Annotated in this window: 43 protein-coding genes, 1 tRNA gene and 2 pseudogenes; 25 read left to right on the plus strand and 21 right to left on the minus strand. The window is 63.4% G+C overall.

Annotated features, from left to right (window positions below):
• Positions 1 to 5: 5 nt before the first annotated feature.
• The 3 genes from HMPREF3157_RS05115 to HMPREF3157_RS05125 all read left to right on the plus strand — a co-directional run bounded on the left by HMPREF3157_RS05115 (position 6) and on the right by HMPREF3157_RS05125 (position 7898).
• The gene (locus tag HMPREF3157_RS05115; RefSeq protein WP_070435722.1) at positions 6 to 869 is read left to right on the plus strand and encodes a hypothetical protein; all 864 of its coding nucleotides are present in this window, start codon (positions 6 to 8) and stop codon (positions 867 to 869) included.
• Positions 870 to 1124: 255 nt separating this feature from the next.
• Positions 1125 to 6683: a S8 family serine peptidase gene (locus HMPREF3157_RS05120; RefSeq protein WP_070435723.1), complete on the plus strand. Its 5559-nt coding sequence runs from the start codon at positions 1125 to 1127 to the stop codon at positions 6681 to 6683.
• Between the two features lie 609 nt (positions 6684 to 7292).
• Positions 7293 to 7898, plus strand: coding sequence for a hypothetical protein (locus tag HMPREF3157_RS05125; RefSeq protein ID WP_101686939.1), 606 nt, complete (start codon positions 7293 to 7295; stop codon positions 7896 to 7898).
• Between the two features lie 109 nt (positions 7899 to 8007).
• Here the strand turns inward: HMPREF3157_RS05125 and HMPREF3157_RS05130 are convergent, their stop codons facing one another.
• Complete coding sequence (locus HMPREF3157_RS05130; protein ID WP_083288072.1) at positions 8008 to 8994, minus strand: DMT family transporter; 987 nt, start codon at positions 8992 to 8994, stop codon at positions 8008 to 8010.
• 94 nt (positions 8995 to 9088) lie between these two features.
• On the opposite strand from HMPREF3157_RS05130, the gene HMPREF3157_RS05135 reads away from it, so the two are divergent.
• The 3 genes from HMPREF3157_RS05135 to HMPREF3157_RS05145 all read left to right on the plus strand — a co-directional run bounded on the left by HMPREF3157_RS05135 (position 9089) and on the right by HMPREF3157_RS05145 (position 10877).
• Positions 9089 to 9583, plus strand: coding sequence for an NUDIX domain-containing protein (locus tag HMPREF3157_RS05135; RefSeq protein ID WP_016663424.1), 495 nt, complete (start codon positions 9089 to 9091; stop codon positions 9581 to 9583).
• 213 nt (positions 9584 to 9796) lie between these two features.
• Positions 9797 to 10552, plus strand: coding sequence for an AzlC family ABC transporter permease (locus HMPREF3157_RS05140; RefSeq protein ID WP_016663406.1), 756 nt, complete (start codon positions 9797 to 9799; stop codon positions 10550 to 10552).
• Entirely contained in the window at positions 10542 to 10877 is a 336-nt protein-coding gene (locus tag HMPREF3157_RS05145; protein ID WP_034371092.1) for a branched-chain amino acid transporter permease, read from the plus strand. The genes HMPREF3157_RS05140 and HMPREF3157_RS05145 overlap by 11 nt, the downstream gene beginning before the upstream one ends.
• A gap of 111 nt (positions 10878 to 10988) precedes the next feature.
• Here the strand turns inward: HMPREF3157_RS05145 and HMPREF3157_RS05150 are convergent, their stop codons facing one another.
• Complete coding sequence (locus HMPREF3157_RS05150) at positions 10989 to 12023, minus strand: glycosyltransferase family 2 protein (protein ID WP_070435725.1); 1035 nt, start codon at positions 12021 to 12023, stop codon at positions 10989 to 10991.
• A 91-nt stretch (positions 12024 to 12114) separates the two neighbouring features.
• Here HMPREF3157_RS05150 and HMPREF3157_RS05155 point away from each other — a divergent pair, with 91 nt between their 5' ends.
• Both HMPREF3157_RS05155 and HMPREF3157_RS05160 read left to right on the plus strand, forming a co-directional pair.
• The gene (locus tag HMPREF3157_RS05155; RefSeq protein ID WP_070435726.1) at positions 12115 to 13299 is read left to right on the plus strand and encodes a MalY/PatB family protein; all 1185 of its coding nucleotides are present in this window, start codon (positions 12115 to 12117) and stop codon (positions 13297 to 13299) included.
• A gap of 9 nt (positions 13300 to 13308) precedes the next feature.
• A complete protein-coding gene (locus HMPREF3157_RS05160) occupies positions 13309 to 14250 on the plus strand; it encodes an aldo/keto reductase (RefSeq protein ID WP_070435727.1) in 942 nt (313 codons plus the stop codon).
• A 77-nt stretch (positions 14251 to 14327) separates the two neighbouring features.
• Here HMPREF3157_RS05160 and HMPREF3157_RS05165 read toward each other — a convergent pair whose 3' ends face one another.
• From HMPREF3157_RS05165 to HMPREF3157_RS05175, 3 genes are read right to left on the minus strand one after another with little or no spacing between them, the layout of a single operon-like run.
• Positions 14328 to 15452 carry an SPFH domain-containing protein gene (locus HMPREF3157_RS05165; protein ID WP_070435728.1) on the minus strand — a complete coding sequence of 375 codons (1125 nt, stop codon included), beginning with the start codon at positions 15450 to 15452 and terminating at the stop codon, positions 14328 to 14330.
• A gap of 29 nt (positions 15453 to 15481) precedes the next feature.
• Positions 15482 to 15994, minus strand: coding sequence for a glutathione peroxidase (locus tag HMPREF3157_RS05170; protein ID WP_070435729.1), 513 nt, complete (start codon positions 15992 to 15994; stop codon positions 15482 to 15484).
• A 59-nt stretch (positions 15995 to 16053) separates the two neighbouring features.
• The gene (locus tag HMPREF3157_RS05175) at positions 16054 to 16998 is read right to left on the minus strand and encodes a PfkB family carbohydrate kinase (protein WP_070435730.1); all 945 of its coding nucleotides are present in this window, start codon (positions 16996 to 16998) and stop codon (positions 16054 to 16056) included.
• Between HMPREF3157_RS05175 and HMPREF3157_RS05180 the strand changes: the two genes are divergently transcribed.
• Together HMPREF3157_RS05180 and HMPREF3157_RS05185 are read left to right on the plus strand one after the other, a co-directional pair.
• Positions 16997 to 17872, plus strand: a complete 876-nt coding sequence (locus HMPREF3157_RS05180) for an HAD-IIB family hydrolase (protein ID WP_070435731.1) — start codon at positions 16997 to 16999, stop codon at positions 17870 to 17872. The genes HMPREF3157_RS05175 and HMPREF3157_RS05180 overlap by 2 nt on opposite strands.
• A complete protein-coding gene (locus tag HMPREF3157_RS05185; RefSeq protein ID WP_083288067.1) occupies positions 17869 to 18801 on the plus strand; it encodes a sulfurtransferase in 933 nt (310 codons plus the stop codon). The genes HMPREF3157_RS05180 and HMPREF3157_RS05185 overlap by 4 nt, the downstream gene beginning before the upstream one ends.
• Before the next feature lie 22 nt (positions 18802 to 18823).
• Here HMPREF3157_RS05185 and HMPREF3157_RS05190 read toward each other — a convergent pair whose 3' ends face one another.
• The 3 genes from HMPREF3157_RS05190 to mtnN all read right to left on the minus strand — a co-directional run bounded on the left by HMPREF3157_RS05190 (position 18824) and on the right by mtnN (position 22047).
• On the minus strand, positions 18824 to 19012 hold the full coding sequence (locus HMPREF3157_RS05190; RefSeq protein ID WP_016663396.1) for a hypothetical protein: 189 nt from the start codon (positions 19010 to 19012) through the stop codon (positions 18824 to 18826).
• Positions 19013 to 19128: 116 nt separating this feature from the next.
• Entirely contained in the window at positions 19129 to 20949 is a 1821-nt protein-coding gene (locus HMPREF3157_RS05195; RefSeq protein WP_070435732.1) for a BCCT family transporter, read from the minus strand.
• A gap of 312 nt (positions 20950 to 21261) precedes the next feature.
• Positions 21262 to 22047: a 5'-methylthioadenosine/S-adenosylhomocysteine nucleosidase gene (mtnN, locus tag HMPREF3157_RS05200; protein WP_016663394.1), complete on the minus strand. Its 786-nt coding sequence runs from the start codon at positions 22045 to 22047 to the stop codon at positions 21262 to 21264.
• 72 nt (positions 22048 to 22119) lie between these two features.
• Here mtnN and HMPREF3157_RS05205 point away from each other — a divergent pair, with 72 nt between their 5' ends.
• Positions 22120 to 23046 (plus strand): alpha/beta hydrolase fold domain-containing protein, encoded by a 927-nt coding sequence (locus tag HMPREF3157_RS05205; protein WP_070435733.1) that lies wholly within the window; start codon positions 22120 to 22122, stop codon positions 23044 to 23046.
• A gap of 24 nt (positions 23047 to 23070) precedes the next feature.
• Here HMPREF3157_RS05205 and argS read toward each other — a convergent pair whose 3' ends face one another.
• From argS to HMPREF3157_RS05235, 6 genes are all read right to left on the minus strand, one after another.
• Positions 23071 to 24828, minus strand: a complete 1758-nt coding sequence (gene argS, locus HMPREF3157_RS05210; protein WP_070435734.1) for an arginine--tRNA ligase — start codon at positions 24826 to 24828, stop codon at positions 23071 to 23073.
• A 192-nt stretch (positions 24829 to 25020) separates the two neighbouring features.
• The gene (locus tag HMPREF3157_RS05215) at positions 25021 to 27297 is read right to left on the minus strand and encodes an exo-alpha-sialidase (protein ID WP_051120600.1); all 2277 of its coding nucleotides are present in this window, start codon (positions 27295 to 27297) and stop codon (positions 25021 to 25023) included.
• Positions 27298 to 27327: 30 nt separating this feature from the next.
• The gene (locus HMPREF3157_RS05220; RefSeq protein WP_016663390.1) at positions 27328 to 28242 is read right to left on the minus strand and encodes a DUF4862 family protein; all 915 of its coding nucleotides are present in this window, start codon (positions 28240 to 28242) and stop codon (positions 27328 to 27330) included.
• Positions 28239 to 28934 carry an N-acetylmannosamine-6-phosphate 2-epimerase gene (locus HMPREF3157_RS05225; protein WP_070435735.1) on the minus strand — a complete coding sequence of 232 codons (696 nt, stop codon included), beginning with the start codon at positions 28932 to 28934 and terminating at the stop codon, positions 28239 to 28241. The genes HMPREF3157_RS05220 and HMPREF3157_RS05225 overlap by 4 nt, the downstream gene beginning before the upstream one ends.
• 3 nt (positions 28935 to 28937) lie before the next feature.
• Complete coding sequence (locus HMPREF3157_RS05230) at positions 28938 to 29915, minus strand: ROK family protein (protein WP_034371065.1); 978 nt, start codon at positions 29913 to 29915, stop codon at positions 28938 to 28940.
• Positions 29916 to 29921: 6 nt separating this feature from the next.
• Complete coding sequence (locus HMPREF3157_RS05235) at positions 29922 to 30848, minus strand: dihydrodipicolinate synthase family protein (RefSeq protein WP_016663387.1); 927 nt, start codon at positions 30846 to 30848, stop codon at positions 29922 to 29924.
• A gap of 245 nt (positions 30849 to 31093) precedes the next feature.
• Here HMPREF3157_RS05235 and HMPREF3157_RS05240 point away from each other — a divergent pair, with 245 nt between their 5' ends.
• Positions 31094 to 33295 carry a sialidase family protein gene (locus HMPREF3157_RS05240; RefSeq protein WP_141740632.1) on the plus strand — a complete coding sequence of 734 codons (2202 nt, stop codon included), beginning with the start codon at positions 31094 to 31096 and terminating at the stop codon, positions 33293 to 33295.
• A 55-nt stretch (positions 33296 to 33350) separates the two neighbouring features.
• Here HMPREF3157_RS05240 and HMPREF3157_RS05245 read toward each other — a convergent pair whose 3' ends face one another.
• The 4 genes from HMPREF3157_RS05245 to HMPREF3157_RS05260 all read right to left on the minus strand — a co-directional run bounded on the left by HMPREF3157_RS05245 (position 33351) and on the right by HMPREF3157_RS05260 (position 38920).
• Positions 33351 to 34190 carry an ABC transporter ATP-binding protein gene (locus HMPREF3157_RS05245; protein ID WP_016663385.1) on the minus strand — a complete coding sequence of 280 codons (840 nt, stop codon included), beginning with the start codon at positions 34188 to 34190 and terminating at the stop codon, positions 33351 to 33353.
• Positions 34187 to 36235: a dipeptide/oligopeptide/nickel ABC transporter permease/ATP-binding protein gene (locus tag HMPREF3157_RS05250; protein WP_016663384.1), complete on the minus strand. Its 2049-nt coding sequence runs from the start codon at positions 36233 to 36235 to the stop codon at positions 34187 to 34189. Before HMPREF3157_RS05250 ends, HMPREF3157_RS05245 begins: the two co-directional genes overlap by 4 nt.
• On the minus strand, positions 36235 to 37200 hold the full coding sequence (locus tag HMPREF3157_RS05255; RefSeq protein WP_016663383.1) for an ABC transporter permease: 966 nt from the start codon (positions 37198 to 37200) through the stop codon (positions 36235 to 36237). Before HMPREF3157_RS05255 ends, HMPREF3157_RS05250 begins: the two co-directional genes overlap by 1 nt.
• Before the next feature lie 100 nt (positions 37201 to 37300).
• Entirely contained in the window at positions 37301 to 38920 is a 1620-nt protein-coding gene (locus tag HMPREF3157_RS05260; RefSeq protein ID WP_016663382.1) for an ABC transporter substrate-binding protein, read from the minus strand.
• A 153-nt stretch (positions 38921 to 39073) separates the two neighbouring features.
• Here HMPREF3157_RS05260 and HMPREF3157_RS05265 point away from each other — a divergent pair, with 153 nt between their 5' ends.
• Positions 39074 to 39817 carry a FadR/GntR family transcriptional regulator gene (locus HMPREF3157_RS05265; protein WP_016663381.1) on the plus strand — a complete coding sequence of 248 codons (744 nt, stop codon included), beginning with the start codon at positions 39074 to 39076 and terminating at the stop codon, positions 39815 to 39817.
• Here HMPREF3157_RS05265 and HMPREF3157_RS05270 read toward each other — a convergent pair.
• Complete coding sequence (locus HMPREF3157_RS05270) at positions 39814 to 41460, minus strand: ABC transporter substrate-binding protein (protein ID WP_016663380.1); 1647 nt, start codon at positions 41458 to 41460, stop codon at positions 39814 to 39816. The two genes, HMPREF3157_RS05265 and HMPREF3157_RS05270, sit on opposite strands and share 4 nt — an antisense overlap.
• Before the next feature lie 172 nt (positions 41461 to 41632).
• Between HMPREF3157_RS05270 and HMPREF3157_RS05275 the strand changes: the two genes are divergently transcribed.
• From HMPREF3157_RS05275 to HMPREF3157_RS05300, 6 genes are all read left to right on the plus strand, one after another.
• Entirely contained in the window at positions 41633 to 42121 is a 489-nt protein-coding gene (locus HMPREF3157_RS05275) for a flavin reductase family protein (protein ID WP_016663379.1), read from the plus strand.
• Positions 42122 to 42275: 154 nt separating this feature from the next.
• Positions 42276 to 44021 carry a DUF7937 domain-containing protein gene (locus tag HMPREF3157_RS05280; protein ID WP_070435736.1) on the plus strand — a complete coding sequence of 582 codons (1746 nt, stop codon included), beginning with the start codon at positions 42276 to 42278 and terminating at the stop codon, positions 44019 to 44021.
• A gap of 27 nt (positions 44022 to 44048) precedes the next feature.
• Complete coding sequence (locus HMPREF3157_RS05285) at positions 44049 to 45368, plus strand: uracil-xanthine permease family protein (RefSeq protein WP_070435737.1); 1320 nt, start codon at positions 44049 to 44051, stop codon at positions 45366 to 45368.
• A 23-nt stretch (positions 45369 to 45391) separates the two neighbouring features.
• Complete coding sequence (locus tag HMPREF3157_RS05290; protein ID WP_246816526.1) at positions 45392 to 45616, plus strand: acetyltransferase; 225 nt, start codon at positions 45392 to 45394, stop codon at positions 45614 to 45616.
• A gap of 9 nt (positions 45617 to 45625) precedes the next feature.
• The gene (locus HMPREF3157_RS05295; RefSeq protein ID WP_070435739.1) at positions 45626 to 46450 is read left to right on the plus strand and encodes a DUF5926 family protein; all 825 of its coding nucleotides are present in this window, start codon (positions 45626 to 45628) and stop codon (positions 46448 to 46450) included.
• Positions 46447 to 47409, plus strand: a complete 963-nt coding sequence (locus HMPREF3157_RS05300) for a glycosyltransferase (RefSeq protein WP_070435740.1) — start codon at positions 46447 to 46449, stop codon at positions 47407 to 47409. The genes HMPREF3157_RS05295 and HMPREF3157_RS05300 overlap by 4 nt, the downstream gene beginning before the upstream one ends.
• Here HMPREF3157_RS05300 and HMPREF3157_RS05305 read toward each other — a convergent pair.
• The gene (locus HMPREF3157_RS05305) at positions 47354 to 49390 is read right to left on the minus strand and encodes a hypothetical protein (protein WP_070435741.1); all 2037 of its coding nucleotides are present in this window, start codon (positions 49388 to 49390) and stop codon (positions 47354 to 47356) included. The two genes, HMPREF3157_RS05300 and HMPREF3157_RS05305, sit on opposite strands and share 56 nt — an antisense overlap.
• 18 nt (positions 49391 to 49408) lie before the next feature.
• On the opposite strand from HMPREF3157_RS05305, the pseudogene pheA reads away from it, so the two are divergent.
• Positions 49409 to 50260 (plus strand): annotated as a pseudogene (gene pheA, locus HMPREF3157_RS05310) (prephenate dehydratase); the annotation flags it as partial.
• Positions 50234 to 50371 (plus strand): annotated as a pseudogene (locus HMPREF3157_RS10930) (prephenate dehydratase); the annotation flags it as partial. The pseudogenes pheA and HMPREF3157_RS10930, both read left to right, overlap by 27 nt.
• Here the strand turns inward: HMPREF3157_RS10930 and HMPREF3157_RS05315 are convergent.
• Entirely contained in the window at positions 50320 to 51330 is a 1011-nt protein-coding gene (locus tag HMPREF3157_RS05315; protein WP_070435743.1) for a diacylglycerol/lipid kinase family protein, read from the minus strand. The pseudogene HMPREF3157_RS10930 and the gene HMPREF3157_RS05315 sit on opposite strands and share 52 nt — an antisense overlap.
• A 44-nt stretch (positions 51331 to 51374) precedes the next feature.
• Between HMPREF3157_RS05315 and serS the strand changes: the two genes are divergently transcribed.
• From serS to HMPREF3157_RS05335, 4 genes are all read left to right on the plus strand, one after another.
• On the plus strand, positions 51375 to 52634 hold the full coding sequence (gene serS, locus HMPREF3157_RS05320; protein WP_070435744.1) for a serine--tRNA ligase: 1260 nt from the start codon (positions 51375 to 51377) through the stop codon (positions 52632 to 52634).
• Complete coding sequence (locus tag HMPREF3157_RS05325; RefSeq protein WP_016663369.1) at positions 52631 to 53509, plus strand: HAD-IIB family hydrolase; 879 nt, start codon at positions 52631 to 52633, stop codon at positions 53507 to 53509. The genes serS and HMPREF3157_RS05325 overlap by 4 nt, the downstream gene beginning before the upstream one ends.
• Before the next feature lie 59 nt (positions 53510 to 53568).
• Positions 53569 to 53656: transfer RNA gene (locus HMPREF3157_RS05330), tRNA-Ser, on the plus strand.
• Positions 53657 to 53790: 134 nt separating this feature from the next.
• The coding region (locus HMPREF3157_RS05335; protein WP_070435745.1) for a peroxiredoxin at positions 53791 to 54276 on the plus strand (486 nt) is incomplete at its 3' end.

A 54276-nucleotide genomic window follows, 5' to 3' on the forward strand; every position in this document is an offset into this window, starting at 1 on the left:
GGGACATGGCAGATTCACCGCGAGAAACTCCCCGCCTAGGTGCACCGAGCCCCGCGGCCCTCGCGGGGCGTACGCGCGTCAAACGCGAGGTGCGCCAGGTCGACTACGGCGCTCTCCCCGAGCTCGCGCGGCGCAGGGCGGCGGGCGAGGACCTCGCGGATCTCCTCGCTGAAGCCGAAAAACGGCGCGAAGAACAGCGCGAGGACCAGCGCGAGGCTAAGGCTGCCGCGAAGGCCGCGCGTGAAAAGGCGAATGAAGCGGAGAGTCTCGACATCGATCGAGGCTTCGGTGCGCCTCCCGCAGGTACCGTCGTCACGCTCAATCCCACCGACCCGCGCCCCTTCACCCGCCCGCTGACCGTTCGCGAGGAGGAAGTGCGCACGGTTTCGGGGGCGAGTTTCGCGCGCATCACTCACGACATCATCGTGCTCACCGTCGCTGACCCCGAGGACGCGTGGACGAGCGACAACGGCGCGAGCGATCACTTCCAGCGCGGGGCCTGGACCGTGCAGGTCAGGCGCGCCGACAACCACGTGATTGGCGCGTTTCCCACGGCCTATGCCCTCTCGGTTCGACCCGAGGAGGTGGACTCGTTCGACCCCGCGGATTTTGCAGGCCCGAGTAACCGCAAAAAGAAGGGCACGCGCCATCCTGGCGATCGCGCCGCGCTCAAACGCCGGCTCGAGGAGCACGGTTTCGTGGTCACCACTTCGGGAGCGACCCACGGCAAAATCACCCACCCCGATCTCCCGGGATTGTTCGCCCCGTGGGCCTCGACCCCGAGCGACCGACGCCACCCGCAACTCGTGACGGCCCAGGTCAAACGGGTCTTTGGGATCGATATTCGCGAGGCTCCATCGGAACTCTGACCTCGGCTTGGGCGGGTCCTTGACCTCAGACCCAGCCCTCTCGTTCGCGGCCTAGAAAACTAACCCCAACGTTTGCGGCGGTATTCGAGCCCATTCCGCCGCAAATGGTGGGTACAGATTCCCTGAATCCATTTTGTACACATTCTGAGATTCAGCTGCGTGTTGCGCGTTACATGCTTATGATCGACCGCAACCCTTAAATGGGCTGCGCGTCACATCCGTGGCGCGGGATCGTCACTAACGAAGAGGTGTCGGGTGGGAATCCCAGTACTCAAGCGCGCCGCCGCAGCATGCGTCGCAGCGCTCACAGCGCTCACGCTCGCAGCCGCGCCCGTGGCCGCACAGCCGCACGGCAACGAGCCCCCTAAGGACCCGACGCACGTCGAGTCCAACTCCAGCAAAGACCGGGTCGCTGTCCTCGTGACCCTCAAGAGCCAGCCGGGCTCGCCCTCCAAAGACGGCGAAGGCCGGAACCTGCGCGAGCAGATTCGCCTCCTCAACTCGTGGAGCAAGACCTACGGCATCGAGGTCGACCGTCAGTTCGGCTTCCTCGTCAATGGTTTCTCGGCAACGATGCCCGCGGCCAACATGGCGAAGCTCCAGGCTGAACCGGCGGTCGACTCCGTGCGTCGCGAGCGCCAGTATGAGCGCACCGAATACGAGGCGCGCGAAATGGAGCAGGTCTCCGCGGCTTTCGAGGACTACGGTGTTGACGGCTCCGGGATGGTCGTTGCCGTCATCGACTCGGGTGTGGATCCCACCCACGAAGACATGCGCATCGACGATGGCGTCGATACGAAAATCGACACGGTCAATCCGAACGGCAAGTTCACGAAGAAGATCCCCGAGGGCTACAACTACGCCGACGAAAACTATGAATTCTGGGATACTACGACGAGTCAGCACGGCATGCACGTCGCCGGAATCGTCGCCGCCAACGCCCCTGACGGCAAGAAAAGCGGGCTCGAAGGCGTTGCCCCCAACGCCCAGATCCTCTCGTTGAAGGTCTTCTCTAACGGCGCAAACCCCTACGCCTCCGACTCCGACCTGATCGCCGCCATCGAGGATGCCGTCAAACTCAAGGCCGACGTCATCAACCTCTCTCTCGGATCGACAAACGGCGTCAAGTGGGACTCCGACGGCTCGAACCTCGCCCTCAAGAAGGCTGAAGAGATGGGCGTACTCGCCGTCATCTCCTCTGGCAACGACGGGCTCAACTTTTCCGAAACGGGAGGAACCGACGACGCCCTCGGGAAGTTCGACGACGGCACCGTGGGTACCCCCGGCATCCAGGGCAATGCCCTTACGGTCGCTTCGGTTGACAACAACGTCGTCTCGACACCCCGCGGCTTCTACAACGACGGGGAAGACCATCCTTTCGGCTACCAGCTCCAGATCGGCGAAGCGACGAACAAGCCTTACGAGGTTGCTTTTCTCGGTCGAGGCAAGAAAGAGGACTACCCGGACGGCACCGATCTGAGCGGGAAGATCGCCCTCATCGAACGCGGCGAAATCTCCTTCACCGAGAAATTCCAGCGCGCGATCGACCACGGCGCAGCCGGTGTGCTCGTGTTCAACTCCCAAGAAGGCGGCGAAGCCTTCGCTGGGATGGCCGGCATCGAAGACTTCACGATCATCGGCGGTTCCCTCAAGCGCTCGACGGGCGTGGCAATTCGCGACGCGATCGAAAAAGCGGGGGACAAGCCCGTCACCGTGCGCCTCACGAAAGAGATCGGCTCGGAAACAAATCCCACCGCGGCGCAAGCCTCGCAATTCTCCTCGTGGGGCACGACCCCCAATCTCGAGTTCGAACCCGAGATCGCCGGCATTGGCGGAAGCGTCTACTCGACGCTCAACGACAACAAGTACGGCACGAAGTCCGGAACATCCATGGCGGCCCCGAACATCTCGGGCATGTCCGCGCTGCTCCTTGAGAACTACGCCGAACGCTACCCCGAACTCAGTGGCCCAGAGCGGCTTGCCCGTGCCCGCACGGCACTCATGAACACGGCGATTCCCGTCAAGAACGGCGAGCACGTTGCGCCGCCGCGTCAGGTCGGCGCAGGTCTCGCCCAGATGCACAACGCCCTCGACACGAACGTGTACGCGACCGTCGACGACGAGCCGGCCGTCGAGCTCAAAGAGGTCAACTCCGTTCGCGAATTCACGGTGACCCTCACGAACCACTCGGGCGAGGCGGTCACCTACGACGTCCCCGCGCAGACCGTGCTCAACGAAACGAATGCCAAGGGGGAAAAGACGACGAGCGTGGTCTCCCACGAGAGCCTGCAGGCGTCGGAAAAATCCGTGACCGTTCCCGCAAACGGAACCGCACACGTGACCTTCACCCTCAAGCCCGACCTGAGCGCCGGCGACCACTTCATTGAGGGGTACGCGGTGCTTCACTCCGATAACGCGCCCACCCTTTCCGTGCCGTACTTCGGTTTCGTTGGAGACTGGAATGCCGAACCCATCGTCGCCGAGCAGGGCCACGGGTGGGACGCGCTTGGCGTGAAGAGCGAGGTCACGGGTCTTTCCACGACCCTCGACCTCTTCGGCAGCCCGTACCCGAGCACGCTGCCCGAGGGTGGTTGGCTCTCGCCGAATGGCGACGGTACGCGCGACGAAGCCAGCGCGGCACTCGCCATGATGCGTAACGCCGCCGACGTCGAGTTCAGTGTGCTCACGGAGGATGGGGAACCGCTCGTTGACCTCGGCGCCACGCACAGTGTTCCCCGCACCATCGCGGGCGACGTGCTCGAGGTCAAGAACAAACTCGCTCCCGAAGGCTCGACCCTCATCAATGGCGGCACGTTCGACGGCCGCATGTGGGATCCGGCCAAGGGCGAATTCGTGAACGTCCCCGAAGGCCGCTACATCTACCGTGTGAAGTCGCGGCTCTCGGAAGACTTCGACTGGCAGACGGTCGATATGCCCTTCGGCATCGATGTCACGCCACCCGAAGTGAGCGTTGGCGAGCTTGAAAACGGCACCATCACGATCACGATCGACGACAAACTCTCCGGTGCCAACCCGTCCCTGTCCGTCATCGATGCCACGGGGGAGGGCCTCCCGGTCAAGGCCAACGGTGACGGTACCTACACCGTGACGGTCAAGGACGCCCAAGCCTCGAAGTACCTGTGGTTCATCGCTTCCGACAACGCCTACAACAAGGTGGAGTTCCGCAAGGTCCTCGTTGATGATGATCCGCTCGTGCTTCTCAACACGAAGACCTACAACGACCCCGAATTCGTGTTCGGAAATGCCTCCGACGCGTACGTGGACGGAAAGTTCCAGTTGAGCGGAACCGTGACGAGCCAGGTGGCAAAGGTCGAGGTCGAAGGCAAGAGCTACGACATCACGGGCGGCGGCTTCACGGCGCTCGTTGATGTGAAGCCCGATGCGGAAAACTCGATCACGGCCAAGGCATTCAACAAGGCCGGCGAAGAGATCGACTCCGAAACCCTCACGTTCTACTACGATGCGCAACCGGCCTCGGTGGACATCTCCGCCTCGAACCTCGACGAGGACGGTCGCATCATCCCGAACGAGGACGGGTCGATCACGATCAAGGGCACCATCAAGGATCCCGAACCCTCCAACCCAGTCGCGAAGAAAGGTGGCCTGTGGGCCGGCGTGAACTGGGACTTCGTAGGGGCGGAGCCGGATGGTTCGTTCGAGGTCACCACGTCCTCCGTCGAGGAAGGCGAACCCTTCTTCGTGCTTCAGGCAGGCGACAACGCCAACTTCACCTACCTCGTCGTGGAGATCTCGGGGCGCGTCAAAGGCTCTAAAGCCACCCCGACTCCCGAGTTCGAGAACCTCGAATGCCTCCAGGGATTCGCGCTGTGCCTCGTGTCGCCCGAATCGGGCGACCTGAGCGAAGACGGCTCGACCTACACCCTGCGCGGCAATGGCGGTCAGCCCGGCTCGACCGTGACCCTCACGCCCGGCGCGCGCGCCGAAGGTGAGCACATGGGAAGCCTCGAACCCATCACGGCAACCGTCGGCGAGGACGGCACCTTCACCGCGAAGGTTCCCATCGCAACCGGAGAGAACCACTACGAATACGTCGTGACGAACCCCGAAGGCGAGGTAAAGAGCCGCCAGATCCTCAACATCTGGTTCGACGTCAACGCGCCGACCGTGCGCTTCGACAGCCCGAACCTCGTGAACGGCACCCTGTTCACGAACAAGGACGACGTGACGTTCGAGGGTTCGGCTGAGGACGACGGTTGGGGGTACAGCCTCCGCGTCAACAATCAGCAAGCCGTGGACATCCACGTCCCGAACGCGATCGGGCCCGAGGCGAACCGCCGCGAGTTCTCCGAGACCGTTGCGGTGGCGGATGGCGACACGATCCTCGTGAGCTTCGCCGACTCCGTTGGCAACACGCGAGTGGCCGCGATCCCCGTGATCGTCGACAAGGTCGCCCCCGAAGTCTCGATCGAGACCGTCGCGGACGGCGAGCGTATTATCGACGGCCGCACCCTCACCGTGAGCGCTACGGATCCGCATCTCGCGAGCCTCAATGCGCGCTTTGCTGGTGTGACGGCCGACGGCACTCTCTCGCGCGAATTCGTCAACGAGAGCGTCACGCTCGACACGGAAAAGGTGACCGTCGAGAACGTCCTCGTGGACGTCGACGAGATTGATCCTGGCAAGGACTCGGCGTCCCAGGCCGAATCCGTCGATGGTGGCGAGGCTCCCGCACACGAAGCGGCCACCTCGAGCTCGAGCGAAGACGTGACCGCAGAGGGCACGCTTGCTGTTCCCGACACGACGAGCCTGTCCGGCGAGCTCGACACATCGAGCCTTCCCGCGGGTCGCTACACCGTGACCGCGGCGAGCGCCGACCTCGCCGGCAACGAGCAGACCGGGGCGCGGACGTTCGACGTCGATGCGGAACCCGTGATCGAAGGCGAGGACGCGCTCTCCCTCACCGTGAACCGGAAGGACCTTGCGGACGATGAGGCGCTTGCCGAGCGCGTCCTCGAGGCTTACTCGGTTTCGGATGACGGTGCCGTGCTTGCCGATGGCACCGTGGCGAAGGGCGAGACGACGACCCTTGCCCTGCGCGAGGGCACGGTCCTCACTGCCGGCGAGAATTCCGTCGTGCTCGTCGCGACCGATGCCGCCGGACGCCAGGTGGTGCGGAGCGTCAAGGTCACGATCGACCTTGAGCAGGTGACCCTGCGCGCGGGTGACCTGAGCGCCACGTCGACCTTCCGCAGCGACGACTCGCTCACCGCTGACATCGCGAGCGACAACGGCGTGCACACGATCGCCGTGTCGAACGCGTTCGGCCCACTCGAGGCGACTTTCACGCTGCCCGTGCCCGAGGGTTCGGCGGTCATGCTCGTGCGCGAGGACGGCACCGAGGAGCCGATCGGCTCGACCTGGGCCGATGGCATGCTCACCTGGGTGGGCTCCTCGCAGGGGACGTATCGCGTGGTCGAGCCGGCCCGCACCGACGGCGGCGATGACGGCAAGGAAATCGTCGCCCCCGCGAAGCCCGGCCCGAAGGGCAGCTCGGGTGACTCCGGTGGCCGCGGCGATGCTTCCGCGAACCCCGAGAAGCCGGGCGGTTCGCCTTCGGCGACCTCGGGTTCCAGCGGTAGCGGTGAGGGCGAAGGTCCGACGGTTGCCGGCAGCCAGCGTGGCAAGAATCCAAGTCGCGGTAAGGCGAAGGGCGCTTCGGGTTTCATGCCACGCACGGGTGCCGAGGTAGCCGGACTCATGCTCGTTGGCGGAGCGCTCGTGGCTGCGGGTGCGATGCTGATGACGACGCGCAGGCGCGGCCAGAGGCCATAGGGGCGGTTGACGCCTGTGACGAGGGGCTGCCTGCGAATCTGTTCGCGGGTGGCCCCTTGGCTTGCCTCGGCCCGCCCGGGGTCTCCCGTCGACCCGTGGCCCCTCGACCCACTCCTCTCCCGTCTAGGAAACTAACCCCAACATATGTGGTGGTTTGCGCTCGAATTCAGCCGCAAACGTTGGGTGCAGTTTTCGGCGACGAGTCATGCCCGTTTGGCGGCGAACCGTGCGAGGCCGGGCCGAGGTTGCTGGTACCCCACGGCGTCAGCGCATAAAGAGGGCGCCGGCTCGTCCCCACGAGCCGGCGCCGTATCCCTTTCCCCCGCGCTAGGGCCTGATGTACGGATCCTCTCCTCAAAGAATCGGTACGCCGCTAACGCGTGATTACATATAACCGCCTCTTTCTTCCCGGGCGCTGTGCTTGGCCTAGCAAATCGCTGGGAGCGCCGCGGTGTTCCTGCAAGGAATGCTCGCGAGTTCGGTGTTTGCGCTGGTAGAGATGTATTTTGCCGAGCTAGAGTCTGGGAATCGTGGCTGAGGTCACGGTACGATTGCCGTGGTTCCTCACGAAACCTTTACACACGGCCTGGCGCCCCGAGGAGGATGCACGTGAATCAGCCCGTAAAACTTGACTGGCCCACTCCCACCACCGACGTCGACACCTCGAAAATGCGGGCGGCACTCGAGCGGCTTGCCGTCGCAGTTGCCTCCTCGAATGGCCTCGCTGAACCGATCGACCCCGAAGAATCCGGGGCCGATGTTCCCCCCGCCCTCAAAGATCTCGCCGATGAAATGGCGGGGGCACGCGTGGGGGAGGAGTTTGAGCTGAACCTTCTGGCCGAGGACCGCACGGATCTTGGCCCCTTCACGTTGCTGGGCGAGCCGACGTCGTACTATCCCCTCTTCGAGACCGTCGACGATGCCGTGATTCTCACGCTCAATGATGAGGGCATCCCGGGTGGCGTGTGGTGGATCGACGAGGAGCTCGACATGCATCTGCTAGCGACGAGCCTCGACGAATATGTGGATACCGTTGCGCGCGCGATCGCTGCACTCAGCCCCGAGGCAAGCGAACCGGCCCAGGATGTGTGGCGTGCGGTTGCGGCATCGAAGCGCTCGACGTTTACCGTTCTCGAATCGGTTGAGGATCTGTCCTCACACGTTGAATTCGCCCCCGATGGCCTCAGCGCGCGCCTCGTCGCGGATCAAGCGTGATCAGGTGAGGATTACCCGAACTTTTTCGCTCCCTTACAGTCTCGGGGCGCTTGCTTGATACCTCGATACTCACGCTGCGCGCCCCGGGATACGGCCGAAGGTGTGGGCGTCATTCAGGTCGTGGTGAGCGCAGGGGGATGTAGCCCGCGATGATGACGGCCGCGAGCAGGGTGAGCGCCGCCCCGATCACCGTGAGCGGGGAGAGGTGCACGCTCGGGTCGAGCGCATCGAGCATGACTGACCCGATGATTTGGCCCGCAATCGCCGCGCCGCTCAGGACGAGCACGCCCGTGTACCGCACGAGGGCGGCGGAGGCGGCAATGTAGGTGAGGCCGATCAGGCCACCGAGGTAGAGAACCGGATTGGTGGGAAACGCCCCACCCAGCGGGGTGAGCGCGAGGCTGACCGCCGCAGCTATGCCGAGCGCGAGTGAGCCGAGCGTGAAGTTTCCGAGCGCCGAAACGAGAAAACTTCCCGTGTGCGCCGTGACGATGCCGTTGGCTCCCGTTTGAAGGCCGACGCCTATTCCCGCGACGAACGGCAGGATCAGGTTGAGCCACGGCACGGCGTTCGTGAGCCCGGAGGCAAGCGCCAAGGCGACACTGGCGACCATGAGGGCTGAGCCGACAAGGCGCGAGGTGCTCAAGCGCCGCGGCTCACCGGGCCCGAAACCGACGCGGTCGAGAGCGGCCCCAGCGAGAGTTTGCCCCGCGACAACGCTCACGATGAACAGGGCGACCCCGAGCACCCCTACCGTGAGGGACTGCGTGAAAACAAGGAAGGCGCCGCCAAGGCCGCCGATCGCGTACCGCCAATCGAAGCGACCCGTCGCGATGTCGCGCGCGTAGTCCCGCGCCGCACGTCGCTCAGCGGGCAGAGACAGCACGATTACGCAAAGTCCAAGGCAGCCAATGCCGAAGCTCACGAAGGCCGCGAGATAGGGGCTCTCGAGCTGCCCCGCAAGATCGGCATTAATGCGGGACTGGAGAGCGGCGAGAACGCCCCCTGCCATGATGATGGCGATCGCCCACCACGGCGCGCGAGGTGTTGCGGCTCCCCCGTGGTGCTCATCTGCCACTTCTCTTTGCGTACTCATGCGCACCATTGTCTCGCGATTGTCTCGCGCAGAAACTCCCCGCAAAATAGGGCGCCCGGGTGGCGGGCAAGCGTCGGACCCCTACGATGGGGTTATGGAACTTGATCCCGGTTATTCGAACGTGCGCGTTGGCGTCAAGGCGATTATCGTGCGCGGAACCAGCGTGCTGTTCAACGAAAACATCGATGTTGACGGCAACCGCGTGTTCGTCCTGCCCGGCGGCGGGCAAGAACACGGCGAAAGCCAAGTGGAGGCGCTGAGGCGCGAATGCGAGGAGGAGGTCGGCGCGGCCGTGCGTGTGTACGACCTCGCGTGCACGTTCGATCTCATCAGCGCGAAGGTGGGCCGCCACCGCGACTCAGGGCAAGTGTTCCACCAGCAGAATCTTCTGTTCTGGTGCGACCTCGAACCGGGTAGCGAGCCGCGCATCGGGGAGGGCCACGACCCGCACCAGGTGGGCGTCAAGTGGATCGAGATCAACGACCTCCACACGGTCGACGTTCGACCGCGCGAGGTTGGCGAGTGGTTGCAGTCGGATCCGAGTATCCGCCCGCGCACGCTCGGCACGATCCGCGAACAGTCACTGTAGGGAGCGGGGTCCGACGGTTACCGCTCACCGTCGTGAAGGGAGTTTAAAGGCGACGCGCAGCCGGCCCCTCAGCGTGCGTTCGACCCCGAGTGAGGCAATGTATACACAGGTCAGAGGGTTGTGCAGCTGAACTTCGCACGGCGTTCGTGCGAAGATTAAAGACGCCCGCTCGCCGCGGGATTCAGAACAGATGTGAGTGAAAGGGAAGCACGCATGAGCGTTGCGGCGCAGCCTAGCGCGCATGAGCCTCCCTATTCGGTGCGCCACGAAATCGCGCAGGGAGCCCTGCTGATTCTCCCGGCGGGTCTCGGCATGATCCCGATCGGCATCGCTTTTGGACTTCTCGTTGTGCAATCCGGACTTCCGTGGTGGATGGCACCCGCCCTCTCGTTCTTCGCGTACGCGGGCTCGCTCGAGCTTTTGCTCATCACACTCATCACGTCGCTCACGCCGCTCGTGACGATCGCCGCGGCATCGTTCTTCGTGAACTTCCGCCACGTGTTCTACGCGTTCAACTTCCCACTCAAGGTCGTGAAGAACCCGTTTTTGAAGTTCTACGCGATGTATTCGCTCACCGACGAAATCTTCGCGGTCACGGTCGCGAACCCGAAGGGATGGACTCAGCCGCGCGTGATCTCGGCAGGGGCCGTGCTCCAGATCTGCTGGGTGGGTGGCGGCCTCATGGGCGTGCTCCTCTCGAGCTTCATTCCCTTCCAGATCCGCGGCTTGAGTTTCGCGCTGTGCGCCCTGTTCATCACGCTCACGCTCGATGCGTGCCGCACGAAACAGGAAATCCCGTCGCTTCTCCTCGGTGCTGCCGCCTTCGGCCTCGCGCTCCTTTTGCTCCCGAGCCAGCCGATCTTCGCCGCGATGATCGGCTTCGTTGCAACCCTCGCGGCTCGCTACACGATCGCCGTGCGCCTCACGAGACCCCTGCCGGCAGAGATGGAGAGTGACGATGCAGCTTGACATCCCCTTCTGGTACCTCGCCTCGGTTCTCCTCATAGCCTTCGCCGTTACCTTCACGCTGCGCGCGCTCCCGTTCGCGATCCTCGAACCGCTGCGCAAATCCCAGTTCGTGCGCGTCATGGCCGTGTGGATGCCCGCGGGCATCCTTGTGATCCTTGCGCTCGCGACGTTCAAGAGCACCCTTGCCGAAGAGCCCGGAAGCATCATCCACCTGCTCATCGCGTCAGCTGTCACGATCGCCGTGCACCTTTTCGGTGGGCGCCGCACCCTCGTGAGCGTCGCCGCGGGAACCCTCGCCTTCGTGCTTCTCGTGAACTTCTTCTAAGCGAAAGCGTCGGGGCGGCAGGATGCTGCTGAAGCGGGAGCCCCCTCAACCCGGGTGCGTGGTTCGGTGCGTGCGAAAAGCTTTCCGACGGTAGCCCGGCAACCGTCGGACCTAATTGAACCCAAACCGCTTGCGAATGACCGAGTACGTGGTGCGAATAAACCTGTGCGCGCCGGGCCCACGTGCGCTGAGTCCCATGCTCATGGGTGTGCGGCGGTAGGCGCGGTAGGCAGGATAGTTATGCGCTTTGAGATACGCGAGGAGGTCGCGGCCCTGCGCTTTTGCCTCTGGTGTTTTTGCGAGCACCGCGAAGGTGAGGGAGACGCTCGTGATGATCGTGAGGTAGTGCAGGAGGTAGCGACGTAGCGAGCGTGAGGATATGTCCTCGACGCGCAGCTCATCGATCATGATTCTGTTGACGCGAAGTTGCTGGTCAAGGCGCGAGATCATGACTTTTTCGTTGACGCTCTGGTCGTCGCGGCCAATGTAGTAGTAGTACAGCGGCACCGGAAGGTAGTAGAGGGTGCGGGTGTGGCGAAGGGGAATCGACGCGTAAAGGTTGTCGACATAGAACGTGTGGCGGGGAAGCTCAAGTCCTGATTCGATGACCACACTGCGCTTGTAGAGGATCGCGTGCATGAGGAAGTAGCTGCCCATTCTGGGGCGCGACACCTGGTCCCACGTGAGTGTTCGCCGGGCGGGCACGGTGCGCCGGTATCCGATCCGACGGTTCTTTTTGAGCGCGTGATTGTCGTACACGTAGTCGGTGAGGACGAGGTCGGGGAGGTTGTCGGGCGGGAACGACTCGACCGTGTGGAGCAGCTCGCTCAAGGCGCGGGTGTCGAGTCGGTCATCGGAATCGAGGACCTTGAGGTAGGTGCCATCCGCCGCATGGACTCCAGCCATGACGGCCGCGCCGTGACCCCCGTTCGGCTGGCTCACGACGTGAACGATGCCGGGGTGGCACTCCTCGTACTGCCGCGCGATGCGTTCGGTCTCGTCCGTCGAGCCGTCATTGACGAGGATGATCTGGATGCGCTCGCGGGGTTCGTCCCTGTCGAAGAGGATCGAGTCGATGGCCCGGCGCATGTACTGCGCTGAGTTGTAGCACGGCACAACGAAGGAGATCAGGGGGGAAGGCTGCATGGCATCTATCGTAGATCCCCGAACCGTGAGGAGGCGCGGCTACGATTGAGAGTGCTTCCCATCCGACGATGACGTAAGAGAGGTACGCACAGTGACCCGCCCGCCCGCCTATGACTTTGAAACGCTCGTGGACCGCTCGGGGACGGGGTCCGTGAAATGGGAGCTTATGCGTGAACGTGGGGGAGACGTCCCCGCGGGGATCGCGCCACTGTCGACGGCGGATCTCGATTTTCTGCCCGCCCCGGAGATTACGCGGGGACTGCGCGAGCACCTCGAGGGTGCGGTCCTGGGGTACACGGGTCCGACGCCTGCGCTGTTCTCGGCGATTCAAATGTGGCAAGCCGTGCGTCACCGCTGGGCGATCGATACGCGCTGGATTTCGATGATGCCGGGGGTAGTCACGGGGCTGTTCGCCGGTGTTCGCGCAGCGAGTAAGGCCGGCGACGGGGTCGCTCTCTTGACGCCTGCCTACCCTCCCATGGTCGATGCGATCGAGAAGACGGGGCGGCGCCTCGTGGCGGTGCCCCTCGACGGTGAGGGTGGGCGATACCGAATCGATTTTGCCGCTCTGGCCGATGCTCTTGAGAACGAAGACGTCACGGTGCTCATCCTGTGTTCGCCGCACAACCCGACCGGCCGCGTGTGGACGCACACAGAGCTCGAGGAGATCGCGCATCTTGCTCGTGCCAATGACGTGACGGTCATTGCCGATGAGATTCACGCGGATGTCGTGCACGAGGGGTTCGAGCACATTCCCTTCGCAGCCGTGAGCGAGGATGCGACGTCGCGGACGATCACGCTGTCATCAGCGTCCAAGAGTTTCAATCTTGCTGGCGTGCAAACGAGCTGGGCGATGATCGAAAATGCCGAGCTGCGCGCCGCCTACGAGCGCGAACTCGAGGCGTGGGGCTTCCACTTTGCAAACTGCCTCGGGTATCGCGCGGTCGAGATCGCCTACACGGAGGCGAGTGCGTGGCTTGAGGGGCTGCTCGAACTGATCGCCCGCAATGACAAGGTGAGCAGGGAGTTCTTCGCTGAGCGATTTCCGGAGGTGGCGATCGCGCCGCTCGAGGGAACGTTCCTGCAGTGGATCGATTTTCGCCCGCTTGGGCTCGACGAACGTGAGCTCACGCGCCTTCACGACCGTGAAGCGCACGTGTTCTTTGAGCATGGGCGAAACTTCGGCGCGCCCGGTTTCGAGCGCCTCAACCTCGGTACGCCTACGCGAGTGCTAGAAGAGGCGCTCGTCCGTTTGGCCGAGGCGCACGGTCGCTAGGCTGGGGACATGTCCGCAGCAGAACACTCACGCATTCCGTCATTCGCCTACCCTTTGCGGTCCATTGGACGCCTCACCGTGACGCCGCTTGGTCTTGGCGCCATGCCGCTCTCGTTCGAGGAGAAAGCCGACGATACCGAGAACGCGCGCGCCACGGTTGCCGCTGCTCTCGATGCGGGCATCACCCTCGTCGACACCGCTGACATCTACGCGCCCGCATGGAACAAGGTCGGCCATAACGAGCGGCAGGTGGCCGACGCCCTCGAGGCCTACGCCGAGGCGCATCCGGACTTTGACCGGGCGGGCATCACGGTTGCGACCAAGGGTGGCATCACGCGCGCCGAAGGTGAGAAGTGGGGCCGCGACAGTTCCGTCGGCCACTTCCGCACCGCGGTGGTGCGCTCGAAGAAGAATCTTCGAGTCGACGCTATCGACCTGTACTACCTGCACCGCCCCGACCGCACGCGCCTGTACTCGGAGGCGATCGAGACTCTCGCCGAGCTCAAGGACGAGGGGCACGTGAAGAATATCGGCATCTCGAACGCGAGCGTCGAGGAGATCGAGATTGCCCTCGACGTGCTCGGTGAGGGCAACCTCGCGGCCGTGCAAAACGAGTTTTCGCCGCGCTTCAACCACACGAGCTGGGACGAGCTGCAGTTGTGCGGCGAGCACGGCATTACGTTCGTGCCGTGGTCTCCGCTAGGCGGCACAGGCGGAGGAGCCTTCGAGGTCGGTGAGCGCTTCCCCGTGATCGCCGAGATCGCTCGCGCACGCGGTGTGAGCCCCCAGCAGGTCGTTCTCGCCTGGGAGATGTCACTCGGCGACCACGTGCTGCCGATTCCCGGTGCTTCGAGGCCCGCATCCGTTGCGGATTCGGCGATGGCGATGAGCCTTGCGCTCGAGTCCGGCGAGAAGGATGCCCTCAACAAGGAACTGCTGCCGAAGCGCTAAAGCGAGGTGCTGCACACGTCAAAAACGGCGGGCCCGGAATGATCCGGGTCCGCCGTTTTTAACGGATTGAGGAGCGCTTAGAAGTCCGGGCCGGCATCGCCCATGTGCTCGCGAGTGCCGCTCGCGGCTTCCTCAGCCCTGCGGCGCGCTTCTTCCCTCGCACGGCGTGCGCGCTCCTTCGCCTCGTTGCGAAGACGCTCGATGTTCTCTTGCGAATTGCCATCGCCGTCAACGGGCACCGCGGGCGCCACGGGAGTGGAATCGCCGTTGATCGTGTCGTTGGCAACCTGCGCCTGGAGGAGCGCCGAGCGGATCTCTTCGCCCATCGCCCCCACGGAGGCGGGATTCGAGGGGAGGAACAGCACGTTCGAGCGACCGTTGCGGGCGACGTCCTGCATCGTGTCGAAGTACTGGGTCATGAGCAGAAGCTGCTCGGCAGTGTTCTCGATGCCAACCTGCTTGAGCATTTCGTACTGCTCAGCGATACCCATCGCGATCGCGCGGCGCTGCGCGGCAACGCCTTCACCCTGCAGGCGCTTGGATTCGGCCTCCGCCTCAGCCTGCGTGACGCGCTTGATCTTGTCGGCTTCGGCGAGCGACTGCGCGGCGACGCGGTCGCGCTGCGCGGCGTTGATCGAGTTCATCGAGTCGCGCACGCGCTGATCCGGAGAGATGTCCTGAACGAGCGTGTTGACGATGTGGAAACCAAATTCCTGCATGCGAGTCGAAAGGGTCGCCTCGACACTGCGAGCAATGTCGTCCTTCGACTCAAACGCCGCGTCAAGATCGAGGCCCGACAGTGCTGAACGCACCGTGTCAAACACGTAGCTGCGGATCTGCGCTTCGGGGTTTGAGAGGCGGTAGTAGGCGTCCTGGACCGATTCCTCGCGGATCACGTACTGCACGGCTACGGGGACCGTCACGAAAACGTTGTCTTTCGTTTTCGACTCGATATTGACCTCGAGCTGGCGAATGCGCAGCGAGATCGGCTTCGTGAGCGTGTCCATGAAGGGAATCTTTGTGTTGAGACCAGGCTTCGCGACGCGCAGGAACTTACCGAAACGCTCCACGATGACGTTTTCCTGCGTCTTCACGGTAAAGAGGATCGAGGAACGCAGACCGCCGAACAGCAGAGCGAGCACCACGAGGATGATGACGATGACGACGATGGCGCTGACGCCAAGGCCGAGAAGGGCTTCCATGAGAGTCCTTTCTGAATGGGTGGGAGTTGTTAGGCCGCGAGGGCCTTGGTGATAGATGTGGCGATGCGTGCGGGAGGGATGGGCGGCGCAAAGCGACGGATGACGTGTCCGTCCCGGCCCACGAGGAACTTCGTGAAGTTCCACGCGATGCGGCCGCCGAGCATGCCGCCGCGCTGGTCTTCGAGCCACGTGAAGAGGGGATCAGCACCCTTGCCGTTCACATCGACCTTCGCAAACACGGGAAAGCTTGTGCGAAAGCGCGTCTCGCAAAAGTCGATGATTTCGTCCATTGAACCGGGCTCCTGGTTCCCGAACTGGTTGCAGGGGAATGCGAGAACGCTGAATCCCTGCTCTTCGAAGCGGTCCTGAAGCTCCTGGAGACCTTCGTACTGGGGCGTGAACCCGCATTCACTCGCGGTATTCACCACGAGCGTCACCTTGCCGGCGAACTCGGCGAGGTCGCGCGGTTCGCCGTTTGCGCCTTCGACCGTGAAGTCAAACAAGGTCGCGGGAGCGGACTGCTCGGTGTGGGCAGAGTTCACGGAAGGTCCTTAAACGGGGGCGTAATTGTGACGTGCGATACCAGGATAGCGCGAAGCCCTCAGCGCGCCTCAAGGGACGTGGCGGGATTCGTTGCGAGAAACGCGTCGATCTCCTCGCGTGTGGGGGCCGTGATCGGTCCCTTGCGCGTCACCTTGAGGGCGGCCCCTGCATTGGCGCGGCGCGCGGCATCGAGCCAGGACAGACCAAGCGCACGCTCGCCGAGCACAATCCCCGTGTGGGTATCGCCGGCGCCATTCGTATCGACCGCTTTTTGCGGGTATCCGGGCACATAGTCGAGGTGGCCGCGCTCGAAAAGATAGCAACCGTCGGACCCATCCCTCACGATCACGACCGCGCCCGTGCCGAGGAGCCGGCCGAGGGCGGGCAGGGTCCCCGCGACGTCGTCGATCCCTGTGATCTCGCGAGCCTCATCCGCATTCGATGTCCACACGTCAGTGCGCGCGAGCACACGGTCGCGAAGGTCGCGCGGGAACGAGGCAAACGGCGCGCCAGGGTCGAGAACGAGGAGGGCACCCGGTGTGAGGGCGTCGAGGAACGCGAGAAGCGGGTCGCGCGTGGGCTCAAACAAGCTGTACCCGCTCACGCACACGAGGTCGCCCTTGGACGGCTCAAGCAGAGCGAGCGACTCGGCGGTGATGTCACGTTCAGCGCCGTAGCACGTCACGAACGTGCGTTCAGCGGACGGCTCCACGAACACGTAGCAGCTGCCCGTATCTTTGCCCTCGACCACGGGGCTCGACAGGCCAATCCCGTTCTCGCGCAGCACCACGCGAATGAGATCGCCGTTCGGCCCCTCACCGTGGGCTCCACCGTGCACGGCCGTCGCGCCCACGCGGGCCGCAGCGAGAGAAATGGTCACGGCGCCGCCTGCATAGGATCTCGGGACGCCAACCGCATTCACGTTGGAGCCCGTGCTCGGAAGCGCGGGCACCTCGATCATGACGTCAACGAGAGCCTGGGCGGTATGAAGAACTCGGGGCATGTCTCGAGTGTACGGGCACTACGATGAGGCAATGCTCCCTCTTGCGCCGCCCGCCCCCGCCCTCATCGCCGCCGACATCGACGGCACATTCGTGGACGACGGAGGAAACATCCCCGCCCGCAACCTCACGGCGATCGCGCGCGCTCACGCCTCAGGGCTCGACTTTTGCCTCGTCACGGCCCGGCCGCCGCGGTGGCTTGCGCGGTTTCGCGGCCTCAGCGCCGGCGCAATCTACGCCGCCAATGGCGCCTACATTCTTGACGCCGCGACGGGGGAGATCCTCGAGGACCGCGGTTTTTCAACAGACGAGGTCCGTTTTCTCGCCCGCAGGCTCGCCCCGATCCCCGGCCTCGCCCTCTCTGCCGAAACGGCGACCGGGTTCGTGCGCGAACGGGAGTTTCCCTCAGCGCCGGCGGCGGGGGAGAGGGACCGCGATTCCGACGCCAGCTTCACCCCGCTGCGCGACATCTCGTGCGGCGCGGGCAAGATCCTCGCGGTATCGATCGTCCTTTCGGCGGAGGACTTCTATCGGGAAGTGCGCGCCCGCATCGAGGGACTCGCGGAACTGCACATCTCCACATCCGATGGCCTTGCCGAGCTCAGCCCCCTCGGCATCTCGAAAGCCGCAGCTCTCGACCACGCCTGCCGCACGCGCGACATCGCTCATGCGCAGATCTGGGCCGTGGGCGACATGCCGAACGATTTGCCGATGCTGAGCGCGGCGGGCGTCGGAATTGCCGTGCGCAACGCCCACCCCGACGTGCTCGCCCACGCCGACGCAATCGCTCCCGCGAACACGGACGCCGCAGTGGCCAACGTGATCGACACGGCCCTGAAAGCCCGCGCCCTCGCCCGCACTACGCTGGGAGCATGAGCGACATTGACTGGCACGACCTTCCCCCATTCGTGAGCGCCGCCGCCCTCCTCGAGCGCACGGGCGGCCGCGCACCCCGAAGGGGAAGCGACGGTATTGGGAGCCTCGAGCCCGGCACCGGGGACCTTGTGATCGCCGACGTTCGATGGAACGTCGCCCAAGGCACCCTGCGCGAGCACTACCTCAAGGCCCACATCCCCGGTGCCATCTTCGTGGATCTCGAACTCGACCTCACCGGTGCCGGCGCACCACAACGCGGGCGGCACCCCTTCCCCGACGACGACGAACTCTCCGAAAAGCTCGGCGCCCTCGGCATCAACTTCGAGGACACGGTCATCTGCTACGGGGCGGACGACCCCATGGGCGCCGCACGCCTCGCGCTCATGCTGCGCTTCGTGGGTGTGAACGCCGCAGTCCTCGACGGAGGCCTCGAGGCCTACGTGCGGGCAGCCGGCGAGGATGCGCTCGAAAGCGGAGACGTACAGCGTGAGCCGAGCGACTTTCCGTGGCAGCCATACGTGCGGCTCGTGAGCGACGACGAAGTCCAACACGCGATCCCCACGAAAGGCGCGCTCCTGATCGATGCGCGCCCACCCGAACGCTATCGCGGCGAATCCGAAATCCTCGACCCGCGGCCCGGGCATATCCCGACCGCGAAAAACGTGCCGTTTACCTCGCTACTGGAATCTGACGGCACCCTGCGCCCACGCGCCGATGTTCGCGCCGCATTTGAGGCAGTGGGAGCCACGACCGAACGAATCACCTTCAACTACTGCGGCTCGGGAGTGAGCGCGGCGTTCAACACGCTCGCGATGGACTACGCCGGATTCGCCCACGTCTACCTCTACGCAGGCTCATACTCTGAGTGGTCTCGCAATCCCGAACGTGCGGTGGAAACGGGAGAAGGGAACGTGTCCGACGCTAGCTGAGCAGCCGTCGGAACCAGACACCTTAAGCTGCAGCCGCGCTCTCGTCTGTGGGGGCTGTGCGCTCCTTCAATGCGGCGCGCAGGAGTTCCTCGACGAACTCCGAGAGGGTCATCGATTCGTCGATGGACGCGTGCTTAATCTGCGTGATGAGTTCGATCGGCAGCTGCACGTTGAATTGGCGTTTGGAATACGCCGCGCTTGAGGTAGTCATGACTTAAACCTAACTACCTAGGAGAGCGAAAAGAGGGCCTAAGGGCCCAAGGGAGAGCGAAAGGGGCGTAGCGCGAAGCCGCAATGAGCTCAGCGCCACGCCCCTTCTGTGACGGATCAGTCCTTGTGGCGTTGTGTGAACTGATCGAGGAAACCGCGCTTGCGGGCGCCCTCGGTGGGGGCTGCCTCACTCGCGTCGATTGCCGGGAGTTCAAGCTGGCCCGTTTCCGTGGCCACGCGCTCGTAAACCCTGTCGGCGACTTCATCCGTGACGTGCTCGGTCACGTGTTCCGTGACGTGCTCGACGAGCTCGCGCCGGCGAATCTGCAGCTCGAGACGCTCGATCATGCGGACCTCGTGGCGCAAGGCGCGGAACATCGAGACGACCATCGCGATCATGACGACCGACCACGGAAGCGCAGCGATCAGCGCAAGCGCCTGAAGGCCGCTCATGCCGGATGCGTCGCCCGAGCCCGTGTAGGCCGCAATGCCGATGAGTGCCGCGGGGATCGCGCCGCTCGTGACAGCCCAGAAAATACGGGTGCCTCGGGGCGGTTCCGGATCGCCGCGGTGCGCGATCATGTCGACCACGAACGCGCCGGAGTCCGCCGAGGTGACGAAGAAGATCGTCACGAGAAGAATCGCGAGACCCGAAAGGAGGCTGCTCGCGGGCATCGTCTCGAACACCTGGAAGAGTGCGAGGTCCTTGTCGATACCGCCTTCGGCGTTGAGGAAGTTGACGCCTTCGAACACGCTCTTGTAGATGGCCGTGCCACCCATGACCGTGAACCACAGAATCGTCACGAGGGTCGGAACGAGCATGACACCCATGATGAACTCTCGAACGGTGCGGCCACGCGAAATACGCGCGATGAACACGCCCACGAACGGCGACCAGGAGATCCACCAGCCCCAGTAGAACGTCGTCCAGCCATTGAGCCAGGACGCACCCTCATCGCCATAGAACGGCAGAGTCTGAAGGCTCAACGAGATGAAGTTTTGAAGGTAATTGCCAATTCCCGACACGAAGTCACGAAGCAGGAACAGGGTTGGCCCCAGGATCAGCATGATGACGAGGAGCACGCCCGCGAGAATCAGGTTCGTGTTCGAGAGGAACTTGATGCCCTTCTCGAGGCCCGAGGCGACCGAGAGGGTCGCGAGACCCGTGATGACGATGACCATGACGAAGCGCAGCCACGGGTTATCGGGCAGCAAACCGAGGTGCACGAGCCCCGCGGAAATCTGGTTCACGCCGAAGCCGAGCGAGGTTGCGACACCGAAGAGGGTGCCGATAACGGCGATCGTGTCAATGACGTTGCCGATCCACGTATCGGTGTGGCGGCCAAGGATAGGCTCGAGCGCCCAGCGCACGGAGAGCGGGCGGCCGCGACGGTGCGTTGCGTACGCAACGGCGAGGCCTACGACGACGTAGATGCCCCACGCGTGCAGGCCCCAGTGAAGGAACACCTGCGCCATAGCCTTAGGCGCGCGGGCCGCATCGGGAAGCTCCGCGATGTTCGGCGGCGGGTTTGATGCGAAGAAGGTGAGAGGCTCAGCGGCCCCCCAGAATACGAGGCCGATGCCCATGCCGGCCGCGAACAACATCGCGAACCACGACATGAGGCTGTACTGCGGTTCTTCGTCGTCTTTGCCGAGCTTGATCGAGCCGAGCCGAGAGAACGCGAGTACAGCTGCCGCGGCGACGAAGAACGTGGCCGCGAGAATGTAGTACCACCCGACGCTCGCGACGATCGTCGAGTTGATGGTGCTCACGACGGTGTTGAACTGATCGGGCAGAAGCACGGAGAAGAGCACCGCGACGATGATGATCGCGGCCGAGGGGTAAAAGACACCCTTCGCCATGCCGTAGTGCCGCGGCCCTTTCTCGCCGGGCGGGGTTTCGGGGCGCGTGGGTTTTGTGGCCGTTGCGCTCGTCAAGGCCAACCTCCTTCAATGTGGGTAAAAGGCAATAAAAAACAGCCCCTAGGGCTGTCCTTGCCTCCCTACCGTACATGAAAAGCGGTTTTGGAAGCGCCCTTCGGTGAACGTCCTCACCACGAAGCCTGGTCGGCCGGGCTCCTCACGTTCGGCCGATCTCGCGAGTGGGGAAAGTGGTGAAACACGGCGTTAGGAGTCGGTTTTTGCGCGTGAGGTGGCGGTTTTTCACCACTTTCAAATAGGGGGAAGGGGAAAGGAGACAGGGGGGAGGGGAAGCAGGGGGAGAGAAAGGGAAGGGGAGGGAGGGGTGGCCTACCGCAGGGCAGGCAGCGCCTGCGCGAGGGCCTGGGCCGACGCCTGCGCAGCCACCTCGAGGCCAATATGAAACTCCTCGTTCGCCCGCGGTGAGCACAGATCGCTGACCGCGCGTAGCGCGAGGAACGGCACCTGCATCAGGTGCGCGACATGCGCAAACGCACACGATTCCATGTCGGCGGTGATGGCGCCCGGGAACTTCGCGCGCATGCCGTCAGCGATGTCTGCCGTGACAAAGGCATCGCCTGAAAGCATGAGGCCCGCACGAGCAGGAAGGCCCGCCGCCTCGACAGCCTCGAGGGCGCGGCGTGCACGCGTCGCGCACTCCTCCCTGCCGAACTGTGCGGGAGCACCCGGCACCTGGCCAGTCTCGTAACCGAAAGCCGTGGCCTCCGCGATCGAATACGCATAGGAAGAGCCAATCGCGACCGTGCCCACGGTGATGTCCTCAGCGAGGCCACCGCAACTGCCCACATTTACGATGAGGCGCGGCGAAAACTCGCCCACGGCCCACGCGAGCACGGCGCTCGCGGCTGCCGTGCCGACGCCCGTCGTCACAAGCGCGATAGGAGCCTGGCAACCGTCGGACCCCTGCGCTCCGGAGCCCGCACACTCGAGTGTGCCCACCGATGCGCTTACCTCGCCGGACGCGCCCGCACCGCGTCCCTTCCCGCCGCCCGCAAATGGGTGAGCGACCGCGCGAAGGTTTGTGCAGAGGGACGAAACGGCGGCAGCCTCGTCAGCCATCGCCGCGACAACGAGAACATCAACGTGAGAAGTCATGGAGCCAGTATCTCGTAAGGTCGAAACACTAGCCTTAAGGTGATTCGCGCATCGAGCCAGGAGGATCCCACCATGGGTCGCATCAAGCACTACGCCGCCATCGCGGGCCGCACACTCACGCGCACCCCGCTTCCCAACTTCGTGTACGAAATTGGGTTCGGCAAGGTGCGAATTGCCAAGCCACCCGCACCCGTGCAGAAACGGCACGCGATCGACATCGAACTGATCAACCGCACGCGAACCGTGTGGCTCGACAAGCACAAGGCCGATCGCGGCATCATCGTGTACCTCCACGGCGGCAGCTACATGGCGGGACCGTTCGTCGGCGACTGGGAGTGGCTCAGCAAGCAGATCGACGAGCGCGAGTGCGCGGGGCTCCTCATCGACTACCGCTATGGCCCCGACTACATGCACCCCACGGCCCTCGAGGACACCTTCGAAGTTATCAAGGCACTCGCCGCCGAGGGCCTCATCACCCAGGGCAACTGGGCGGTCGCCGGTCACCAGAGTGGTGCGGGGCTCGCACTGTCGCTTGCCTCGCTCGTGAACACGAGGGTCGACGGTGGCCTCGCAAACGCGAAGGCTAAGCCCGCCGGCATCGTGCTCATGAACCCCCTGCTCGATCTCGAATTCACCAATCTCGAACTGAGCGAAACGAACCAGCACGACCCCGTGCACGAGCGCCGCATCATGCAGCTCGCTGCAAAGAAGTATGCGGGGCGCACCCCGCTCGATGATCCGGCGCTCTCGCCGCTCAATGGGGACCTCCAAGGACTGCCGCCCGTGCACTTGAGCGTTGGCACGAAGGACCTTTTCCTCACCGATTCGCGGATCGTCACGCACCAGTTCGAGCGCGAAGAAGTCGAACTCACCTACCGTGAGATCCCCGGGAAAATCAGCGTCAACCCCCGGCTGCGCCGCGGCGCCGACATGGCCCGACTCCTCGAGGAGCAGCGAGAGTTCCTCGAGGCAAACCTCGCCGAGACGCCCGGGAAGTAGATCCCCGAGCGGCCTCGGCCACGATCACATCTGCGCGGGAGCCTGCACGCCGAGCAGGTCGAGGCCGGCGACGAGCGTGCGCTCGGTGAGCTTCGCAAGGGCGAGGCGGCCAAGCCGCACGTCGTCGCTCGCGTCCTTGAGGATTGGCGACTTCTCGTAGAAGCTCATGAACGCCTGCGCGAGATCGAAGAGGTACGCCGCGAGTTTGTGCGGGACGTACTGGCTGCCCACCTCGGCAACCGTCGGCGCGAACTGCAGGAGCTGAAGCGCGAGGGCCCGCTCGGGATCATCGACCACGCGCGGGGCCGCCGCCTCCACCTGCTCGGCGGAAATGCCCTGCTCGGAAGCCTTGCGCTGGATCGAGCGGATGCGCGCCACGGCGTACTGGAGGTACGGCGCCGTGTTGCCCTGGAGGGCGAGCATACGGTCGAGATCGAACACGTAATCCGAATCGTGCGCGGTCGAAAGATCCGCGTACTTGATGCTGCCGATGCCAATCTGGCGTGCGATTGTCGCCCGCTCATCCTCGGGCAGGTCCGGGCGAAGCTCGTCGATCACGGAGCGAGCCTTCACGACGCCCTCCTCGAGGAGCGCCATGAGGCGCAGCGAGGAACCAGAGCGTGTGCGGAGGATCTTGCCATCCTCGCCGAGAACCGAACCGATCTTCACGTGCTCCGCATCGACGGTTTCGGGGAGCCAACCGGCCTCGCGCGCAGTCGTGAAAACCATCTGGAAGTGAAGCTCCTGCGAGGAGCCCACGACGTACGCGATCCGGTCTGCTCCGAGGTCATTCACGCGGTGGCGAATAGCCGCAAAATCGGTCGTCGCGTAACCGTAGCCGCCGTCGGACTTACGAATGATGAGCGGAAGGGGCTGCTCGTCGCGGCCCGTGAATCCAGCCGGGAATACGCACAGAGCGCCATCCGAGACACGCGCGATCCCTGCCTTCTCGAGGTCATCGCACACGCCCGCGAGCGCGTAGTTGTAGGTCGATTCGCCCGCGAGGTCCTCATCGGTGAGGGTCACGTCGAGCATGTCGTAGATGCGGTGGAAGTACTGCTTCGAGAGACCAACGAGCTTCGTCCACATCGTAAGCGTCGCCTCGTCGCCCGACTGCAGGGTCGCGACTCGTGCACGCGCGCGCTTCGCGAAATCGGTCTGCTCCGTATCTGCATCGAATTTCGCGCGTGCCGCCTGGTAGAACGCGTTCGGGTCGGTCTCGAGAAGTTTCGCCTCTTCCGAATCCTCGCCCACTTCAAGCAGGTGTTCAATGAGCATGCCGAACGGCGTGCCCCAGTCGCCGATGTGGTTCTGGCGCACAACCTTGTGGCCTTCGAACTCGAGCACGCGCGCGAGAGCATCGCCCACGACGGTTGTGCGCAGGTGCCCCACGTGCATTTCCTTCGCCACGTTCGGCGCCGAGTAGTCGATCACGATCGTCTCGGCCTTATCAGGGCGGCCCACGCCGAGACGGTCATCGCCGTGCAGGTCGCCAGCTTGTGCCGCGACCCATTCGGTCTTGAGCGTGATGTTGAGGAAGCCGGGGCCGGCAATCTCGGGCGTCTCGGCAATATCGTCGAGCTGCACCTTCTCAAGGATCTGCTGGGCGAGGTCGCGTGGCTTCGCGCCAAGTTTCTTCGCGAGTCCCATCGCCGCGTTGCACTGGAAGTCCGAGAACTTCCCCGGCCTGATGATCGGGTCGGCGGTGCGGTACTCCTCGCCGAAAGCCTCGGCGAAGGCATCCTGAAAACAGGTCGTGAGGGCAAGTTCGGGTGCAGTCATACCCCAAGCCTACGGCGTCAAGCGGAGCCAGGTCATGCCGGAAGGGGTCTCGGAAGGGACGGTTTCGTCACGCAGGCGGCGCGTGGGCCCTTGAGAAGGCTCCGACGGTTGCTCACACAACTGAGGCGGCTCCGCCTTGTCGGCGGAGCCGCCCGTTTCTTTTGCGTGGCAATGTGGATCGAGATGGCGAGATTAGTGCTTTCCGCGCTCGCGTGCTCCGAACGTCAGCGCAATTCCTGCGGCGAGGACTGCCGTCGCGGTGCTGGCGATGAGCAGTGCTGACGTACCCGTGCGCGGAAGGGTGCGGGAGGGCATTGAGCTCTGCCCCGTGTTTGCGCCTACCGCCCGCGGTGTTCTTGCTGCCTGGTCGTGTGCCTGCTGGGGCTCGAAGCTCTCCGAACTCGCACGACCCGGGTCATTCTCGGAGATTGCGGGGGCATCCTCGCTCGGCACTCTCGGTTCGTTTGGTTCAGTCGGGTCACCTTGCTCAACCGGGTCAGGTTGTTCGCCGGTCGGGGTGTCCGACGGTTCCTCGCCCGCATTGTCGCCCGACTCTTCGGCTGGCGGTTCTGCGGGCTTTTCGTCGGGAGCTACGAGCCAGACTTTCTCGCCGGTGACGGTGATCGTGACGGGATCGAGACCCCTGCGCGTGAGTTCCCACGTGCTTTCGGGAATGAAATAGCCACGTTCGAGATCCTGCTCAGTGACCGTGTAGCGGGGTGTGGAACACGTGTACCCATCACCGGGTTTGAGATCGCGCCAGCGACAGTTGCCGGGGCCCTCCGGCACGAGCGGAGAGAGGTTGCTGGAGACTGGCGTCACGGTTTCGGTGACGTTTGCCGTCGAATCGACGCGGAATGTGTAGGGGACCTCGTCACCCACTTTGTAGGGATTTTTCACGAGGTCGCGTTCAGGCTCGCCAGGCGTTCCCACGATCGTGGCGCCGAGAGTATCGGGTGCAGTGTTGATGACGTTGAGATCGAGATCCCCGCGAACGGTGATGTCGGCGGCCGCGACGCGTACGTCGCCGTGCACTTCGCCCTTCGGAGCCCATGCGGGAGCCGAAACCTTGAGAGTGACCGTCGTGCTCTCACCCGGCTTGAGCGCCGGGGTTTCCACGGTAGGTGCGCTCCAGCCCTTTGGAAGGTCGACAGTCGCCGTGCCAGAGGCAAGATCTCGAGTGTCGTCATTGCGCAGAGTGAATGTGACCTCGCTCGTGTTTCCCGCACCGATATCGGCAGCTGCCTCGCCAAAGGCCGCGCAGAAGGGGTTCAGGAACTCCCTCGTGAACGCACCGTAGCGCTGCTCGTTCTTCGCGGACTCGTAGAACACACCGAAAGAACCATCTTCGAGCGCGACGAGATCCGAGTACGACGTGTCCCCAGCATTGAACGTGGTGACCGTCGGCCAAGTCTTGCCCGAGTCGCACGAGTAGCGGATGCTGCCGTTCGTGCGGCCGCTCGAGGAGTTGGCGTTCGAGAAGAGCAGTTCCTGTGCCGCGCGTGACTCAGGAGCGGCCGCGGGGTTCATGCGGATGATCGACGCGTTGTTGCGCGGATCAGTGAGAGTGTGGTCGAGCGACGGTTCGCTCCACGTCTCGCCGCCGTCCTTCGAATAGGCGACCCAGCGCGCGGTATACGTGTCATGAGCACGCGAGTTCATCATGAGCGTGCCATCAGCGAGCTCCACAACCTTGTTTTCGTCCATCTTCGTTCCCACGGGCGTGCCCATGTGCCACGTGGCGCCATGATCATCGGAGTACACCGAGTAGGCGCGCACGGTTCCATCGGTGAAGGCGCCTGCGTATTGCTGCACGAGACGGCCCTTGTGAGTACCGTTCTTGATTTGAATACCGTGGCCGCTTGTCGCAAACGTCGCGCGCACGCCCTCAGGCTTGACCGTTTCGGTGAGGGAGCGAAGCTCCCACGTCTCGCCATTGTCCTTCGACACGGCCACCGAAGCACTCATGACCTTGCGATCAGCATCATCATTGCCCTCGTGGCTATTCCAAAAACCCGTGTCCTTCGAGTGCACGAAGAACGTGAAAAGATTTCCCGTTTCCTCGTCGTACACGAAGCTAGGGTCCGAGTAGCCGTGGATCGGCTTCTCAACCTTGCCTGCGGCGATCACGGTTTGGGGCCCGAAAGTTTTTCCACCATCGGTCGAACGCCTCATGAGGATCGAATTTGGTCCGGGTGCATCGGTGCCCGTCGGTCGGCCGTCGTAAGCAGCAAGGACATCGCCGTTCTTGAGCTGGATGACGGCAGGGATGCGGTAGTTGCCGAACCCACCTTCACCGCCCATAGCGATGCGTTGCGATGTGAAACTCGATTCGGACGCGGGAGCGTCGGCCGCTCCTGGCGAGTCAGAAGGCGCCGCGAGCGCCGACATTGGTACGCCGAGCGCAAGTGCCACCGTTGCGCCAAAGGCGAGCCCTCTCGCTCGAAGGGAAAGGGGGGAATTCATCATTGGACTCCTTTTCGTGAGGCGTCGTGCGGGCTATCCCGCGCGGCTGAAGGCGGAACGCATCGGCTCCGCGACGCGTGCAAGCACGCGAGACCTCTCGTGAGCCGTGAGCCCTCGAGGGGTCTGGATCTTGACGCCTGCATAAAGCAGGTTGCCTACGGCAGCGGACATGCACGAGGTGAGTGCGTCGTCCGTCAACAGTGACGAAGGCTCATGGTCGACGTGGGGCAGGTGAGTGTCGGCCCACTGAGCGCCGTACATCGGGGTGCCGGCGCCCGCGCCCGAGGCCATGAACGCCCGCAAAACCCCCGCTCGCGAGGCATAGCGCACGTGTTCGAGTGGTGTTTGAGGATCGCGGGTTTCGAGCGCCGAACGACCCCAGTTGAGCGCGATGCCCACCCCAGTCTCCTTCGCGACGCGCACTTCCTCCTCGAGAGGAAGGAAGCGCTTTTCGCCCGGGAACGGCGAGCCAGCGGCATCGCAGTGCTCGATCACGAACTCGGGGTCGCCCTCGATCCGCTCTCTCATGAGCGTCTCAAGTGAGTGAGCAAAGGCGCTCGAATCTGCGTGATCAGTGGGAGCGGAGTGAATCTCGATCGCCATGACAGCGACCTCGAGTTCGCGTGAGGCCCGCACAATCTCCCTTACAAAGTCGAGCGCCGCCTCCCGACCGTCGGTATCTCGAGAGGCGAGGCCGAAGGAAGGGGCTTTCGCGAGGCGCTGCATCGTCCCAGGAATTGCCGTGATGACGTGCTGCGTGAACGGTGCACCCTTGACGAGCGCGAGATTGGGCAGCGAAGAGCGGTAGGGGAGCTCGAGACCATCAAATCCCTTGGGCTGTGCGAGCGCCGAGTAAAGCTCACGCGTATCCTGTTCGGCTCGCTCACCCGTGAGTGCAGGCTCAAGCGCGGCGTAAGCCCCCGCGATCCACACCGGCGCGGCATTCATGCTCGCTCACCGGCTCCGCGCACGGCGGCATCGAACCACGTCGTGATCGACGTCGGGTGCGTAATTGCGGTCCCCACCACGACTGCGAATGCTCCCGCCTCGCGACATGCCGCCGCATGGGCTTGACTGTGTACGCGCCCTTCGGCAACGACGGCGCGCCCGGGCAACTTCTCCACGAGGCTCGCGAGCAACTCGAGATCGGGACCGTCGGTCTTCTCGCGCGCTCCCGTATATCCCGCGAGGGTCGTGCCGACGATGTCGACGCCCGCCTCGGCTGCTGCAAGAGCGGACTCCTCGCTATCGCAATCAGCCATGATCGGTGCCTTGCTTCGTTCACGAATCCGCGCGACAGTTTCGGCAAAAGTGAGCCCATCGGGACGCTCACGAAGCGTCCCATCGAGCGCGAGAATGTCCGCACCCGCATCGAGAACTGCCTCGCAATGCTTGAGTGTTGGCGTGATAAACACGCCCTCGTTTCCGTCCTTCCAAATGCCGATCACGGGAACGTTGTTCACGGCAGCCTTCACCTGGCGAATATCGTCGAGACCTTGCGCACGAACGGCGCTTGCTCCGCCCTGTTCAACGGCCGCGGCAATCTGCGCCATCGTGCGCGGATCGCGCATGGGCTCGCCCGGGTAGGCCTGACACGAGACGATAAGGGAGCCCTCGAGGGCTTTGACGATGGGGTGCATGGTTCAGCCTTCCGTGGCGGTTTCAGTCAGTGCGAAATGTGCGGCACCGAGGAGCGCCGCGTGGTTGCCCGCGCTTGCGGGCACGATGGGAGTATTTCCGACGGCATCCATGGCACTCTCGCGCACGCCTTCGCGAAGTGAAGCCCACCATCCGTCACCGGCGGCGCCGCTCGCGGAGGCAACGCCTCCCGTGATCGCGACGACGTGGGGGTCAACGACATTGAGTTGGTCGCCAATTGCGCGGCCCGTGAGACGGCCCGCGTCCATGAGTGTTTCGAGAGCGATTGTCGAACCGTCGTTCGCGAGATCCGCGACTTCGCGTGTGGAAGCTGCGGGGATTCCGCGCCTCGTGAGCTCGGCCGCGATGCCGGGACCAGACGCAAACCCTTCGAGGTGTCCGCGCCTCCCACATGTGCACACGAGTTCTTCGACACCGGGAATCCCCGCGGTACGCACGTGCCCGATGTGGCCAGCGGCGCCACGCGCACCCGTAAGGACTTCCCCGTGGGTGACGAAGGCGCCACCGATGCCCGTGCCAACGGCCACGAGAAGTAGCGAATCGCGGTCCTTGCCTGCGCCGAACATGGCTTCTCCGAGGCCGTGCGCGTGAACGTCGTTGAGGACGCGGGTGTGTGCGCCGAACTCAGCGCGGAAAACACTCGCAAGATTCGTGCCCGGCCAGCCCTGAAGTGCATCGGTGGCGGCGGTGACGAGCCCTCGTGCTGTATCGATCACGCCCGCCGAAGCAATTCCGATGGCTTTGAGGGTCTCCTCATCGTCGCCGGCGAGGCTAAGGGCCTCGCGGGCGACTGCAAGTGATGCGGCAAGAACGGCCTTCGCGCCGTCGCGGGCGGGCGTCGCAGTCGTGGCTACCTGGCAGAGGGAAGGTGCGGCCGCGCCCTCCTCGAAAACCACCACGGCGGCATTGATTTTAGTCCCGCCGAGATCAACGGCGAGCACGCGCGTGGGCCCGGCAGTCATGATTGCCTACTTGAGAAGACCGGTTGACTGGAGGATTCCGCGGATCTTTTCAACCGATTCGCCCTCGATTGGGGTCATCGGTTCACTCATCATGTTCGTGGCGAACAGCCCGAGTTCGCGAAGCGCCGTCTTAAATGCGCCGACGCCAGCGGCGGGGCCGGTTTTGCCAACGGGCTGGAACACGATTTCGAACAGCGCGGCAAGGCGATCTTGTTCGGTTCGTACCTTTTGCCAATCCCCTTCCACGAAGGCTTTGTGCATGCGCACGTAGCCCGCCGGATCGACATTGCCGAGGCCCGGCACCGATCCATCAGCGCCGGAGAGGTAAGCGCCGTCTACGACAACTTCGTGTCCCGTGAGCACGCTCAGCGGACTGCCCGCGGCACGATTCATGGCGGTCAGCCGTCGGAATGACACATCATCGCCTGAGGAATCTTTGACGCCCGTGAGTAGTCCTTCGCTGCCAAGCGCCACGAGCATGTGTGGGCTCAGCTTGACGTGCACGCATACCGGCAGGTCATAGGCCCATACGGGAACCTCGGCGTGTTCACCGAGTACTCGGAAGTGACGTTCGATCTCGGCTGGGCCCGTGATGGCATAGAAGGGCGCGGTCGCGACGACGCCTGCTACGCCGTACTTCTGAGCAGTTTTGACATGCTCAAGAACGCGGTTCGTTTCTGTGTCGATCACGCCGGCGAGAACGGGGACGCGGCCGGCGACCACACCGGTAACGGTTTCAAGGATTTGCTCGCGCATGCGATCTGTATGGAATACGACTTCACTCGAAGATCCGAGAGCGAAAATCCCGTCGACGCCGCCCTCGATCAGGTGGTTGACGAGGCGCTCGAGAGATTCGACATCGAGTTCGCGGGAATTTGTGAGTGGAATGACAAGGGGCGGGATAACGCCCGCGAGGCGTCCCTGGGGGGCCATAGCAAAAAATCCTTCTGTTCGAGGTTCCGCCGCTTCGTTGCCGACGGTCCAGCTCATGTAACCAGACGTCAGATGTCTGATGTCTGACAACAGACTAGAGTGAGTGGGGAGTTACGTCAAGGCGTTCAGTGTTCGGGAGCTGTGCGCGACGTCACTCCGATGAGTTTCGTGATGATTAGCGGGCGACTAGTGAAAAATGGAGAAAAGACATGGAAACGGTGCCTCGTTCGCACGTGAAAGAGGTAATGCTCCAGGATGCATCAAGCCTCCACTTCGCATTTGTTTCACACGGAAGTGGGACGCTTCTAGTGCGCGAATCGAAAAATTCTCGACTGGAAATATCAATCCGCAACTCTCGCCTCGTGGTAGACATTTCCCGCGACGGTGCAAGACGAACCCTCGATGCCGAGGACGCCGACCACGTTGACGACGGCGAGATGCATACCTTGTCGCTCACTCGAAGCGCGAATGGAACGAATCTCTACCTCGACGGATACCAAGTCTTTTGCTCCACCTCGACGCTTGCGTGGCCCGAGTCTAGCGAGGGCGAAACTCTGATCAATCAGCTCGGTGATCCACGTATAGAAGGTATGCTCGACCTCCCTCGAGAACTTGAAGCCCGCGAAATTCTCGCGAAAGCGATAGCTGTTCAACCATTCGTGGAGTTCGCTGCCTCTCGCCTTTCTAACCGGGATGCTAAACGGGTAGGAAAACTTTCTAAAGGCTCAATTCGCGTACGATTTCGTGTTCGTGGTAGGCATCAAGCTGGAACTATTCTTGAAGCCAGAGGAAGTAATGGAAAACTCGCCCTTTCGATCGAACGCGGAAACATTGTGTACCGCGTGATCGAGGCGGAAGAGACTCTGTGCGAACTCGAGGCGTACGGTCAATGGGACGACGGCAACTGGCACGAACTCGTCGTCACAACCGGCTACGGTGCAAGCACCCTCTACGTCGATGGCTACGAGGTCGCGAGAAGCGCGGGCGTGTGCTTCTTCAGTGACGTCGATGGAGTCGATCGCATCTCCGTGGGACAGGACCTCGACGGTGCGCGGCTCTTCGGTGAGGCGCAAACCGCGATGATCTACGCACGCATACTTTCCGATAATCACATCAAGCATCTTTGCGGTATTGAGCCGCTGCACACGAAAGCGCTTTTCGATCTCGGATATGAGGATGCTCAAAGTTACCGAATCCCCGCCCTGCTCACTACGCATCGAGGGACTCTTATCGCGGGAGCCGACCAGCGCATCAGCATCCCGAACGACAGCCCGAATCACATAAACTTCGTCATTCGGCGCAGCACCGATGGTGGCCGCACCTGGGGACCGCTGCGCACGATCGTGCGCTCCATTGGAGCGGGTTTAAAGGGAGCCTCTGCAACCGACCCCGTCCTCGTCCAACACCGCGAGAGTGGGCGCATCATCGCGCTCTTTGATCATTTCCCGGGGGCGATTGGTCAGCTGAATGCGATTGCTGGTACCGGCTACACCCCCGAGGGAAAGCGGATTTTGCTCGACTCTGAGGGGGAGCAGTACGTCGCTGGCAGCGATGGCACGGTTCGTTCGGCTTCGGGATCTCCCACGGATTTCATGCTCGATTCTGATGGTTGCCTGCGTGATGGCGCGGCCCAGCTCGGGCACGTCGAAACCGCTCGAGATGAACTCACCGCTCCGCCCCTCACAGTCATGCCCACGAGTTACCTGTGGATGGTGGTAAGCGACGACGACGGAGAGACGTGGAGTGAACCCATCGATCTGAATCCTCAGGTCAAGGAGCCGTGGATGCCGTTCCTTGGGGCTTCACCCGGGACCGGTGTATGCGTGGAAAACGGGCCTTATTCCGGGCGGCTCGTGATGCCCGTGTACTACAGCGATACATCCGGGTCCTCCTTTGCGTGTGCGGCCCTTCTGAGTGATGATGCGGGCCACACCTGGCGCCTCGGTGGCTCTCCAAATGACTCTCGCGAGTGGCGTGGGTGTGACGAGGCATCGCTCTATGAGTCGAGCATCGTGGAAGTGGAAGGAGGCGAGCTTGTCGTGTTTGCACGCAATCAACACCCCTCCGGGAACGTTGCGGTGTCACGTAGCACTGACGGTGGCGAGACCTGGTCGAGTGTCTCGTATGATCCGCAGCTTACGGAGATCTTTAGCCAACCGAACGCTGTGCGAATCGACATGGACGGTCGAGAGGCAGTGGTGTTCGCCAATGCCAGTGCTCTTTTGCCCTTTCGCGGCTGCGGCACTCTCAGGCTTAGCATGGACGGCGCGCGCACATGGCCCCACAATCGCGTCTTCAATCCCCGCCACTACGTCTATCAATCGATGACTCAGCTGCCGAACGGCAACATTGGGCTGCTGTGGGAGCGCGAGTGGCACGGTCTCTTCTTCACGGAGATTCCGCTGACGTGGCTTACCGGCTCGCAAAGCACCCGCGTAGAGGCGTAGGACACACGTGGAGGCGGGAGCGATGGGCTCCCGCCTCCACGTGTGGTGTCGAGCGTTATAAGAGTGCGGGCGCCGCTGCGAGAAGGGTCTGAGTGTATGGATCCGTGGCATTGCGGAACACTTCTTCGCTCGGACCCGACTCAACGATCTTGCCGCGATTCATTACGATGAGCGTGTCGGAAACGAACCGCACCGTATTGATGTCGTGGGAAATGAACACGAGTCCAAGCCCGAGTTCCTTTTTAAGGTCGGTCAGGAGGTTGAGCACCTGCGCGCGTACCGACACGTCGAGGGCCGAAGTCGGCTCATCCGCGATGACGATGTCTGGCTCGAGCGCGAGAGCGCGCGCGATAGCGACGCGCTGTCGCTGACCACCCGAGATTTGCCGCGGCAAAACCGACAGTGCAGATTGCGGAAGGCCCACGAGGCGCACGAGCTCCTTGACCATCGCCAGGCGCTGCCGTTCCGTGCCGATACCATGCACGCGAAGTGGATCCATCAGGGTGTCCTGAACGATCATGCGTGGGTTGAGCGCTGTAGACGGATCCTGGAACACGACCGAGATTGCTCGACCACGTTCACGCCGCGCCGAGCGACTGCGCCGCAGATCGTTCCCCTTGAAGAACACTTTTCCACTCGTAGGCTGCTGGAGCCCCAACATCACGTTCGCAAGAGTCGATTTGCCAGAGCCGGATTCACCGACAATGCCGATGACTTCGCCGCGGCGCACCTGGACGCTGATTCCGTCGACCGCGCGAATTGTGTCGGGTTTGAGGATTGATCCCGTGCGCAGCGTGTGCACGACGTGGATGTCCTGGAGGTCGAGGACGGGCGGGTCGTTTGGGTCGTGTATGGAACTTTCGCGACCCGTGTGTGATGTGATGCTGTGACTCATTCCTGATCACCCCTGTGTGCGCTCGTTGCCGCATCCCGCGCAGGGCGGGCGGCGACGATAGATTCGGGAAGCCCCACGGTGGAAGCGACGCGATGTGTGGTACCGGGAACGTCCCACAGTCGTGGTTTCTCCGCGAGACCAATTTCCGGGGTCGAGGACCGCGGCGCGAAGCGGTCACCCGCGACGAACTCGCGCGGGGAGGGAACAGTGCCCTGGACCTGGTGGAGCCGTTCGGCCCCAGCTTCGATCGAGAGTACTGAACCGAGGAGGCCCTGCGTGTACTCATGTCGAGGATCTGTCAGCACCTCGGTCGTGGTGCCTTGCTCGACAACCTGACCTGCGTACATCACCGTGATCTTGTGCGCGAGCTGGGCGACGAGCGCGAGATCGTGGCTCACGAATAGCATGGCGAAACCGAGTTCCTCGCGCAGATGATTGAGGAGCTCAACGACCTGCTTTTGGACGGTCACGTCGAGCGCCGTCGTGGGCTCGTCGGCGATCACGAGTTTGGGGTCGCGCGTAAGGGCCATCGCGATGAGCACGCGCTGGCGTTGGCCGCCCGAAAGCTCGTGTGGGTAGCTCTTGAGTATGCGCTTTGGGTCGAGCCCGACGAGCTCAAGGAGCTCCTCGGCACTGCGTGTCCCGCCACGCTTGGTGAGCTGCGCCATCTGGCTCTTGATGAGCATAGACGGATTGAGCGAGCTGAGTGCGTCTTGATAGATCATCGCCATCTCACGTCCACGCATCTCGTTGAGTTGGCGCGTATTCATGTCGAGTAGGTTCTTCCCCTCGAGCGTCGCGGTGCCTCGAACATTGGCAGTCTTGGGCAGAAGGCCCATGATCGCCATCGACGTGACGGACTTGCCGGAGCCCGATTCGCCGACGAGCCCCATGGTTTCACCGGGACGGATGGTGAAATTCACTCCGTCAACGATGTCGACGTCGCCGTGAGCGTTCGGGAATGAGACGCGAAGATTGCGGACATCGAGGAGTGGTGCCGCTTCTGGGTCACCCTCGTAAATGAGACGATCATTGCGCTCGCGCTCTTTGATATGGAGCTTGTTAAGCGACTCCAGGAGCCTCGCGCGCGCCTTCGCAGGATCGATGAGGCCGAGCGTGTTGAGGCTTGCCTCGGGTGCTTCCTGTGCCTTCTTTTCGTCGGCCGCGACGTCGACGATCGTCTTTACGCGCGGTGAGGCGAAGGCGTCGGTCATCCCTTCCGAAAGAATGTTGAGGCTCAGGACTGTAATAAGGATCATGAGGCCTGGGAAGAAGGTGGGCCACCAGTACCCCGACAACAGGAGCTGCTTTCCTTGCGCAAGGATATTGCCCCACGACGGGTTCGGCGGTTGCACGCCCGCGTTGATGAAGCTCAGCGAAGCCTCGAGCACAATCGCATCGGCGACCAGGACTGTCGCGAACACGAGAATCGGGGCGAGGCAGTTGCGGGCGACGTGCTTGACAAGAATCCAGGGGATTCCGGCACCCATAACTTTCGAAGCATTCACGTAGTCTTCGCCAAACTGCGAAAGCACGTTGGCGCGCACGACTCGCGAGAGCTGCGGGACGTAGAGGAAGCCAATCGCCATGATGAGTACTGGCAAGGAGTTGCCAAACGCGGCAACGAAAACTGCGGCAAGCGCGATACCCGGAATGGACATGACGACGTCGAGGCAGCGCATGAGGATTTCGGAGGCCCATTTGTGGGCTGTTGCCGCAAATGACCCGAGTACAGCCGCGATGAGGAGGGCGAGCGCCGTTGCGCTCAAACCGATGATGAGGGAGGAACGAGCGCCATACACGACCCTCGCGAACACGTCTCGCCCGATCTGGTCGGTTCCGAAGAAGTGCTCGCCGCTCGGTGGCTTCACGGGCATGCCAGTCGCGAGTGGGTCGTGCGTTGTGATCACCGGGGCGAGGATCGCCGCGAGGATCAGGATCGCGAGAAAGACCGCCGCGAGGACGTTCATGGGGTTGAGGCCCCTGAGCGCTTTGAGGGTGCCGCCCGAGGAGCGCTGGAGTTTTGCGTCAAGATTTGGTCGCATTAGATGCTCCTAATCCGCGGGTTGATGAGCACGTAAAGGATGTCGACGAGCAAGTTGATGACGATGAATGCGATGGCCACGGTGAGTGTGACGCCCTGCACGAGATACACGTCGTTGCGCTGGATACCGTCGAGAATGAGCTTGCCCATTGCCTGAATGTTGAAGATGATCTCGATGATGACCGCACCACCCATGAGGTAGCCGACGCGAAGACCGAGCACTGTCACGGGTGTGATGAGCGCATTGCGAAGCACGTTTCGAGAGATCACGATCGGGTAGGGGATGCCGGCGCCGATCGCAGTGCGCACGTAGTCGCGGTCGAGTTCTTCCACCATCGAGGTACGAACGACGCGAGTGAGCGATCCTGCAACGGGAATAGCTCCCGCGATCGCGGGGAGCGTCATGTTCAGAAGATATTGCTGCGGGTCGTCAGCGAAGGATGTCCAGCCCGAGACAAGCGCAGGGAAGAAGCCCCAGCCGCCAGGAATGTCGCCGAGCCATTGAATAAGGAGAATCGCCAGCCAGAAACTCGGGGTAGCAAGCGAGGCAATCGAAAGCACGCGGATGATCTGGTCAACGAAGGTGTCGCGATAGAGCGCAGCGAGGACGCCCAGTGTGAACGAAAGGATGACCGCGATGATAAGGCTGAGGAAGGTCAGTTCTAGGGTTCGTGGGAAGGCCTGCGCCACCATTTCGGTCACGGGAACACCGCCCGAAGAGGTGCCGAGATCCCCGGTGAAAAGCCCGCCGAGGAATGAGAAGAACCGCACGAGAAGCGGATCATTGAGGCCGTGTAGCTCGCGGTAGTTGTTGAGGGCTTCGGCCGAGGCGGCTTCGCCGAGTGCGAGCCGTGCCGGGTCTACGTTGGAAAAGCTCATCACGATGAAAACGAGCAGAGCGACCCCAACGACCATGAAGGGCAGGGAGATGAGCCTTCGGCCAATGAGTCTTGCGAATTGAGCCATGCGACTTTGTCCTTAGAAATGAGCGCCATTGCTGGCGCGTGGGCCGGGAGACGAGGTGGAGTGGGAACACCTCGCCTCCCGGCGAGAGTGGGGACCTCGGTTAGAGAGTCGTGCCGACGTTGACGAAGCTCAGGCCCGTGAGTGAAATCGGCTTGAAGTCGATGAGGGTCTCAGCGTTGTACGCGGTCGGGGTCTTGCGGTGGAACAGCGGGTAAAGCGGAACCTCGTTCGAGATGAGATCGAAAGCGGCGTGCCACGCTTCGAGTTGAGCGGCCTCTTCAGTCGCCTGGATGCCTTTATCGAGCAGCTCCTGGAGTTGGTTGTAAGCCTCGCTACCCTTCCAGTGCATGCGAGAATCCGTCCACGTGTCACCCGCGTACCACCAGCGCATGAGCAAGTCAGCATCGGAGCCGAAAACCGACGGGTCGCCGGGGGCGATTACGACGTCGTAGGCTTCCGGTTTACCGTCGATCGTCGTGTATACCTCGGCCGACTGCTTTTGCTCGAAGTGCACGGTGACGCCGGTTGCCTTGAGAGATTCCTGAATGATGGGTGTCACCTGCTGGACCCAGTCGTGGTCGGTGCACAGCATGCGGAACTCTGTGAGACCGGTTTCCCCAAAGAGTTTCTTAGCCATGTCGGCATCGTGCGAGTAGACGGTCGCGGCCTCCTTGTAAGCCGGATTCTCCTTGTCCACGAAGCACGTGGCAGCGGTCGCCTGCCCAGCGAGGGCCGTCTCGATGACCTTGTCCATGTCGATCGCGTAGAGGAACGCCTGGCGGTTCTTGACATTAGCGAAGGGGTTGCCTTCGGTGTTGTTGAACATCGCGAAAAGAAGACCGAAACCCTGTACGGAGTCGACGGTTGCGACGGACTTGAGAGCATCGATCGAGAGGTAGGGAACCGAGTCGATCGCCTGCACATCACCTGACTGGAGCGAGTTAGTACGAGTCGCAGCGTCGGGGATGACCTGCCATTCCATCGTCTTCGCGCGCGCCGGCTTCTGCCCGGTGTAGTCATCGTTACGCTCGAACTTCACGATCTTTGAAGCAGCACCGTTATCGATCATCTTCCACGCACCCGTGCCAATGGGGTTTGCGTCAAATGCGGCGGCGTCCTTTTCGACGGCGGCCTTCGGGACGATCTTGACGACAGCAAGGCGCTCGGCAAGTGGGCCAACGGGATGCTTGAGTGCGATGCTTACCCCGTTGTCACCATTCTCCTTGACCGAGTCAATGAAGGAAATGAACTGCGAGTAGAGCGAGTTATTGGCAGGGTCGAGGACGCGTTCAAAGGAGAATACGACGTCCGCGGGGGTTACGGGGGAGCCGTCATGGAACTTAGCGTCCTTGCGGAGCTCAATATCAACGGTCGTATTGTCGCCCTTCGGGAGCTCAGACGCGAGTGCTGGATAAACCTCGCCTGTTGCAGGGTCGAGTTCCGTGAGGCCTTCGAGGGTGTGCCAATTGACCGCGATTGTGAGTGCTGAGGTCGTGGTCATGGGGTCATAGCCGTTGGTTCCGAGCTCGTAGGAGATCGAGGCCTTGATCGTGCCGTCCGCGTTAGCCTTGCCGGCACTGGCGCCTGACCCTCCGGAGCCGCCGGACTTTTTGTCCGAGGGGGCGCACGCAGTGATGGCGGCGACCAGACCCGCGGCGCTTGCCGTGAGGGCGCCGGTCTTAAGAACTGAGCGGCGAGAGACAGTGCGTGAGTTGCTCACTTTTGCTCCTTTGCAAAGGGGGTGAGGGGATACTTCCCCGTACGGAGACATCAGACGTCTGATGACTGCTGTTAGCATATGGGGAGTCCCGAGACTTTGTCAACGTCGCTGAGATAGCGATACTGGAGGCTCGGAGCACGAGAAAGGTAGATCGTGGTCGAAGTACCCAAGGCACGCGAACTCGATGGTGGCGCACAGCCAAGCAAGCGCCGCACCGCAGGTAATGCAACGGTGGATGCGATCAAGGATTACATTCTTGAACACCGCTTGCATCCGGGAGATCCGCTCCCCACGGAAGCGGTGCTACAAGAGATTCTCGGCGTCTCCCGTTCGAGCGTGCGCGAGGCTCTCCGCACTCTCCAATCTCTCGATATCGTCTCGATTCAGCACGGACGCGGCATGAGCGTGGGAGGTCTGTCTTTCTCCCCCATGATCGAGGCTGTACTTTTTCGCGCGCGTCTCAATGCCAAAGATGATCTGAGCACGCTGCGTGAAGTGGTCGAGGTGCGCATGGCACTCGACCTCTCACTCACAGATGAGCTGATCTCGGCCTACCGCGGTTCTTCGCAGCCGAAGCTCCGTCAACACGTCGAGAACATGCGTGAATGCGTCGCGGCGGGGGAGGGCTTCGCCCCATGCGACGAAGCGTTCCACTCCGACCTGCTTGCGGTGACAAGCAACCACATGATGCAACAGCTCGGTATGGCATTTTGGCGGATCCACACCGCCGCCGTCCCCGCGGCGGGCCTCCCGCAAGCGCGAGACATTAGCGACACCGTGAATGCCCACGACGCCATCATTGACGCGCTTGTCGCGGGTGATCCCGCGGCTTATCGTGAGGCTGTCGTCGAACACTATCGCCCGCTTAGGCGCCTCCTCGAAGTCGCCGCCGACTAGCGCTTCTTCTCCATCTGCGACGGCGGGGTCGCCGTCGCAGCGATGAAGCCCAGGGCGTTTGTGTCGGGAAGGTCGGCAACCTTGGAGGTGTCGATTGCGCTTAGCGCGCGCAGCCACATGAGTGGGTACAGGGGAAGTTCTGTGGCAATCCGATCCATCAGTTTTTGCCATGCGCGCTGGAGGTCCTCACCCATGAGGTCGAGGCGCGCGCTGCGGTCGAGCACGTCGCGGATCTCGGCGAGAAGTTCGCTTTCGCCGAGGTGCAATCGAGAATCAGCCCAGAAAGGTGAAGCGTAGAGGGAGCGAAGAAGCGTGTCGGGATGAAAGCCCGTGAATGCTGGATCCAGGCACACGAGGGCGGCGTCCCAGCCGTCGGAATCTTCCTCCATGCGCTTCACGGCATCCCACCAGGGAAGTATCTCGAGCTCGGCCTCGAGCCCGACCTCCTTGAGATTGCCCTTGAGGAACTCGGCGACGGCGCGGGTCCAGGGCTCGTTGCTCGCGAGCAAGCGAATCGTGCTGATCTCCGCGCGCGCAAAGAGGTCGCGCGCTTCCTCCGGGGCATAGGTGTAGACGCTCCTGGAGGCGTTGAAGCCGGGGGTTCCGGGGTACATGGGGCTCTTGACCGGATCGACGTATGTGGCGAAGACCTGCTTTGCGCATCCTTGATAGTCGAAGGCCTTCATAAAGCCGCGTCGAGCTTCGAGTGTGGAAAACGCCCGGCCCTCATCATGATTGAACATCGCGTACACCGCGGCTTTGCTCTTCTGGGAGCCGAGGTGGAGCGTGCTGTTCTTGGCCCGGGAGCTTTTCGCTAGTTCGCGGTATTTCGCTGGGGGCACGGGAAGTGCCACCTGCATGCTGCCGTCCATGACCGCGTCAGCGATCGCGGATTCGCTGTGCTCGACGTGCCAGGTCATGGTTTCGTAGAGCGCCGGGAACACTCCCGAGTACTGGTCGAATGCTTCAAAAGCTAGTGTTTGGCTCGCGGCGTCGCGCTCCTTGATGCGCCATGGCCCGGTGCCATTGGGATGGTCGAGGAGCGAGGCGGGGTCGGTGCCCTCGGGGATAATTTTGACGAGGGAGAGGCGCTCGTTGATCTCGGGCGTGGAGTACTTGAGGCGGAGCTGGACGATATTGTCGGCCACCTGGACGGCGTGGTCGAAGAAGTCGAGAAGCTCGCGGTTGGGGAATTTGTTTTTTTCGTCGAGTGCGGCCTCGAAAGAGTAGATGACGTCGGCGGGGGTTACGGGCATGCCGTCGTGAAAGATCGCGCCGTCGCGAAGGGACACATCGATGACGGCGTCGGCGGGATTGAAGAGCTTTTGCGAGAGGCCCGGCTGCGTTGTGCCGGTCGTCGGATCCATGATGGACAAGCCCTCGTACACGTGCCACAGCGCAGCGGTGTTCTGAAGGGAGCGCGTCGTGAACGGGCTGAGGCCGTCACTTCCGAGCGGCGCGCTGAGAATAACGTCGAGGTGCCCTGTGGGGACGGGGAGGTTGAACTGCTCCGCGACCGAGAGGTGGTCCGCGTCCGGTGAGCTTTGGCAGCCCGCGGCGGTAGTTGCGAGGGCAAGAGCGCTGAGAGAGGCGCCTGCCGTAAGAAAGGCGCGCCGGCTGGTGGTGCGTGCGGGTCCGGTCATGGTCTCCAGAGTAATAGGTGCGCAGAGTCGGTTGTGGAGGTGCGGGTGTGGTGTGTGACGTGGCGAGAGGAGTCACGGGTGTTTGGGGAGCGCGGGCGATACGCTCACACGTAGATGCGGGGTCCGACGCTGCCCGCACACCATCGCGACCGAGGGATCTGAGGAGGCGGCCATGAGCGCAGGCGAAGTGGATGTCGAGAGCTATCGGCGACTGAGCGAGGACATCGCCTCGGCGATCGCGCTCCTGAGCGCGCGCGTGGGGCGCTGGGATCTCGTCACCCCGATCGACTCGTTCCTTGATGTGTCGTATGACCCTCCCACGATGGTGGTGAGTCTCTATTCCCTCTCGCGGGCGGCGGAGGCTCTTGAACAGACGGGTACGTGTGCGCTGAGCGTCCTTGGCGATCAACAGCAGGGTCTCGCCGAGCGGTTTAGCGAGCCCGGCCTTCCGCTGCAGGGGATGCTCGAGTCGGTTGCGCACACGCGTGACGGGGTGGGCAACGCCCTCATCGAGGGATCGCTCGCGACCTTTAGTCTCGAGGTCGAGTCGTCGCACGAAGCTGCGACCCACACGCTCTTTGTGTGCCGCGTGCGTGAGGTGCACCAGGGGCCTGCGCGTTCGCCGCTTGTGAGATTTTCGAAGCGATATGCGAGTCTGTAGGGCGTCAAAGAGATTCGCGACACGCTCGGCGTAGGCGGCGCGCAGATCCACCCCTTCACCTCTACAATGTTCGCGATACGCGCGCGTTTGTGCCGTGCCGCCTTCTCGGCGCTTCCCTGCACCGGCGTGCCGCGCGACACTAATGAGGGAGCCCATGGCGAAGGATCAGGTGCCGGAAAACAGCGACGATCGAGTCCAGGCGGGAACCGACCCCGCTGAGGGCTGGATTTTTGTTCCCGAACCGGGCACGCTCCCCACCGAAAAGCTCCCCGATAGCGAGGATTTCGAGCGCTTCAGGATGCAGCGCGCGAACCTCGAGGGGGAGGCCGAGCACTATTTCGCGCCAGGCCTCGCGCCGCACGAGCCCGCGACCGAGACCGCGGAGATCGCGCTTCCACCCGCGCCGGCCCCTCACGCGTACGCGCGCTCGGGCGCAACCCCCTCGGCCGCGCCGAAACCCCGCTCCATGCAGCTTCCGCCGCAATTCAGCGACTTGAGCGGTTGGGATGCACTGCGCGACATCATCGCAGTTCTCGCATTCGGCTCGAGCTTCACGACGACGTATACGCACGCCCCCGATGCGCTGCCCGGGTGGATCCCTGCCCTCGCCGGGGGCATTGGTATTGCGGCAATCCTCGCGGTGTATCTCCTGCGGTGGGTGCCCGCTTACATGAAGGATCCGAAGCCCCGGGGGCCGGAGCACTTTTCCTACCTCGGCGTCGTGCGGAAGGTCGGCATGCTTCCCGCGTTCGCGGCGTCGATTGGGGTGCTCGGCTACGACCTTGTCGCGTCCATCCCCGACCTCCTTACACCGCTTCCCGAAGGGCCGCGCGTGGGCGTCGGCGTCTCCGTTGCGCTGCTTCTCTTTGGAGCAGTGATGGGCTCCGAGCGGCGCGGCTTCGAGGGGTATGTTCCCGGCGCCGCAGCGAAAGCGCGCGCAGGTCGATGGATACTCGTGCTTCGCGTGCTTCTGCTCGTGAGCTTTGCTCTGTCTCTCGTCATGGTTGTCGGTAAAGCCGTCAACGGTGATCCGGCGTTCGCACTCGTGACTCTTTCGAACTCCCTCGGCTCGCTCGCGCTTGGGCTTTTCATCGCTGATCCGAAGCTCAACGAGCAGCCCTCGTGGTACGTGTTCCTCGTGGGGGCTGCGGCGGCCATGGTCGTCGGCGCAGCGGCCGACAACTCGCTGCGGCTCGAGTTTGCCGCACCGGGAAGTTTCTCGACCTCGTACGTGTGGCTTCCGTTCGCATTCGCGGCATTCGGCCTGCTTCTCTCGCGCTCCTACGTGCGCTCGAGTACGCACAACTTCAAACGCGTCGATTGGCTCATGTACGCGGCGCGCACTTTCGAGTTTTCGCGCACCATGCACGGTGTGGCTTTCGCGGCAGTGCTCGTCTACTTCGCGGCGATTCTCGTGGGCTACGACGCGCGAGGTGGTTCGGGCCTCGTGATCCTCCAACTTCTCCTCGTTGCTCTTCTCGCGCTCCTGTCTCACTTCGGCCGCAAGGCCCTCGTGCGAAAGGACGCGGTCAAGGCGCGCGGTCACGCCGTATCGATCGGCGCGGCTCTCACGCTCCTCGGCTTCCTCGGTGTCATCGTATTCTCGGTCGTCACGGGCGCCGCTGCCGGCCTTACGAACGGTGGACTCGGCCTCGTCGCGGGCATCACCGCTGCCTTGATGATCACCGTCCCCGCGCCCGTGCGTGACGAACATGGCGTTCCGGATCTCGAACGCACGTTCGCCGAGTTCCGTGCGCGCATCAACGGCGCAGCCGGCGCGACAGCCTTCCTTCCCGATGTGTCCGAAGCCCGGCGTCGGACGCACCGTTTCCCCGCGAGCGTTTCCCCCGAGGCGCTTTCGCCCGCCGCCCCTGATCCCGACCCCGCCAAGGAGTCGTAAACCCTATCCCCAAAAAGAAAGGCCGCCATGCCACTGTGGAAAATTCATGGAAATGGGCTCACCGTTGAGCCAGGAAAAGTCGTTCTTCCTTCCGAACGGCTCGCATGGCCGGTCACGATTGGGATCGGCGCCCAGCACGTCATTGCGATGTTTGGCGCGACGTTCCTCGTTCCGCTCCTGACGAAATTCCCTCCATCGACGACGCTTCTCTTTTCGGGCCTCGGCACGATCCTGTTCCTCGTCATTACGCGTAATCGAGTCCCGAGCTATCTAGGAAGCTCGTTCGCGTTCATCGCCCCGATTGTTGCGGCTACGAAGGCTCACGACATGGGCACTGCGCTCGGCGCTGTTCTCCTCACGGGCCTCGCGCTCGCCCTCGTCGGAGTGATCGTTCAGTTCGTCGGCACACGGTGGATCGCCGTGCTCATGCCGCCCGTTGTCATGGGTGCGATCGTCGCCCTGATTGGCTTCAACCTCGCACCCACGGCCTACAAAAACTTCCAGCAGTCAGCCCTTACCGCGACGGTGACGCTTTTCGCGGTCGTGCTGTGCACGGCGCTCTTCAAGGGCATCCTCGGGCGCGTCTCCGTTCTCCTCGGCGTTCTCGTGGGTTATCTGTTCGCCCTCGCGCGCGGCGAAGTTGACCTCACTGCCTTCTATAAGGCGCCGTGGATCGGCCTTCCCGAGTTCCACCACCCGCACTTTGATCTCTCGGTTCTTCCCATGTTCCTTCCGGTGGTTCTCGTCCTCATCGCCGAGAACGTGGGGCACGTGACGTCGGTGGGGTCGATGACCGGCGAGGATCTCGACCACATGGTGGGCCGCACCCTCTTCTCTGACGGCATCGCGACGGCCCTCTCGGCGACTTTCGGTGGTTCGCCCACAACCACCTACGGCGAGAACATCGGCGTCATGAGCGCAACTCGCGTCTACTCGACTGCTGCCTACTGGGTTGCCGGTATTGCCGCGATCGCCCTGTCGATGTCGCCGAAGATCGGCCAGCTCATCTTCTCGATCCCGGCTGGGGTGCTCGGTGGCGTGACCTTCGTGCTCTACGGCCTCATCGGCATCGTGGGCGTGCGCATGTGGGTCGACGGACGGGTTGATTTCTCTCGGCCTCGCAACCAGATGACGGCGGGCGTCGCCCTCGTCGTGGGCATCGCGAACGTGACGTGGACGTTCGGCCCCAAGGACGCCGGCATCACCTTCAACGGCATCGCGCTTGGCACCCTTGCGGCGCTCGTGATCTACCACCTCATGGCGGTAATTGGGAAGGTCACGGGCACCGAGGTTGCGGAGGATTCCGACGCTCGCTCAGCGACAGCGGAAGCCACCTCTACGCGATGACTGCCGGGCAACCGTCCAAGAGAGTGCGTACGGGCTGGGCGCCGATCCTCACCCCGGGGACTCGCGTGACGGCCCGCTACGCGCTCGATCCGCGGACCCATGAGGGGCGCGAGAAGGTCGCAGATGCCCTCGGCTACGTTGTTGAAACAGACGAGGAAACGGTCACTATCCACACGAAACGTGGATACGCGAGGATTCCTCGCGTGTTGATCGTGGCCGTTCGGGAGGTTCCTCCTCCGCCTCGCTAGACTTGGGCCATGACTTCTAGCACCACTCTCGTTCGCCGCCCGTTCGAAGGCCTCGTTGCCGAGCATGATCTCGTTGCGATGCGCCAGCTCATCCCGTCGGCGACTCTCGATGCGACCCTCGCCCCTGAATTCGGTGGCGGCGACGTCATCATCGCCACGATCCTTCCCATGAACTGGGCGGCGATCAAGCGTGATAACGGCACCGTCATGCTCGGGATGCAGGCGAGCGTTCCCGGCAACGATACGTCCCGGGGTCTCGGCGCAGCGCTCATGCAGGCGCTTGATTCGGAGCCCGGAACGGCAGTAACGACGGTGAAGGTCGCGGATGATTCCCCGCGTCTCCAGGATCTCCTCGTCATCGATGAGAACTACACCGTCGATGTCCACGACTCGTTCGAGTACTGGCTCGGAGCGGGAGCGGAGCGTACCGAGCAGATCGAGGAGGGGCTCGAGAAGGCGAACGAGGCGATTATGCCGACGGCCGCCGTCGGCGGGCTGCCGCACGCGTACTGGGTTGATGCCGGCCCGAAGGAGCACTTGCGCTGGGTTCTCGACGAAAGCGAAGACCGCGTGATCGACGCGGTTGCGCGCCTGCACGCGAAGCGTCAGTCTGGCATCGGCGAAGGCACGCGCTACGTGGGCTCGTTCCGCGCCGATGGCCTCACGATCCCCGTGTGGGATCTGCCGAAGGGCTTCGGAGTCGAGGGTGTGGAGAACGAGGTTCCCGAATTCTTGAAGCGCTTCGAAGAGGCGCTGTCGAGCGAGGAGCCGCTCACGGCACTTGAGCGACGCGCTCGCGGCGGTATCGTCGCGCGCGAGGTGACTCTGCGATGACCGGCGTCGACGCCGCGCAGATGGGAGGTGCGCGACCCACGCGGGTCGCGATTGTCATCCCCGCGAAAGACGAGGCTGAACGTATCGAACGGACCGTTGCCGCCTCGTTCACGATCCGCGGCGTCGATCTCGTTGTCGTTGTCGATGATGGCTCATCCGATGCCACGGCGGCTCTTGCGAAGGGCGCCGGTGCGGTAGTGGTGCGTCACCGCACCAATCGCGGCAAGGCGGCAGCGATGGCGACCGGTGCGCGGGTCGTGCACATGCGCGAGGAGACCGAACACGCCGAACGGCTCAACGACGCCGCTATCCCCAGCCAGGCGGTCGAGCCGCCACGCGCGCTTCTCTTTATCGATGCCGACATGCAGGATTCGGCCTCAGGTGCGCAGCCGCTCGTCGAGGCGGTCCTTGAGGACGGCGTGGATATGGCGATCGCGACGCTCCCCGCGCAGGAGGGCGCAGCTGGCATGGGCTTGGTGGTGAAAACGGCCCGCAACGGAATCCGCAAGGCCACCGGGTTCGAGACCGTGCAGCCTCTCAGCGGAACGCGCTGTATCACGCGCGAAACCTGGGATGCCGTGCAGCCTCTCGCCGCTGGGTGGGGCGTGGAAACCGGCCTGACGATTGACGCGCTTCACAAGGGGTTTTGGGTCAAGGAGATCCCTGCCGACCTCACGCATCGCGCCACCGGTAAGGACTTGCGCTCGCAGCTTCATCGCGCAAGCCAGCTGAAGGACGTCATGCGCGCGCTCTCGAAGCGGCGGTCTCTTTCGCCGAATGATCCGCTTGGCGAGGACGGTGAGGTGCGCACGCTCACGGGTGATCGCACCGAGGCGCCCGAGTTCGTGGAGAACCCTCCCGTGAAGCATTTCGCGGTGCCGTCCCTCGAGAAGAACGCGCAGGTTAAAGCTCCTTCGGAGGAGCCGGTGGATGAGCCTCGCGAGGAGCCCGAGCAGTAAGTGCCGCGCGAGCCGTGAGGCTGAGTGCGAGGCCCACGACGTAGGCGAGGCCCACGAGAACGAGACCGGTGTCGTTCGTGAGCGCCCCGATCCACGCGCCAGCTATGGCCGCGAGGCGTATGGCATAGAGGTGGGGGAGTTCGTGCGCGAGGCGCCCCCGCCGCACCGCGCCGTAGGTGAGCGCGATGGTCACGAGCACCGGCGGGGCCATGAGAAGTGGCGAATAGAGCGTGAGCGGCTCGAGCATGCGCATCGTGCGATCCGAAAACACGGCCCAGAACTGTGAAGCGGCGCCCGCGAGCGATCCTGCGTCCACGAGCGTCGCGACGAACTCGCCAAGATGCGTGCGCGAGGAGGCGGGGCGCATGTAGTCGAGAGCCCCCGCGAGGGCAAACACCCCTGTTCCCGCCGCGAGTGCGGCGAGAATGTGCCACGGTCGCAGCCGGATCCCACTCAGGGCGAGGCAGGCCACGAGGGTCACCGGGGCGTAGATGAGGGCGCTTCCGGCGTCGGCCCCCATGCCCGGCGCGATCGAACAAAGCCCCACGATCAGGCCCGTTGCAGCCACGAGAGTGACGCGCGCCAACCCCGCTCGCCGGCCGGCTGTGAAGGTGGGAAGTGCGTGTATGAGCATGCCCACCCCGAGCGCCCATGCCGCGAGTGTGATGCCCGTGATGTGGTTGCTCAACCCGTAGAACCGTCCGCCGTAAATCGGTTGATTTCCGAGTAGCGAGGTGAAGCTCGCGTGCGAGCCGAGCGCGGCGTCGAGGAGGGTCGCGCCGGCCGTCATGAGAGCCGCGAGTGCGGGGGTAAGGAGCCGGCGACTGTGTTCGGGGAGCGCCGAGGTGAGGAGGCGTACGCCGAAAGTGAGGCCTGCGCCGAGCGCAGCTGTGCCGATGATCGTCCACGCCGCGATCGCGAGAAGAGGATGAATGCCGAGGTTAACGAGGGTGCTGAGCGGCAGGATGCTCGAGGTATACCCCACGGGGATCGCGAGGATAGTGACGTTCGCGACATTCCGCGCCGCCGGGACATGCCGCGCGAGGACACCCGCGATCAGCAGGACCGCGACGATCGCGCCGAGAAGAGGGGCGAGGGAATCCTCGGTGGTGCGGGACGCGAACGTGACCTCGCGGGCGTGCGCGAACTGAGTGCCTTTGGTGGTGGGGGATCCGACAGCGGCTCGGCCGATACCGAGCTGCTCCGTGCCGGTGAAGCTCGCCGCGAGGTCAAGATTCATGATGACGCCGACCTGGCGCGTCGACGGGCTCGTGAGAAACGCCGGACCCCAGCGCGAATCGATGTACACCTGAAGGTTGAGCGGTGCGGGAAGCGCGTCGTAGCCGCGCGTATGCTCCACCTCGTACGTGTCCGCGGGGGAGGGGTTGAGGGAGCCGACGCTCGCGAGTGCCACTCCGCGCTCGCCACAATCGCCCGCGTACTTCGCGAACGCTGCATCGATGTCGCGAACACTTCGTTCGTGCTCGAGCCTACTCACTCCTCGACCGGTTGCGACGTCGCCGAGATCGACGAGAGAGATGCCGACTTCGGCGAGGGCGGAGGTGGCGTCGGACCGCTCGACTTCTCCCGGTGTGCCGCTCGCCCCGTTGGTGCTCGCGTGCGGCAGTGCCGGTGTGCGCGTGCCCGTGGCGAGAGTGGCGAGTCCCTGACGTTTCGTGGGCATGACCGATTCGCTCGAGAGGGCGAGCCCTGCCGTGCCGGAATTCTCGGCAAAACACCACAGGGCCGGGGTGTCCTCTTTCGTGATGTCATTCCACGTGAGGCCGCTTGTCACGAACACCGTGTGGACCGCACCCTCGGGGGGTGCCGCGTCCTTGCGAAGACTTCCCCAGTGGAGGGAAGGGGCAAGGATGAGTGCAGCGAGGAGCGCGAGGCACGCGGCCACAATGGCCGCGCCCGCGAGGCGCTCACGCGCATGAGAGGTGTCGTGCATGGACTCAAGCGTAGCGATCGCGCACATGCCCGTACTCTTAGTGACATGCGATATGGATTCCTCGGCCCCGAGACAACCTTCACCCATCAGGCACTCCTCCAAGCGCTCATGGGTCCGCTGCCGGTGCGACCCGACGATGGGGAGCACACGCTTGTGCCCTACCGAAGCGTCGCCGAAGCGATCGGCGATCTCGTTGCCGGCGACGTCGACGCAATGATGGCCCCGATCGAGAACTCAGTCGAGGGAGGGGTCTCAGGCACTCTCGATGTGCTCGCCGCAACCGGTGGCATCACGATCGTGGCCGAGCAGATAGTTCCCATCACCTTTGTGCTTGCGACGCGCGTGCCGTCGAGCCTCGACGCTCTTGAGGCCGTCTACTCTCACCCGCATGCGCAGGCCCAGTGCCAGGGGTTCGTGCGTGACAACATTCCCGGTGCATCGCCGCAGCCCGCGCTTTCGACCGCCGCTGCGGCCCGTGAGATCGCGGAGCTTGATCATGCAGATCCGCGTGCCCGCACCGCCGCGGCGATCTGCTCGCCGCTCGCCGCCGAACATTTTGGGCTGCACGTCGTCTCCGAGGGGATCGAGGATACGAAAGGCGCCGAAACCCGCTTTGTGCTCGTGGAGCGCGACGGTCTCATCCCCGCGCGCACGGGCGCGGACAAAACAACGATCGTCGCCCACCTCGCTCACGACCGCTCCGGCTCCCTCCTCGAGATGCTCGAGGTGCTCAGCTCCAACGGCGTGAACCTCTCCCGCATCGAATCAAGACCCATCGGTGACGCGCTCGGCCGCTACTCCTTCTCCCTCGACCTCGAGGGCCACATCGAGGACCGCCGAGTCGCCTCGGCACTGCGCGGCCTGCACCGCATCTGCTCGCGCATCGTGTTCCTCGGCTCCTACAGCCGGGCCGACGGTTCAGTGCCCTACGTCGTCGACCACAACACCGACACGGCCTACGAGGAAGCCCGCAGCTTCGTTGCGGGTCTCGAGGCGCTCATCGCGCGAGACTGACGCCGCCTAGCGGGCCGGGCACAGCGAATGAGGAGCGCGCCCGCATCGACACGCGTCACGAGGTGCGTGGCGTTGCCGACGTAGTCGCCGTCGACCTGCACTGGGAGAGCCTTCGACGTGCTCACGACAGCCTCGCGGGCCTGGAACGTGCGGTGATTCGAGATTTTCGCGAGAGTTTTCGGTCCTCCCGGAAGCACGAGCTGGCCGAGAATCTGCGAGAAGCCCGCCGCGCCCTTCCAGTCGAGGGCGAGAATCTCGAGGGAGCCGTTTGAGCGATCAGCTCCGGGCATGAGCGTAATACCGCCCGGAAGGCGCCCCACGTTGCCGATCATGACCGTGCGGGCCTTGAGCGTCTTCGGTGACCGACCATCGAGTTCAAGGTCGACGCTTTGCCCGCGGCCCACGATCTTCTTCGCTCCCGCCACCACGTAGGCGAGCCAGCCCACGGCCTTCTTGAGCTTCGAGTTGGTGTTCTCCATGATGACCGCATCGAAACCGAAACCCGCGATCACGAGGAACGGTTCTTCCTTCGCTTTGTTCGCACCCTCGAGGCTCTCACCATGCTGGAGGTAACCGAGGTCCGCCGTGAGGGCCTCACCCGTGAGGGCAACCCTGACCGCGCCGCGCAGATTATCGATCGGAATGTCGAGGTTGCGCGCGAAAAGATTTCCGGTGCCCATCGGGACAATCCCGAGTGCGACGTCGGTATGCGCAAGCCCCGCCGCAACAAGGCGCACCGTGCCATCGCCGCCGGCCGCAAGGACAACCGAGCAGCCGTCGGACACCGCCTGCCGAGCCTGACCGAAGCCCGCATCCTCCACGGTCGTCTCGTAGAACGACACCTGTGCATCCGGGTCCACACTGAAGACGTGGCTCACGACCCGGCCGCGAAATTCGGCGACATCCTTGAGCTTTGACGGGTTGACGACGACCCCAACGTGTAGTTTTTCCACCGCTCCAGCATACGTGGACGGCGCGGCACTGTACCCTGGAAAACATGATCGATCTGCGATTGCTCCGTGAGAACCCCGAACGCGTGCGCGAGGCCCAGAAAGCGCGACGCCGCGACCCCAAAACCGTCGATGCCGTGCTCGAAGCCGACCAGGCCTGGCGCGAGGCCACGCAGTCTTTCGAGTCGCTGCGTGCCGAACAGAAAACCTTCGGCAAGAAGGTCGCTCAGGCCAAGGGCGAGGAGAAGCAGGCCCTCGTCGCGGAAGCGAAGGAGCTGAGCCAGAAGGTTAAGGACCTCGAGCAGCGCGCGAGTGAAGCGGAAGAGGCGCGTGAAAAGGCGCTGCGCGCGATCCCCAATATCGCGGAAGGTGCCCCAGAAGGGCTCGAAGAGGACTTTGAGGTCCGCGAAACCCACGGGGAGATCCCGACCTTCGACTTCGACGTGCGCGACCACCTCGACATCGCCGAAAAACTCAGGGCGATCGACATGCAGCGCGGCGCGAAGGTTTCCGGCTCGCGTTTCTACTTCCTCACCGGGGTGGGCGCGCAGCTTGAGCTCGCGATTCTCAACGCCGCACTCGACAAGGCAACTCGCGCGGGCTTCACGCCCGTCATCACGCCCACCCTCGTTCTTCCTGAAACGATGGATGGCACCGGCTTCCTCGGCGAACACGCCGACGAGGTCTACCACCTCGACAAGGACGACGACCTCTACCTCGTTGGCACGAGCGAGGTCGCACTCGCGGGCTATCACCGCGACGAAGTTCTCGACCTCGACAATGGGCCCCTGCGCTACGCCGGGTGGAGCGCGTGCTACCGCCGCGAAGCTGGGAGCTATGGCAAGGACACGCGCGGCATCATCCGCGTCCACCAGTTCCACAAGGTCGAGATGTTCTCGTACTGCAAGCTCGAGGACTCCTACGAGGAACACGAGAGGCTCCTCGACATGGAGCGCGAGATGATGGACCTCATCGACGTGCCCTACCGCGTGATCGACACCGCCGCGGGCGATCTCGGTACATCCGCCGCCCGCAAGTTTGACTGCGAGGCGTGGGTGCCGAGCCAGAACACGTACCGCGAGCTCACGTCCACGTCGAACTGCACGCAGTTCCAGGCGCGCCGCCTCAACATCCGCGAGCGAGTGGACGGGGCGCTGCGCCCGGTCGCAACCCTCAACGGCACTCTTGGCACGACCCGCTTCATCGTCGCGCTGCTCGAGAATCACCAGCAGGCCAACGGCAGCGTCGTGGTTCCCGAGGGGCTGCGTCCCTACCTTGGTGGCCGCGAAATCTTCGAGGTTCGATGAGTCCCGCGCGTAGCACCAAGGGCTTTGACGAGGCGCACCTTCGCGCTCTGCTCGAGCCTCTCGCGGGGCACCGAGCCCTGATTGGCCTCGACGTGGACGGCACCCTCGTTGACCACGCCGGCATCATGGACCCGCGGGTGAAGAAGGCGCTTCACGCGGTGCGCGAGGCCGGCCACCACATCGTGATCGCGACGGGCCGCTCGCTCAACACGACCCTCCCGATCGTGCGTGTGGCGGGCGTGTCAGACGGTTGGTCGGTGAGCGCGAACGGTGCCGTGACCACGAAAATTACCGGGGCCGGCGACGACGACTACGAGATTGTCGAGACCGTTACTTTTGACCCCGAGCCCGCGCTACGCGCTATGTATCAGGCCGTCCCCACGGCGCGATTCGCGATTGAGAGGGCGAGCGGTGGCTTCATAGGGACCGAAAGCTTCGACGATCTCGACTTCGGCATCCAAGCGGAACCGGCGAGTATCGAGGAGCTTTTCGGGGCGAAAGAGGTCGTGCGCGTCGTCGTGACAGCACCCGATATTCCCCTCGATGAGTTCGCGCGGATCGTCGAGCGCGCCGGCGTGAGCGGCTGTGAATACGCCGTGGGCTGGTCGAGCTGGCTCGACATGTCAGCGCCCGGCACGACGAAGGCCAGTGCGCTTGAAGCGTTGCGCGAGCGCCTTGGCGTGGATCCCGAGCACACCGTGACAGTTGGGGATGGCTCGAACGATGTGGAAATGCTCGACTGGGCAGCCGTCGGCGTGGCAATGGGCCAGGCGAGCGAGCGCGTGAAGTCGTACGCCGACGCCGAGACCCTCAGCATTGACGACCACGGCGCAGAACTAGTGCTGCGCCACCTTCTCTCTGCTGACCCTCGCTAGTTTTCTCCAGCCCGATAGCGCGTCGGGTAGGATGTACGGGCGCCTCGCAAACGGCGCAAGGAGAGTTGACAGAGCGGCCGAATGTGGCGGTCTTGAAAACCGCTGTGCAGCAACCCTGCACCAAGGGTTCAAATCCCTTACTCTCCGCACTAGAGCGCATGGGCTTGCCGTGTGCCGTTCCCCGTCTTCGACGTGCTTGGCGCGCCGGAGGCGGGGTTTTGTATTCCCTGCCGCGTATATACGTACGATCGAGAGAGTCGAGCCCCACTAAGGAGACAAGCATGAACATCAAACTCGCTCCGGGCGATAAGGCCCCCGACTTCGACCTCCCGCTCGCCGGTGGTGGCCGAATCACGCTCGCTGACCTTGCCGGCGACAGTGCCCTCATCTGGTTCTACCCTGCCGCCGGAACCTCGCTGTGCACACGTCAGGCACGCGATCTTCGAGATCATGCCGAAGAACTCACTGCGAATGGTGCGCGTATTCTCGGCATTTCCCCCGACCCGATTGAGAAGGTCGAGGAATTCGTGGAAAAAGAAAATCTTCCTTTTGCGATGGCCGCAGATGAGGACCATGCCGTCATGGAGGCGTACGGCGCTTGGGGCGAGAAAAACATGTACGGGGTGAAGAAAATGGGCGTGATCCGCTCGAGCTTCGTCATCGATGCTCATGGGGTGCTCACCGCAGTGAAGTATCGCGTTGGCACCCCGAAACACGTGGAGTTTGTGCGCAATGCTCTGGGGTTACCCGCAAATCGTGGACACGTA

The sequence above is a fragment of the Dermabacter sp. HMSC06F07 genome, assembly GCF_001807345.1.
GTDB classification, from domain to species: Bacteria; Actinomycetota; Actinomycetes; order Actinomycetales; family Dermabacteraceae; genus Dermabacter; species Dermabacter hominis.

Excerpts from the sequence above, each read along its gene's own strand:
- HMPREF3157_RS05230 (WP_034371065.1), bottom strand. The coding sequence starts at position 29,915 with ATGACTGCCGGGCCCACGCGCGTGCTCGCCGTTGATCTCGGCGGGACT.
- HMPREF3157_RS05305 (WP_070435741.1), bottom strand. The coding sequence starts at position 49,390 with ATGTGCGCGATCGCTACGCTTGAGTCCATGCACGACACCTCTCATGCG.
- HMPREF3157_RS05275 (WP_016663379.1), top strand. The coding sequence starts at position 41,633 with ATGAGCGCAGGCGAAGTGGATGTCGAGAGCTATCGGCGACTGAGCGAG.
- HMPREF3157_RS05220 (WP_016663390.1), bottom strand. The coding sequence starts at position 28,242 with ATGAATGCCGCGCCGGTGTGGATCGCGGGGGCTTACGCCGCGCTTGAG.
- HMPREF3157_RS05135 (WP_016663424.1), top strand. The coding sequence starts at position 9,089 with ATGGAACTTGATCCCGGTTATTCGAACGTGCGCGTTGGCGTCAAGGCG.
- HMPREF3157_RS05215 (WP_051120600.1), bottom strand. The coding sequence starts at position 27,297 with ATGATGAATTCCCCCCTTTCCCTTCGAGCGAGAGGGCTCGCCTTTGGC.
- HMPREF3157_RS05205 (WP_070435733.1), top strand. The coding sequence starts at position 22,120 with ATGGGTCGCATCAAGCACTACGCCGCCATCGCGGGCCGCACACTCACG.
- HMPREF3157_RS05295 (WP_070435739.1), top strand. The coding sequence starts at position 45,626 with ATGACTTCTAGCACCACTCTCGTTCGCCGCCCGTTCGAAGGCCTCGTT.
- HMPREF3157_RS05190 (WP_016663396.1), bottom strand. The coding sequence starts at position 19,012 with ATGACTACCTCAAGCGCGGCGTATTCCAAACGCCAATTCAACGTGCAG.
- HMPREF3157_RS05145 (WP_034371092.1), top strand. The coding sequence starts at position 10,542 with ATGCAGCTTGACATCCCCTTCTGGTACCTCGCCTCGGTTCTCCTCATA.
- HMPREF3157_RS05225 (WP_070435735.1), bottom strand. The coding sequence starts at position 28,934 with ATGCACCCCATCGTCAAAGCCCTCGAGGGCTCCCTTATCGTCTCGTGT.
- argS (WP_070435734.1), bottom strand. The coding sequence starts at position 24,828 with ATGACTGCACCCGAACTTGCCCTCACGACCTGTTTTCAGGATGCCTTC.
- HMPREF3157_RS05180 (WP_070435731.1), top strand. The coding sequence starts at position 16,997 with ATGTCTCGAGTGTACGGGCACTACGATGAGGCAATGCTCCCTCTTGCG.
- HMPREF3157_RS05250 (WP_016663384.1), bottom strand. The coding sequence starts at position 36,235 with ATGCGACCAAATCTTGACGCAAAACTCCAGCGCTCCTCGGGCGGCACC.
- HMPREF3157_RS05235 (WP_016663387.1), bottom strand. The coding sequence starts at position 30,848 with ATGGCCCCCCAGGGACGCCTCGCGGGCGTTATCCCGCCCCTTGTCATT.
- serS (WP_070435744.1), top strand. The coding sequence starts at position 51,375 with ATGATCGATCTGCGATTGCTCCGTGAGAACCCCGAACGCGTGCGCGAG.
- HMPREF3157_RS05160 (WP_070435727.1), top strand. The coding sequence starts at position 13,309 with ATGTCCGCAGCAGAACACTCACGCATTCCGTCATTCGCCTACCCTTTG.
- HMPREF3157_RS05150 (WP_070435725.1), bottom strand. The coding sequence starts at position 12,023 with ATGCAGCCTTCCCCCCTGATCTCCTTCGTTGTGCCGTGCTACAACTCA.
- mtnN (WP_016663394.1), bottom strand. The coding sequence starts at position 22,047 with ATGACTTCTCACGTTGATGTTCTCGTTGTCGCGGCGATGGCTGACGAG.
- HMPREF3157_RS05245 (WP_016663385.1), bottom strand. The coding sequence starts at position 34,190 with ATGAGTCACAGCATCACATCACACACGGGTCGCGAAAGTTCCATACAC.
- HMPREF3157_RS05165 (WP_070435728.1), bottom strand. The coding sequence starts at position 15,452 with ATGGAAGCCCTTCTCGGCCTTGGCGTCAGCGCCATCGTCGTCATCGTC.
- HMPREF3157_RS05140 (WP_016663406.1), top strand. The coding sequence starts at position 9,797 with ATGAGCGTTGCGGCGCAGCCTAGCGCGCATGAGCCTCCCTATTCGGTG.
- HMPREF3157_RS05325 (WP_016663369.1), top strand. The coding sequence starts at position 52,631 with ATGAGTCCCGCGCGTAGCACCAAGGGCTTTGACGAGGCGCACCTTCGC.
- HMPREF3157_RS05130 (WP_083288072.1), bottom strand. The coding sequence starts at position 8,994 with ATGAGTACGCAAAGAGAAGTGGCAGATGAGCACCACGGGGGAGCCGCA.
- HMPREF3157_RS05300 (WP_070435740.1), top strand. The coding sequence starts at position 46,447 with ATGACCGGCGTCGACGCCGCGCAGATGGGAGGTGCGCGACCCACGCGG.
- HMPREF3157_RS05240 (WP_141740632.1), top strand. The coding sequence starts at position 31,094 with ATGCTCCAGGATGCATCAAGCCTCCACTTCGCATTTGTTTCACACGGA.
- HMPREF3157_RS05285 (WP_070435737.1), top strand. The coding sequence starts at position 44,049 with ATGCCACTGTGGAAAATTCATGGAAATGGGCTCACCGTTGAGCCAGGA.
- HMPREF3157_RS05255 (WP_016663383.1), bottom strand. The coding sequence starts at position 37,200 with ATGGCTCAATTCGCAAGACTCATTGGCCGAAGGCTCATCTCCCTGCCC.
- HMPREF3157_RS05185 (WP_083288067.1), top strand. The coding sequence starts at position 17,869 with ATGAGCGACATTGACTGGCACGACCTTCCCCCATTCGTGAGCGCCGCC.
- HMPREF3157_RS05280 (WP_070435736.1), top strand. The coding sequence starts at position 42,276 with ATGGCGAAGGATCAGGTGCCGGAAAACAGCGACGATCGAGTCCAGGCG.
- HMPREF3157_RS05115 (WP_070435722.1), top strand. The coding sequence starts at position 6 with ATGGCAGATTCACCGCGAGAAACTCCCCGCCTAGGTGCACCGAGCCCC.
- HMPREF3157_RS05175 (WP_070435730.1), bottom strand. The coding sequence starts at position 16,998 with ATGCCCCGAGTTCTTCATACCGCCCAGGCTCTCGTTGACGTCATGATC.
- HMPREF3157_RS05270 (WP_016663380.1), bottom strand. The coding sequence starts at position 41,460 with ATGACCGGACCCGCACGCACCACCAGCCGGCGCGCCTTTCTTACGGCA.